The organism is Exiguobacterium sp. KKBO11 (assembly GCF_001644945.1).
In the GTDB taxonomy this organism is placed as follows: domain Bacteria; phylum Bacillota; class Bacilli; order Exiguobacteriales; family Exiguobacteriaceae; genus Exiguobacterium_A; species Exiguobacterium_A abrahamii.
In genome coordinates this window covers 230402-288072 of the sequence record NZ_LUCU01000033.1, presented here as the reverse complement: position 1 = coordinate 288072, position 57671 = coordinate 230402, and the positions used below count along the sequence as shown (strand labels likewise).

The 57671-nt window shown below is 49.0% G+C and carries 58 protein-coding genes and 1 riboswitch (2 of these 59 running past the window's edge); of the genes, 15 read left to right on the top strand and 43 right to left on the bottom strand.

The annotated features are described in order from the left end of the window. From AYO36_RS12475 to AYO36_RS12460, 4 genes are all read left to right on the top strand, one after another. Positions 1-543, top strand: the final stretch of a protein-coding gene (locus tag AYO36_RS12475; protein WP_064300614.1) for a M20 metallopeptidase family protein. It extends 636 nt beyond the left edge of the window; 543 of the gene's 1179 nt are visible here — the last part of the coding sequence; the start codon falls outside the window, past its left edge; the stop codon is at positions 541-543. A 62-nt stretch (positions 544-605) separates the two neighbouring features. Continuing rightward, positions 606-709, top strand: a riboswitch (SAM riboswitch). A 94-nt stretch (positions 710-803) separates the two neighbouring features. Then, positions 804-1334, top strand: coding sequence for a peptide-methionine (S)-S-oxide reductase MsrA (gene msrA, locus AYO36_RS12470; protein ID WP_023467010.1), 531 nt, complete (start codon positions 804-806; stop codon positions 1332-1334). Positions 1335-1563: 229 nt separating this feature from the next. After that, entirely contained in the window at positions 1564-2163 is a 600-nt protein-coding gene (locus tag AYO36_RS12465; protein ID WP_064300613.1) for a winged helix-turn-helix domain-containing protein, read from the top strand. 14 nt (positions 2164-2177) lie between these two features. Beyond that, entirely contained in the window at positions 2178-3398 is a 1221-nt protein-coding gene (locus AYO36_RS12460; protein WP_064300612.1) for an MFS transporter, read from the top strand. A gap of 53 nt (positions 3399-3451) precedes the next feature. On the opposite strand, the gene AYO36_RS12455 is transcribed toward AYO36_RS12460, so the two are convergent. The 4 genes from AYO36_RS12455 to AYO36_RS12440 all read right to left on the bottom strand — a co-directional run bounded on the left by AYO36_RS12455 (position 3452) and on the right by AYO36_RS12440 (position 6135). Beyond that, the gene (locus AYO36_RS12455) at positions 3452-3934 is read right to left on the bottom strand and encodes a DMT family transporter (protein WP_064300611.1); all 483 of its coding nucleotides are present in this window, start codon (positions 3932-3934) and stop codon (positions 3452-3454) included. A 12-nt stretch (positions 3935-3946) separates the two neighbouring features. Next, positions 3947-4615: a Crp/Fnr family transcriptional regulator gene (locus tag AYO36_RS12450; RefSeq protein WP_023467006.1), complete on the bottom strand. Its 669-nt coding sequence runs from the start codon at positions 4613-4615 to the stop codon at positions 3947-3949. A 15-nt stretch (positions 4616-4630) separates the two neighbouring features. Further along, positions 4631-5059: a DMT family transporter gene (locus AYO36_RS12445; RefSeq protein ID WP_050678968.1), complete on the bottom strand. Its 429-nt coding sequence runs from the start codon at positions 5057-5059 to the stop codon at positions 4631-4633. A gap of 137 nt (positions 5060-5196) precedes the next feature. After that, complete coding sequence (locus AYO36_RS12440) at positions 5197-6135, bottom strand: NAD(P)H-dependent flavin oxidoreductase (protein WP_064300610.1); 939 nt, start codon at positions 6133-6135, stop codon at positions 5197-5199. Between the two features lie 91 nt (positions 6136-6226). Here AYO36_RS12440 and AYO36_RS12435 point away from each other — a divergent pair, with 91 nt between their 5' ends. Then, positions 6227-6766, top strand: a complete 540-nt coding sequence (locus tag AYO36_RS12435) for a gamma carbonic anhydrase family protein (RefSeq protein ID WP_064300609.1) — start codon at positions 6227-6229, stop codon at positions 6764-6766. A 56-nt stretch (positions 6767-6822) separates the two neighbouring features. On the opposite strand, the gene paaX is transcribed toward AYO36_RS12435, so the two are convergent. The 12 genes from paaX to AYO36_RS12375 all read right to left on the bottom strand — a co-directional run bounded on the left by paaX (position 6823) and on the right by AYO36_RS12375 (position 17218). After that, positions 6823-7707, bottom strand: coding sequence for a phenylacetic acid degradation operon negative regulatory protein PaaX (gene paaX, locus AYO36_RS12430; RefSeq protein WP_023467002.1), 885 nt, complete (start codon positions 7705-7707; stop codon positions 6823-6825). 73 nt (positions 7708-7780) lie between these two features. After that, positions 7781-8548, bottom strand: a complete 768-nt coding sequence (locus AYO36_RS12425) for an enoyl-CoA hydratase-related protein (RefSeq protein WP_064300608.1) — start codon at positions 8546-8548, stop codon at positions 7781-7783. Beyond that, a complete protein-coding gene (locus tag AYO36_RS12420; RefSeq protein ID WP_064300607.1) occupies positions 8545-9753 on the bottom strand; it encodes an acetyl-CoA C-acyltransferase in 1209 nt (402 codons plus the stop codon). The genes AYO36_RS12425 and AYO36_RS12420 overlap by 4 nt, the downstream gene beginning before the upstream one ends. After that, positions 9750-10616, bottom strand: coding sequence for a 3-hydroxyacyl-CoA dehydrogenase (locus AYO36_RS12415; protein ID WP_064300606.1), 867 nt, complete (start codon positions 10614-10616; stop codon positions 9750-9752). Before AYO36_RS12415 ends, AYO36_RS12420 begins: the two co-directional genes overlap by 4 nt. 74 nt (positions 10617-10690) lie before the next feature. Further along, entirely contained in the window at positions 10691-12199 is a 1509-nt protein-coding gene (locus tag AYO36_RS12410; protein WP_023466998.1) for an aldehyde dehydrogenase family protein, read from the bottom strand. A 5-nt stretch (positions 12200-12204) separates the two neighbouring features. Continuing rightward, a complete protein-coding gene (locus AYO36_RS12405; RefSeq protein WP_064300605.1) occupies positions 12205-12984 on the bottom strand; it encodes an enoyl-CoA hydratase/isomerase family protein in 780 nt (259 codons plus the stop codon). Further along, on the bottom strand, positions 12962-13285 hold the full coding sequence (locus AYO36_RS12400; protein WP_023466996.1) for an EthD family reductase: 324 nt from the start codon (positions 13283-13285) through the stop codon (positions 12962-12964). The genes AYO36_RS12405 and AYO36_RS12400 overlap by 23 nt, the downstream gene beginning before the upstream one ends. Positions 13286-13300: 15 nt before the next feature. Next, on the bottom strand, positions 13301-13795 hold the full coding sequence (gene paaD / locus AYO36_RS12395; protein ID WP_035399031.1) for a 1,2-phenylacetyl-CoA epoxidase subunit PaaD: 495 nt from the start codon (positions 13793-13795) through the stop codon (positions 13301-13303). Between the two features lie 14 nt (positions 13796-13809). Then, on the bottom strand, positions 13810-14595 hold the full coding sequence (gene paaC / locus AYO36_RS12390) for a 1,2-phenylacetyl-CoA epoxidase subunit PaaC (RefSeq protein WP_023466993.1): 786 nt from the start codon (positions 14593-14595) through the stop codon (positions 13810-13812). Continuing rightward, positions 14592-14936, bottom strand: a complete 345-nt coding sequence (gene paaB / locus AYO36_RS12385) for a 1,2-phenylacetyl-CoA epoxidase subunit PaaB (RefSeq protein ID WP_023466991.1) — start codon at positions 14934-14936, stop codon at positions 14592-14594. Before paaB ends, paaC begins: the two co-directional genes overlap by 4 nt. Before the next feature lie 14 nt (positions 14937-14950). Beyond that, entirely contained in the window at positions 14951-15922 is a 972-nt protein-coding gene (gene paaA, locus AYO36_RS12380) for a 1,2-phenylacetyl-CoA epoxidase subunit PaaA (protein WP_050678958.1), read from the bottom strand. Between the two features lie 18 nt (positions 15923-15940). After that, positions 15941-17218 (bottom strand): phenylacetate--CoA ligase family protein, encoded by a 1278-nt coding sequence (locus tag AYO36_RS12375; protein ID WP_064300604.1) that lies wholly within the window; start codon positions 17216-17218, stop codon positions 15941-15943. Positions 17219-17549: 331 nt separating this feature from the next. Here AYO36_RS12375 and AYO36_RS12370 point away from each other — a divergent pair, with 331 nt between their 5' ends. The 7 genes from AYO36_RS12370 to AYO36_RS12340 all read left to right on the top strand — a co-directional run bounded on the left by AYO36_RS12370 (position 17550) and on the right by AYO36_RS12340 (position 24403). Further along, entirely contained in the window at positions 17550-17951 is a 402-nt protein-coding gene (locus AYO36_RS12370) for a thioesterase family protein (RefSeq protein WP_064300603.1), read from the top strand. A gap of 37 nt (positions 17952-17988) precedes the next feature. Next, positions 17989-19131, top strand: a complete 1143-nt coding sequence (locus tag AYO36_RS12365) for a Glu/Leu/Phe/Val family dehydrogenase (protein ID WP_064300602.1) — start codon at positions 17989-17991, stop codon at positions 19129-19131. Positions 19132-19144: 13 nt separating this feature from the next. Continuing rightward, entirely contained in the window at positions 19145-20194 is a 1050-nt protein-coding gene (gene pdhA, locus AYO36_RS12360) for a pyruvate dehydrogenase (acetyl-transferring) E1 component subunit alpha (protein WP_064300601.1), read from the top strand. A gap of 1 nt (position 20195) precedes the next feature. Next, on the top strand, positions 20196-21194 hold the full coding sequence (locus AYO36_RS12355) for an alpha-ketoacid dehydrogenase subunit beta (RefSeq protein ID WP_058265564.1): 999 nt from the start codon (positions 20196-20198) through the stop codon (positions 21192-21194). Positions 21195-21207: 13 nt separating this feature from the next. Further along, complete coding sequence (locus AYO36_RS12350; protein ID WP_197484530.1) at positions 21208-22425, top strand: dihydrolipoamide acetyltransferase family protein; 1218 nt, start codon at positions 21208-21210, stop codon at positions 22423-22425. Position 22426: 1 nt separating this feature from the next. After that, on the top strand, positions 22427-23824 hold the full coding sequence (locus AYO36_RS12345; protein WP_064300600.1) for a dihydrolipoyl dehydrogenase family protein: 1398 nt from the start codon (positions 22427-22429) through the stop codon (positions 23822-23824). A 78-nt stretch (positions 23825-23902) separates the two neighbouring features. Next, positions 23903-24403, top strand: a complete 501-nt coding sequence (locus tag AYO36_RS12340) for a methylated-DNA--[protein]-cysteine S-methyltransferase (protein WP_064300599.1) — start codon at positions 23903-23905, stop codon at positions 24401-24403. Here AYO36_RS12340 and AYO36_RS12335 read toward each other — a convergent pair. The 17 genes from AYO36_RS12335 to AYO36_RS12260 form a co-directional block, all read right to left on the bottom strand. Beyond that, complete coding sequence (locus tag AYO36_RS12335) at positions 24377-24787, bottom strand: VOC family protein (RefSeq protein ID WP_064300598.1); 411 nt, start codon at positions 24785-24787, stop codon at positions 24377-24379. The two genes, AYO36_RS12340 and AYO36_RS12335, sit on opposite strands and share 27 nt — an antisense overlap. Positions 24788-24917: 130 nt before the next feature. Beyond that, positions 24918-25922 carry an aldose epimerase family protein gene (locus AYO36_RS12330; RefSeq protein ID WP_064300597.1) on the bottom strand — a complete coding sequence of 335 codons (1005 nt, stop codon included), beginning with the start codon at positions 25920-25922 and terminating at the stop codon, positions 24918-24920. Next, the gene (locus AYO36_RS12325) at positions 25919-27415 is read right to left on the bottom strand and encodes a UDP-glucose--hexose-1-phosphate uridylyltransferase (RefSeq protein WP_064300596.1); all 1497 of its coding nucleotides are present in this window, start codon (positions 27413-27415) and stop codon (positions 25919-25921) included. Before AYO36_RS12325 ends, AYO36_RS12330 begins: the two co-directional genes overlap by 4 nt. Positions 27416-27444: 29 nt before the next feature. Then, a complete protein-coding gene (gene galE, locus AYO36_RS12320; protein ID WP_064300595.1) occupies positions 27445-28443 on the bottom strand; it encodes a UDP-glucose 4-epimerase GalE in 999 nt (332 codons plus the stop codon). After that, the gene (locus AYO36_RS12315; RefSeq protein ID WP_064300594.1) at positions 28444-29616 is read right to left on the bottom strand and encodes a galactokinase; all 1173 of its coding nucleotides are present in this window, start codon (positions 29614-29616) and stop codon (positions 28444-28446) included. Continuing rightward, on the bottom strand, positions 29613-31736 hold the full coding sequence (locus tag AYO36_RS12310; protein WP_064300593.1) for an alpha-galactosidase: 2124 nt from the start codon (positions 31734-31736) through the stop codon (positions 29613-29615). The genes AYO36_RS12315 and AYO36_RS12310 overlap by 4 nt, the downstream gene beginning before the upstream one ends. A gap of 14 nt (positions 31737-31750) precedes the next feature. Beyond that, complete coding sequence (locus AYO36_RS12305; RefSeq protein ID WP_064300592.1) at positions 31751-33745, bottom strand: beta-galactosidase; 1995 nt, start codon at positions 33743-33745, stop codon at positions 31751-31753. A gap of 25 nt (positions 33746-33770) precedes the next feature. Then, positions 33771-34556: a carbohydrate ABC transporter permease gene (locus AYO36_RS12300; protein WP_023466970.1), complete on the bottom strand. Its 786-nt coding sequence runs from the start codon at positions 34554-34556 to the stop codon at positions 33771-33773. 13 nt (positions 34557-34569) lie between these two features. Continuing rightward, positions 34570-35532 carry a carbohydrate ABC transporter permease gene (locus AYO36_RS12295; RefSeq protein WP_029343340.1) on the bottom strand — a complete coding sequence of 321 codons (963 nt, stop codon included), beginning with the start codon at positions 35530-35532 and terminating at the stop codon, positions 34570-34572. Between the two features lie 72 nt (positions 35533-35604). Further along, positions 35605-36915 (bottom strand): ABC transporter substrate-binding protein, encoded by a 1311-nt coding sequence (locus tag AYO36_RS12290; protein ID WP_050678942.1) that lies wholly within the window; start codon positions 36913-36915, stop codon positions 35605-35607. A 29-nt stretch (positions 36916-36944) separates the two neighbouring features. Beyond that, complete coding sequence (locus AYO36_RS12285) at positions 36945-37427, bottom strand: hypothetical protein (RefSeq protein ID WP_055970124.1); 483 nt, start codon at positions 37425-37427, stop codon at positions 36945-36947. 221 nt (positions 37428-37648) lie between these two features. Beyond that, positions 37649-38809, bottom strand: coding sequence for an ROK family transcriptional regulator (locus AYO36_RS12280; protein WP_064300591.1), 1161 nt, complete (start codon positions 38807-38809; stop codon positions 37649-37651). A gap of 110 nt (positions 38810-38919) precedes the next feature. After that, complete coding sequence (locus AYO36_RS12275) at positions 38920-39624, bottom strand: hypothetical protein (RefSeq protein WP_023466965.1); 705 nt, start codon at positions 39622-39624, stop codon at positions 38920-38922. A gap of 107 nt (positions 39625-39731) precedes the next feature. Next, positions 39732-39860, bottom strand: coding sequence for a hypothetical protein (locus tag AYO36_RS17135; RefSeq protein ID WP_255359383.1), 129 nt, complete (start codon positions 39858-39860; stop codon positions 39732-39734). A 77-nt stretch (positions 39861-39937) separates the two neighbouring features. Then, positions 39938-40786, bottom strand: coding sequence for an MBL fold metallo-hydrolase (locus AYO36_RS12270; RefSeq protein ID WP_064300590.1), 849 nt, complete (start codon positions 40784-40786; stop codon positions 39938-39940). Between the two features lie 84 nt (positions 40787-40870). After that, the gene (locus AYO36_RS12265) at positions 40871-43537 is read right to left on the bottom strand and encodes an MMPL family transporter (RefSeq protein ID WP_064300589.1); all 2667 of its coding nucleotides are present in this window, start codon (positions 43535-43537) and stop codon (positions 40871-40873) included. A gap of 31 nt (positions 43538-43568) precedes the next feature. After that, positions 43569-44012 carry a MarR family transcriptional regulator gene (locus AYO36_RS12260; protein WP_029343331.1) on the bottom strand — a complete coding sequence of 148 codons (444 nt, stop codon included), beginning with the start codon at positions 44010-44012 and terminating at the stop codon, positions 43569-43571. A 128-nt stretch (positions 44013-44140) separates the two neighbouring features. Between AYO36_RS12260 and AYO36_RS12255 the strand changes: the two genes are divergently transcribed. Next, positions 44141-44338: a hypothetical protein gene (locus AYO36_RS12255; protein WP_023466956.1), complete on the top strand. Its 198-nt coding sequence runs from the start codon at positions 44141-44143 to the stop codon at positions 44336-44338. Positions 44339-44378: 40 nt separating this feature from the next. On the opposite strand, the gene AYO36_RS12250 is transcribed toward AYO36_RS12255, so the two are convergent. The 3 genes from AYO36_RS12250 to AYO36_RS12240 all read right to left on the bottom strand — a co-directional run bounded on the left by AYO36_RS12250 (position 44379) and on the right by AYO36_RS12240 (position 46105). Then, positions 44379-44828 (bottom strand): universal stress protein, encoded by a 450-nt coding sequence (locus AYO36_RS12250; RefSeq protein ID WP_064300588.1) that lies wholly within the window; start codon positions 44826-44828, stop codon positions 44379-44381. A gap of 28 nt (positions 44829-44856) precedes the next feature. Beyond that, positions 44857-45306 carry a general stress protein gene (locus AYO36_RS12245; RefSeq protein ID WP_050678937.1) on the bottom strand — a complete coding sequence of 150 codons (450 nt, stop codon included), beginning with the start codon at positions 45304-45306 and terminating at the stop codon, positions 44857-44859. A 64-nt stretch (positions 45307-45370) separates the two neighbouring features. Then, the gene (locus AYO36_RS12240; RefSeq protein ID WP_064300587.1) at positions 45371-46105 is read right to left on the bottom strand and encodes a hypothetical protein; all 735 of its coding nucleotides are present in this window, start codon (positions 46103-46105) and stop codon (positions 45371-45373) included. Positions 46106-46228: 123 nt separating this feature from the next. Here AYO36_RS12240 and AYO36_RS12235 point away from each other — a divergent pair, with 123 nt between their 5' ends. Then, entirely contained in the window at positions 46229-46867 is a 639-nt protein-coding gene (locus AYO36_RS12235; protein WP_064300586.1) for a FusB/FusC family EF-G-binding protein, read from the top strand. Between the two features lie 78 nt (positions 46868-46945). Here the strand turns inward: AYO36_RS12235 and AYO36_RS12230 are convergent, their stop codons facing one another. From AYO36_RS12230 to msrB, 4 genes are all read right to left on the bottom strand, one after another. Next, the gene (locus AYO36_RS12230; protein ID WP_064300585.1) at positions 46946-48484 is read right to left on the bottom strand and encodes a GGDEF domain-containing protein; all 1539 of its coding nucleotides are present in this window, start codon (positions 48482-48484) and stop codon (positions 46946-46948) included. Positions 48485-48682: 198 nt separating this feature from the next. Next, complete coding sequence (locus AYO36_RS12225; protein WP_082874248.1) at positions 48683-51253, bottom strand: HAMP domain-containing sensor histidine kinase; 2571 nt, start codon at positions 51251-51253, stop codon at positions 48683-48685. A gap of 146 nt (positions 51254-51399) precedes the next feature. Continuing rightward, positions 51400-54297: a S8 family peptidase gene (locus AYO36_RS12220; RefSeq protein ID WP_064300584.1), complete on the bottom strand. Its 2898-nt coding sequence runs from the start codon at positions 54295-54297 to the stop codon at positions 51400-51402. Positions 54298-54441: 144 nt separating this feature from the next. After that, positions 54442-55542 carry a peptide-methionine (R)-S-oxide reductase MsrB gene (gene msrB, locus AYO36_RS12215; RefSeq protein ID WP_064300583.1) on the bottom strand — a complete coding sequence of 367 codons (1101 nt, stop codon included), beginning with the start codon at positions 55540-55542 and terminating at the stop codon, positions 54442-54444. 186 nt (positions 55543-55728) lie between these two features. Here msrB and AYO36_RS12210 point away from each other — a divergent pair, with 186 nt between their 5' ends. Beyond that, the gene (locus tag AYO36_RS12210) at positions 55729-56115 is read left to right on the top strand and encodes a DUF302 domain-containing protein (RefSeq protein WP_064300582.1); all 387 of its coding nucleotides are present in this window, start codon (positions 55729-55731) and stop codon (positions 56113-56115) included. Positions 56116-56179: 64 nt separating this feature from the next. Here the strand turns inward: AYO36_RS12210 and AYO36_RS12205 are convergent, their stop codons facing one another. The 3 genes in view from AYO36_RS12205 to AYO36_RS12195 are tightly spaced (at most 51 nt apart) and all read right to left on the bottom strand, a layout consistent with a single transcriptional unit that may run on beyond the window. Continuing rightward, positions 56180-56956, bottom strand: a complete 777-nt coding sequence (locus AYO36_RS12205) for a sulfite exporter TauE/SafE family protein (RefSeq protein WP_064300581.1) — start codon at positions 56954-56956, stop codon at positions 56180-56182. Positions 56957-57007: 51 nt separating this feature from the next. Continuing rightward, a complete protein-coding gene (locus AYO36_RS12200) occupies positions 57008-57235 on the bottom strand; it encodes a sulfurtransferase TusA family protein (RefSeq protein WP_029343316.1) in 228 nt (75 codons plus the stop codon). A 43-nt stretch (positions 57236-57278) separates the two neighbouring features. Beyond that, positions 57279-57671: the 3' portion of an MBL fold metallo-hydrolase gene (locus tag AYO36_RS12195; protein ID WP_064300580.1), read on the bottom strand. Its footprint extends 744 nt past the window's final position; only the last 393 of its 1137 coding nucleotides appear in the window; the start codon falls outside the window, past its right edge; it ends in the stop codon at positions 57279-57281.

Genomic DNA, 57671 nt, shown 5'->3' with positions numbered 1-57671 from the left:
GCGCAGCTCGTCTGCAACTTACAGCATCTCGTCAGTCGACGGGTCGATCCGTTTGAGCCTGCTGTTCTTGCAATTGGTTCTTTCCATGCGGGAACGGCTCCGAACATCGTCACGGGTGAAGCACGCATCGTCGGTGAAATTCGGACGTTCAATGAGACATTGCGGCATCAGCTCCGGCAAGAAGTCGATCTTGTCGCCAAAACGACATGTGCCGGCATCGGTGCTACCTATTCAATCGACTTCACGACTGGTTATCCAGCACTCTGGAATCATCCGGACGAGACAAAACTTGTTCAGGAAGCCGCTTCTTTCTTACCGGAAGCATCCGTCCGGGCACTCACACCAATGATGGCTGCGGATGACTTCGCGCATTATCTAACACATGTCCCGGGAAGTTATTTCTTTACTGGCTCCGGATATACGGACGGTCGCGTCAACTATCCACAGCATCATCCGCAGTACGAAATCAACGAACAGGCGTTGTTGATTGGTGCGAAGACACTCGGAGAGACGGTTTTACGTGCCTTGAAACCTAAGGATTGACTTTATTTCTGTGTGAATGGTATCATCACAACAATGATAACGAATGACATCAACTTCATATACCCTTATCAAGAGTGGACCGAGAGATCTGGATCGATGACGTCCCAGCAACCTGCGCATAGCAAGGTGCTACGACCAGCAAAGCGAAAGCTTTGGTTGATAAAAAGCGGCGACTCCTTTTGCAACCAAGCGAAGGAGTCGTTTTCGTTTTCTCGCTGTCAGACATACAATGGGGATTTCCCACGGAGAGGAAGAGACAGATGGAAAAAGCAACATTTGCAGGTGGATGTTTTTGGTGCATGGTGACACCGTTTGAAGAATTACCAGGAATCGAGGGAATCGTATCAGGTTACATGGGCGGACACGTCGACAATCCGACATACGAGCAAGTCAAAACAGGAACGACGGGACATCTCGAAGTCGTACAAATCACGTTTGATCCGAGCCTGTTCCCGTACGAGCGTCTGCTCGAACTCTACTGGCCACAAACGGATCCAACGGATGCAGAAGGTCAATTCCAAGATCGCGGCACGCAGTACGCACCAGCGATCTTCTATCATACGGATGCGCAGCATGAAGCAGCAATCGCTTCCCGTGACGCTCTTGCTGCAAGCAATCGTTTCAAACAACCGATCGTGACGCGGATCGATGCCGCTTCTGAATTTTATCCGGCGGAAGAGTACCATCAAGACTTCCATAAGAAAAATCCAGAACACTATAAAAAAGATCGTGCTGCTTCTGGTCGCGATGCTTTCATCGAGCAGGAATGGAAAGATACGACGACGGTCTAATCACTTCGAACCATATACAGTAGCTGAAACTGATTTCAAACATCTCGTTCTTACCCTACTTTCAGTAAAAAGTGGAGGATGATCGAGATGTCGTGGAATCAGTTTTTTTGTATGCAAAAAAATGATGTCTTCTTTACCAACACCCTTACATAAATTTGTAATCGTTTACAAAAGAAGCCTTTTGTTTTACGGTTAATAAAAATTAACCGGTTAAAAAGGAGATCATTGCATGGAACAAAAAGCGATTCACATGTTAGAGAACTATGAACAGTTAAAAGTGATCAGTGATCCGTTACGAACAAAAATCCTCATGTTTCTCGTCGAAAAACCACACACGGTACATCAGTTAGCCCACTTGCTGACGTTATCCCGCGCGAAGGTCCTCTATCACGTACGGGAACTTGAAAAGCATGACTTGATTCGTCTCGTCCGGACGGAAGAACAGGGCGGCAATCTATTGAAATACTATCAAGCGATTGCTCGAGGATACATTCCTGCCGATCATCTACTGAACTTCGTCGAGACGAATGAAGCGACCCGGCAGTCGTATCTTGAGGTACTAGACCGGGCAAAGACACGCGTTCTTACGGCTCCGACAGCTACTTTTTCTCCTTCATCTTCGAACATCGAGGACTGGATGAGCTTATCACTTCAAAAGGAACTGGCGATGTCTGAAGCCGATTTTCGGCAGTTTGCTACAAAATATCGTGCTCTATTGGACGAGTTCACACGGTCCCCTTCACTAGACAAAAAAGATAAAAAACACTTCTATATCATGACGACTGCCTTTGCAATTGATGAACCACTGTTTGAGAACGACGACGTCTAAACCGGAGGTGCCACATGCTGCCTGTTGAAATCGATACGCAACAATCGCTGTTTAAAAATCGATCTTTTTTATTTTTATGGGGGTCCGGTATGTGCTCTGCCCTCTCCCTATCAGCCTATCTGTTTGTTGAACAATGGTATGTCATCCATACGCTAAACCAGGCGTCCTATCTTGGATTCGTCCTCATGGCCACCTTGTTACCCCGTATTTTTCTCATGTTGTTCGGTGGCGTCTTATCCGATCGCTATAAACGTTCGACGATCATGCGCATCTCGAGCGCTTTACGGATCAGTTTCATTCTCTGTCTTCTCGCATTACTTCATACCGATCAGCTTACATTGCTGACGATTTTAGTATTCGCCTTGCTATTCGGTAGTGTGGATGCATTCTTTTCGCCGGCGAATGCTTCCTTACTGCCTACGCTCGTTCCGAAAGAACAACTCACTAAAGCCAATTCACTGATTCAGACATCTAATCAAATCGCTCTCTTTTCAGGTCCGATTCTTGGTGGAGTCATCCTCAGCTATTCCTCTTACTCGTACGTCTTTCTCATGATTTTCGGGGCACTCTGCATGACGCTCCTTTTCACGTATGGTATTCGTGAATCTAAGATCAAGCGATTGCTTCAGCATTCAGCTCTCTTTGAACTAAAAGAAGGGCTGCATTACGTTTTTCACTTTCAGCAACTCAAGCAGACACTTTTTCTTGTCATCTGTGTCAATTTCTTTTTCTTTGGACCACTCTTACTCGGAATCCCCTTACTCGTTCATGATGTGCTCCAAGGAGATGCGATGGATTTAAGTTATATGCAAGGTGCTTATCAAATGGGAATGCTCGGAGGGGCGCTCTGGAGTGGTTTTACGCAAACGAAAGTAAATGGGCTTACCTCATCGGTCCGATTAATTGGCGCCTTAGGTCTGCTTCTCTTCCTGCTTAGTCAAGCGCAGCAGATCTTGTTGTACCTGATCATCCTGTTATCACTTGGTGTCCTTTCTTCGATCATCAATATTCGCTTCATTACGTTCATCCAGTCTCAGTGTGCGGAACAGACGATGGGACGTGTCATGAGTGTCGTGAATGCCGCGTCAAACGGTCTCGTTCCATTATCTTATGCGCTTCTCTCTTTTCTACTGTCGTTTCATGTTTCAATCACGACGATCATGTTGTACTGTGGTCTTCTTATCCTTGTCCTCTCACTCTACTTCAGAAAACGCATGATCCAGGTCGAAAACTAATCAAAAAAAGACAGTGGAATGGAATGCCACCGTCCTCGTTCTGTATTCGGTTATTACGAAACACGTTCTATCTGATCCTTTGCCTGTTGTTCCGGCGCCACGACTTGATACCGCTTCAAAACGAAGATCCCACATACCATGACGGCGAGACCGACGAGCTGACCGAATGATAAATCAATTTGTGGTAAACCGAACCAGCCGAACGTATCAACAGCAAGAGCAAAGCTTAACTGCGAAATCAGAACGACAGAGATCGCGACGGACGGACCAAGTAACTGAATCCCACGCATGACACAAAAAACGACGCCGACACCGACAAGTCCACCAAACCAATAGAGTGGCGATACGTTTTGAATCTGTCCGATTGTTCCACCACGAAACAGAACATACGTGACACTTGCTCCGACGAACCCGACGAAGAAGACGAGCGTCGTCGTCGCCCAAGCGCCAAACGCGTCACTCATCCGAGCATTCAATACCGTCTGTAAACTGATCAACATCCCTGCCAATACGGCACACACGATGCCTATTATCATGTTCGTTCCTCCTTACTCATAGCTGTTGCCGTTCGCCTTCTCGCGAATCCGCTCCAGATCAACGATGATGATTTTCCCGCGTCGTCGAACGAGAATCTCTTCTTCACATAATTTCGTGATGATCCGGTTGAGATGGCGATAACTCGTTCCAAGCCAGTCGGCGACGTCATGCAGGTTCGACGTCCGCATCTCCTGATAAAATAAACTGTCACTGGCTTCAGAAGCGATCGACAACAAATACCCTGCAAATCGCTCTTCAACTGTATACAACACATGATGCGACGCTGATTTCGAGTCGGCATACCACTTCGCTGTGATCGTGCGTAATAGGAATTGCAGAAAGACGTTCGTTGTATTGTGCTCGCGTAAAATCGCATACGGTACGCTCAACACCTCGACATCGGTCACTGCTTCGACCGTATTCAGCACTTCCCGTTCATTGATGAACTCAGCGTCACCGATCACCGTCAGTGGTGTCTTGAATCGTAGAATCCGTTGTTTCCCTTCTGACGAGGCAGCAGATATCTTAACTTTGCCTGCGACGATGAAGTACATCCGGTCGATCGCTGCCCCTGTCGTACAGAGGAGTTCCCCTTTTTGGAAGGTTTCTTGACGCAACCAAGCGCGCGTCTCTTCCGTCAAAATCGTATCCAGTCCGTACTGTTGAATGACGGTTTCCATGTTTATTCCCTCCCTTTAGGCAAGTGAGAAAATCGCAACTCCTGCAAGCATGAGACCCACACCAACCCACTGACCACGATTTCCTTGTTTTTTTAAGACACCGAACCATCCCTTTAAATCAATCACAAAAGCACATAAAATCTGTGCGACGAGTAATAAACACATCGCCCATGTCATCCCGAGTGTTTGGATTGCTGTCAGTTCCGTTACGACGACTAGCACGCCAATCAAACCGCCGCTTGCATAAATCCACGGTAACTGACGGAAGCCACCGATTTTCCGATCTCGTACGAAACTGTAAATGACTAAACAACCCATCAGACCCACAAAGTGGACGATCAATACGGACAACCACGGTCCGACGCCTGTCGCAAGGCGCGCATTGAATATGCCTTGCAGGGCGATGAACAGACCGCTCATCAAAGCAAACACGACTCCTTGCACGTCATCTCCTCCTTTAATCTCTACACTAGAGTAGACCTTACTCGTGCCCTACTTGAAAAGGACAAATGTCCCATTTTCAAAAAAACATGAAAAAACCCGCTGTCCACAAGTGGCATCACGGGTCCCTCACTATATACTCATGTCGTAAAACGAGTCGTCGTTTGTTTCAGCTGTTCCTCTGCTTCCACCATCATGCGCGTAAACAACTCCGCAACAGTCGGCACATCATGAATCAATCCCGCAACCAGTCCAGCGTTGACATACCCTTTCTCCTCATCGCCCTCAAGAGCGCCCGTAATATGATACGACTCATTCGTCTGATCGAGAAAAGCAGCAGGTGTCTCTGCTGTGAGTCGTTCGACGTAAGGACCATCAAGGACACGCCGGACGAATCCGACGGAACGTCCGATGATGCGTGTATCGGTATCGGTCGCATCCATTAAGTGCGCCTTGTATGCCGAATGAACCTTCGCCTCTTCCGTCGCAATCAATCGTGTTCCGAGCTGGGCGCCAGCCGCACCAAGTAACAGAACAGCTGCCAGTCCACGCCCGTCACCAATCCCACCTGCTGCAAGGACCGGAATGTTGACCCGATCGACGAGTTGCGGAATCAAGGTCAGCGTCGTCAGCTCGAGCGGTGAATTGATGCCTGCCGCTTCAACTCCCTCCGCTACGAGTACATCTGCCCCTGCCTGTTCTGCCTTTAACGCCTGTTTGACTGAAGCGACAACCGCGATCGTTTTGATGCCGGCAGCTTGAAGTCGCGCTATGTACGGTGCTGGATTTCCTGCCGACAAGGAGACGACCGGAATCTTTTCTGCAATCGCGAGATCAATCAGTGCTTCCGTATAAGGAGACACCCGAATCGCGATGTTCAAAGCAAATGGTTGATCCGTCAGCATTCGTGTCTCGTGAATCCGCGACGACACTTCATCGACCGACAATGTCCCGCACCCGAGCGTTCCGAGTCCCCCGGCATTCGACACCGCTGCCGTGAGCGACGCATGACTAATGTTACCCATTCCTCCTTGGATCAAAGGATATCGAATTTTAAAGAGCTCACAAATCGGAAACATATCTTTCCTCCGTTCTCGACTTCACTCACATGCTATACTGACATGGAATGAATAGTAGTTCATCTTATTATAGAAACGAGGTCATTCTGTTATGAAGATTCCGTATCAATCGATTCATCCGAACGTTGCCTCCGATGTATTCATCGCTCCTGGTGCTTATCTGATCGGAGACGTCACGATCGGTTCCGAGTCTACCGTCTGGTTCAACGCTGTCTTACGCGGTGACGAAGGACCGATTACAATTGGGAAACGATGCAGTATCCAGGACAACGCGACGATTCATCTCTATGAAGGGGCACCCGTCGTCATTGAAGATGAAGTAACGGTCGGACATAACGCAATTTTACACGGTTGCAAAATCGGACGTCGTTCGATCGTCGGAATGGGTGCGACCGTTCTTGATCACGCAGAGATTGGTGAAGAATGCATCATCGGGGCGAATACGCTAATTCCATCGGGAAAAGTTTTCCCACCCCGTTCGCTGATCATCGGCTCACCCGGTAAAGTCGTGCGTGAACTAACAGAAGCAGATCTTGCGATGATTCAGGAGTCGATTGATTCTTATGTCGATAAAGGATATGCCTTCCGAAACATTCTCGCAGAATCTGCTGAACAGAATAGATCTGAATGACACGAATGCGGGGCGGATCAACTGATCCGTCCCGCTCTTTTCATTCGAATAAATGCTCACCGCTCTGCAAACAGCGGATGTTCCGCCGCGTCGTACGAGGCACTGCGTTGGGATACATCATGCGTCTCTTCAAAGATCGATTCGAAGAACCGACTCGCTGGTTGTGCGAGCAATCGGTAATATTGCTCGAACAAGAGTGCCGCATGATGTCCGCTCCATGCATCTGGTAACAATTCTTGCGGTAATCCGGGATCCGTGAATAGAAACTTCCGGTATTCATGTACGAGCATCGTCCGTTCGACGAAACACTGTTCATCCGTCATTTCTCCGAGTTGGAGCTGACTCTGATGGACGATGTATTGCCGGCTGTAATCCGTGATGAACGTCTCGTAACGCTCCTGCAATTCCTCCAGCGGAAACGCACGCTCGACAAGGGATTGATCCTGCTTCGGACCGTGGTATTCACCGACGAAGAAATCGACATACTCTTCGATCTCATACGACGCGATCAATCGTTCCGCCTCTTTTTCAAGCGGGTTCGGTGAAATCCAAACCCCGTTCGATAAGTTGCCAAACCCACTCCACGTCAGCTCTTTGCGGAGCTCATCGCGAATCTGGCGTTTATCCTCCGGAATCGTGTACATCAGCGTCCGCCATTTCCCGTCCCAGTCGTGCGGTGTTGATCTGTAGATCCGACGTGCGGCCTCCTCCATCCGTTCCACCCCACGTGGTGTCAATGAATAGAAGCTTTTATTTCCTTGTTTCTCGGAGACGAGCCAGCCTTGTTTAACCATCCGGGATACCGCGACCCGAACGGCTTGTTCGTTATGTCCGAACTCTTTGACGAGTCGAATTAAACTCCCGACCCAAATTTGATTGCCGTAATGGCGAATGTAATCGCCGTAAATCGTAAAGATCATCGATTGGGTGTTCGCACTCATGGTATTCACTCTCTCTTCAGTCGTTCATAGTTTGTATCGTTAGTATACGGGTTATTTCAAACGTCGACCATCCTCATCTTCCTTCAAAGCGTGGTGGTCGTTTTTCAGCGAAGGCTTGTAGCGCTTCCTGACGATCAGCCGTCGGAATGACGACTTCATAGGCTTCCGTTTCGAGCTGTAGTCCTTCTTCGAGTGAGACATCCCGCCCTTGATCAATCGCTCGTTTCGCTTGGCGCAAGGCGATTGGTCCGTTCTGTAACATCTGATTAGCAAACTCAAGACACGTCGTCATCAACGCTTCCCGGGCAACGACGGCTGTCGCGAGTCCGTACCGTTCTGCTGTCATCGCATCGATTTTTTTCGCCGTGAAGATCAATTCCTTCGCTCGTGTCTCCCCAATCAGTCGTGGCAATCGTTGTGTTCCACCGGCTCCTGGAATGATCCCGAAGCTGGTCTCCGTCAAGCCGACGAGTGCATCCTCGACGAGAAAACGGAAATCACAGGCAAGGATCCACTCGAACCCACCGCCGAGCGCGTGACCGTTGACGGCTGCGATCGTTGGTTGCGGCAATTGTGCGATCGACATGAAGACGTTGCGGATCGCAAGGACATTGCGCCGGACTTCTTCTTCGTTTAAATGCACGCGTTCTTTTAAATCGGCACCAGCACTAAATGCTTTCCCCGTTCCCGTAAACAGGACGACCCGCGCTTCCGGGTCGACCGATAACGCATCGACCTGTTCCTGCAAGGCAACAAGCGTCGGATAATCGAGACAGTTCAAACGTTCCGGACGATCAATCCGGACGATCGCAATATAGCCTTCTCGTTCTAAGTGAATCATACGAGTCCCTCCCGATCGACGACAAGTGCGATCCCTTGTCCGACTCCGACACACATCGTCGCGAGACCATACGTCCGGTTCGTCCGGCGCATCTCATGCAATAATGTCGTCAAAATCCGCGCCCCACTTGCACCGAGTGGATGACCGAAGGCGATCGCACCGCCGTTGACATTGACTTTTTCGCTTGGTAAACCAAGTGCTTCGATACAGGCAAGACTTTGAGCCGCAAAAGCTTCGTTCAACTCAATCTGATCGAGCTGTTCGACCGTCAACCCTGCCCGTCGGAGGACTTTTTCCGTCGCGTCAATCGGTCCGATTCCCATAATGGCAGGTTCAACCCCAGCCGTCGCACTCGCCCGGTAATACCCGAGCGGCGTCAAACCGAGTTCGTTTGCTTTTTCTTCACTCATCAATAACAACGCCGACGCACCGTCGTTGACACCAGATGCATTCCCCGCCGTCACGGTACCACTTGGGAATAACGGACGAAGTGTCGCCAGTTTCTCACGTGTCGTCTCAGGACGAGGATGTTCATCGCGGTCGAAGACGCTGACGTTACCTTTCCGGTCCGTCTGCGTGACCGCAACCAATTCCTCCGTGAAGCGCTCTGCCTCGATGGCTCGTTTCGCGCGTTGTTGGCTTTCGAACGCAAAGTCGTCCTGCGCTTCGCGCGAGATTCCGTACTGACGGGCGACGTTCTCGGCTGTCTCCGGCATCGAATCCGTTCCGTATTGATCTGCTAAACGATCATTGACGAACCGCCAACCAATCGTCGTATCGTACATTGTCTGATTGCCACGTGGATTGGCCTGATCCGGCTTCGCGAGAACGAACGGCGCACGCGTCATGCTTTCCGTCCCACCAGCGATATAGATTTCGCCTTCACCTAAGGCAATTCCCCGCGCCGCCGCGATGACGGAGTCGAGTCCTGATCCACATAAGCGATTGATCGTCGTACCGGCGACTTCGACCGGTAGACCAGCTAGTAGTCCAGACATCCGCGCAACGTTGCGATTGTCTTCTCCCGCCTGATTCGCATTGCCAAAAATGACTTCCTCGATCGTCTTCGGATCGACTTGTGGATTACGCTCAAGCAACGCTTCGATGACGCGTGCTCCTAAGTCATCTGGACGAACCTGACGCAACGCGCCGTTATAGCGACCGATCGGTGTCCGAACGGCATCGATGATGGCGACCCGTTTCATGATGTCACCTCGCGATTCGTATAATCATAGACACCACGACCGGTTTTACGACCGAGTCGACCCGCTTTGACATACTGTTCGAGCAGTGGTGCCGGACGGTATTTTTCGCCGAGCTTCTCATGCAGATACTTTAAGTTGTGGAGCCGAGTATCAAGTCCGACCAAGTCCCCGAGTTCGAATGGTCCCATCGGGTAGTTTAAGCCGAGTTTGATCGCTTTATCGATCTCTTCTGGTGTCCCGAGTCCTTCTTGTAACATGTAGAACGCTTCGTTTCCGACGAGCGCACTGATCCGCGAAGTCACGAACCCAGGAAACTCACGGATGACGACCGTTTCCTTCTGCATCTGACGCGCTACCTGCTCAAGAGCTGCGACCGTCTCATCCGATGTCTCAAGACCACGAACGAGCTCGATCAGTGGCATCAGATGTACCGGATTGAAGAAATGCATCGCCATGACCCGGTCCGCCCGGTTCGTAAAGGAGGCGATCTCCGTCGGACTCATCGTCGACGTGTTCGTTGCGAAATAACAGTCCGGACGTGCATTCGCTTCTAGCGTTTCAAAGACTTGCTGTTTGATGCTGAGTTGTTCCGGTACTGCTTCAATGACGAGATCCGCTTGTTGTGCCGCCTCAGCTAGGTCGGTCGACAGACTCAGCCGATCGAACAGTCCCTCGACCTCACTTGCGGACATCTTCCCTCGCGTGATTCCTTTCTCTGCGATGCGTTCGAGTTCTCGATAGGCACTTTCGACATAAGCTTCTTTTATATCAACGAGTGTCACCTGAAATCCGCGGTGTGCGGCAACATAAGCGATGCCACGTCCCATGACGCCGGATCCGACGACGACGATTTGTTCTACCATCTGAATTCCCCCTTATCCCCTGTGCTGTTAAAAAAGGCTGGACTTCCCGACGGAACTCCAGCCTTCCCTCTTGCTTATAGTCCGAACGGATTGAGTGGACGACTGCCGTAATACGACAAGATACTTTTTGTTTCTGTGTACAGGTCAAGCGTCTCGATACAAAGTTCTCGACCGAAGCCCGATTGTTTATAGCCACCAAACGGTGTGCCCGGGAAGGCAGAGAACGGACAGTTGACCATGACGATGCCGGCTTTGATTTGATTCGCGACACGTGTCGCTTTCGCGCCATCTTTCGTCCAAACAGCTGAGCCGAGTCCAAACGATGTATCGTTTGCTAGACGAACTGCTTCTTTTTCATCTTTGAACGGCATGACGACGACGACCGGTCCGAAGATTTCTTCATTGACCGCTTTCATCTCGTGCGTGACGTCGGTAATGATCGTCGGTGCGTACCAGAATCCTTTTTCGTATCCTTCTGGTGCTGAAGCATGACCTCCTGTGACGATCGTTGCGCCGTCCGCTTTCGCCGACTGGACATATCCATCGATGACGTCGACCTGCTGTTGGTCGATGATCGCTCCAACGTGTGTCCCTTTATCGAATGGGTTACCGAGGACGAGTTGTTTTGTCTTCGCGACGAATTGTTCCATGAACGCTTCGTAGATCTCTTCGTGGACATACAGGCGCGAGCGCGCTTCACACGATTGACCACTGTTATAGAAGATTCCGAACAACGAACCATCAACGGCTGCTGTCACGTCCGCATCTTCAAAGACGATGTTCGGTGATTTCCCACCGAGTTCGAGCGTGACCCGTTTTAGCGTCTCGGACGCACGTCCCATGATGTCTTTACCGACTGGCGTCGAGCCCGTGAAGGCGACTTTATCGACGTGAGGATGCTCGACGAGATGGTTGCCGATCTCGCGTCCGGATCCCGGGATGACGTTGACGACACCTGCTGGTACACCAGCTTCTAGACAAATCTCACCGAGAATGATCGCTGTCAATGGTGTCAATGTCGCTGGTTTGACGACGACCGAGCAACCGACGGCGATTGCTGGTGCGACTTTCCAAGCTGCCATCATTAACGGATAGTTCCACGGAATGATTTGTGCACAGACACCGACCGCTTCTTTTTCCGTGTAGTTATGGAATTGTCCCGGTACGTTATTGACGACACCACGGTGACCGACGATCGCACCCGCATAGAACTCAAAGTCTTCAATCGCTTGCGTGACTTGTCCTTGCGCCGCTGCCAGTGATTTCCCTGTATCAAGAATCTCCAGTTCGACGATTTCGTTGAAGCGGGAACGCATGATGCTCGCAATCTTATTCAAGATTTGTGCCCGACGCCCGACCGGCCACATCTTCCACTTCCCGTGATCAAACGCATCGCGCGCGGCTTGAACGGCGCGATCGGCGTCTTCCTTCGATGCTTTTGCAACTTCCGCGATCACTTCGCCCGTTGCCGGATTGTATGTTTTGAACGTCTCGCCTGTTGCACCCTCGACTTGTTCGCCGTTGATGAGCAAATGATAGACGGACCGTTTCATTTCAAGTGTTTTTTCATGTACTGTCGACATTGTATTCACTCCTGTTCCTGTTGATTGAAAATCGGTGATCGTTTTTCGAGAAATGCTTGCATGCCTTCTGTTTGATCGGCTGTCGCGAACAAGAGATAGAAGTTACGGCGTTCGTGCTCCATCCCATCCTGTAACGATAAATCGACGGCTTTGTTTGCTGCGTCCTTGATCAGTCGCAACGCCATGCTCGGTTGATTCGATAACCGCTCTGCCATCGCCAGCACCGTCGCTTCGACATCAGCCGTCACCCGGTTGATGATACCGAGTCGTTCCGCTTCCTCTGCCTTCATCCGGTCTCCGGTGAAGAGCCACTCGAGCGCTCGCGTCCGACCGATGCATTTCGTCAAGCGCTGCGTCCCGCCTGTTCCTGGCATGACGCCGAGTCCGACTTCCGGGAATCCGAACTGTGTCTCGGGATCGGCGTAGATTAAATCACAAGCGAGTGCCAGTTCAAAGCCTCCGCCAAGGACGAAACCGTGGACACCCGCGATGATCGGCTTTTTGATTCGACTGATCCGGTCCCAGTCTGCGAACGGATCGAGGAGTTCCATCGAGATCGGTGTCGCCTCGAGCATCTCCTCGATATCGGCGCCCGCTGAGAACGATTTTCCGTTTCCGGTCAAGACGATGACCGTCACCCGTTCGTCTCGGTCGAATGTCTCCATCGCCTCGACGATTTCCCGGACCATCGTCCGGTTCAGCGCATTGTATCGTGCCGTTCGGTCGAGTCGAATCCGACCGATCCGATCAACCATTTCCGTCTTAACGTACTGTTGTGTCGGCATGGACATCTTCACCAATCATCAATGTGACGAGATCCCCCGCAAAGCTCATCAAGTCTTTCCCGGACGCTTTTCCTTCGAGCGAACGCATGCCTGCTTGCATCGCTTCCTGACTTTCATAGACCATCTCGCACATCAAGTAATATTTTCCGTCTCCGCCCATCGGTGACCCAACAATTTTCGTGACGTTCATTTCTTGCAGTCCTGGAATTTTTGCTGTCAATGGACCATGGACCTCAAAGTAATGCTGATCGAATGCTTCCTTGTTTTCCGGATGTTTGTACAGTGCGATTAATTTTGCCATATTGATTACCTTCCTTCACATGAGAGTAGAGACGGGTTTCATCGCCTCGAATGGATTTTTACACGATTTACAGTAGAGAATACTTCGACAAGCGGTCGGTCCGAATAAGTTTTCCATCGTCACGTACGTCGATCCACAGTACGGACAGTCAATCTCCCACTTCCCTTGCTCGAACCGAGGGGGAGCGATCCCGAATTCCTTCAATCCTTGCATGCCTTGTTCCGTGATCCGGTCCGATGTCCACGGTGGATCAAATCGGAACTGGACGTCGACCTGTTCGACGTTCGGAATCACCTGCAAGGCAGATTCGGTATTTTTTTTGATGATTTCAAGCGCCGGACAACCGAGGAACGTCGGGAGAAGCGTGACGCGCACCAGGTAACCATGCTCCGTCGCTTCCGCGTCCATCGTCTCGACCATGCCAAGATCTAAAATACTGACGCTATCAATTTCCGGATCCTTCACCCCATTCAGGGCTTCCCGGATTGCATCCTGGAGTGTCGTCGTCATGCTTCCCTCTCCTTTCACCACGTCGCCGTCTGATCGATCAAGTAGACTTCTCCGAGTGTCGCAAGCGCGTCGTTCAAATCTTCCGTGTGATCGCCGTCCCGCCCGTTACGCGTCATCTGCATTTCCGGAAGCGTCACGTTCAATTCGACGAGTAACGGTGTGATCGTCTGATACCAACGATCGAGTAAAATGCCTTGCCCTTCGATCAACCGCATCTCTTCGATCAATTGACCGTGTTCGCCATAATCGAACATGTCACCGAAGTCATAGAGGACTTTTTCTAGGGCTGCATCCATCTTCTGCCGCGCCGTCTCCGTCGATTGATAAAGCTGGGTAAACCACGTTTGCCAGTGCAGCAAATGATAGTACAACTCCATGTTGATCTTGACGGCAGCCGTAGCGAGTGGCTCGTAACTGCTCGACTTCAAAGCATCAATCCGGATCTTTTTCGCGACCGTGTAGCAATAGTTCCGTACGACGGCGAATGCCCAGTCATATTCAGGCTTCTCCATGTAGTAGCCAGGTCCGTTGACACGTTCGACGAGGATCGAATTCTTCCGTTCATGCGCTAGTCGGACATGAGCTAATGCATCAGCATTTCCTTCGCCGAGTTCTTCGAGGAGTTGGTAATACATCGCCGCGTGTCCCATTGAATCTTGCGCAATCGAAGACGAAGCGACGTCCTCTTCGATATGCGGTGCGAGTCCGAGCCATTCCGAACCACGATACGCGTAAAGGAAATCATCATCCGCGAGTTGATAGAGTAAGGAGGCGAGTGCCGTCCGTTCTTGTTCCGTCATTTGGAATCGCCTCCTTGCCAAGACATGATCTCTTTTTCATCGAGCATCTGTTGCTCGTAATGACGCCATTTTTTCTTCAAGTAGCCGTACCCTTTCGTCGTCCGGTAGTCCTTATTATCAAGGCGTTGTAACATCTGCTTCTCATCGGGTGATAAACCACGGATATCTTCGCGTTTGACGACCCAGATGTCGACGACCGGTTCCCGGCGCATGAAGTTTTCTTGCGCCATCAACAGTGCCATCTCCTTGTTCGGAGCGAGCAAGCTGAATTGATGGGTAAACGCCGCGTTCGGCGTTCGTTTGCTAAAGACTTCGAATTCGTGATAAAACGTCTCGTTCATCGTGCTTTCCCCTCTCATGCCTTCGTTTCAGCGAGTGCATCCCGTACCCAGGCGTTATTTTCATAAGATGTCCGGCGCAAGTCCAGTCGCTCTTTCGAACGTGGTCCTCCCCCTTGGATGATCGTCTTGAATTTTGTCCAGTCTGGCTGTGCATATTCCCACTGCCCTGTCTCTTCATCAAAACGTAACGTCGGATCCGGAATGACGAGTCCGAGTGAACGAATCCGTGGTACGTACTTCGTAAAGAAGTTTTGCCGTAACTCTTCATTCGTTTTCGTCCGAATCTTATAGGCGATCGTCACGTCCTGTTTCGATGTCCCGGTCGTCTCTTTCGAGGCTGGTCCAAAGAACATCAACAAGGATTCCCACCACTCATCCAGTGATTCCTGAATCATCGCCCGCTGTTCCGGTGTTCCTTCCGCGAGTGCCATGATGATCGACTCTCCGTGTTGCGCATGGAAGACCTCTTCCGCACAGATCCGTTGTAAAGCCCGTGCGTAAGGTCCATATGAAGCACCGAGCATGTTCGTCTGCGTGATGATCGCCGCGCCATCGACGAGCCAACCGATCACCCCGGCATCGGCCCATGACCGCGTCGGCATGTGGAAGACGTTGTGGAACTTCAATCGTCCTGTGAACAAATCATCCATCAAATCCCCGCGTGTCTTGCCATACGGTTTCATCAAATCCTCGACGACACGAAGCAACAGTTGTCCATGCCCCATCTCATCCTGGACCTTCGCCATGATGCCGAGCTTCCGGCGAAGTGATGGTGCTTTTGGAACCCATTCTTTTTCCGGAAGTGCACCCATGATTTCACTGATACCGTGCATCGAAATCAATTTAATCAGCGTGTCCCGGTAAAAAGCAGGCATCCAGTCATCGGCTTCGATTTTTTCACCTTGCTCGATCCGCTCCTTAAAGCGAGCCAATTTTTCCTCTTCCGTCAGTTGGACGGGTTCGAACAGTTGTGTTGCATCATACATGCTAGTTCCTCCTTTGAATCAGACGAGTGATGTCGAGCGTCGATCAACGATTCGAACGGCTTTCCCTTCCGATCGTGGTAACCCTTGATGCGGGTGACAGACGAGATCAATAGAAATGAGACATTCCGACTTGATGGCGTCACATATCGAACGCATTTGTTGCTCCGAGATATTTTCGAATTCGATATGTAGCTCAACGGCATCGAGTCCCGCTTTACGCACGAGATGGATTTGATAATGTGGCGTCACGTCCGGTTGTTGGAGCAAGACTCGCTCGATTTCTGACGGAAAGACGTTGACCCCTCGGATGATCAGCATGTCGTCCGTTCGCCCTTTGACACGTGACATCCGTGTTGTCGTCCGACCACAAACACACGCTTCGTGCGTGATCGATGCTAAGTCACCTGTCCGGTAACGAATGATTGGAAGCGCTTTCTTTTTTAAGCTTGTAAAAACGAGTTCCCCGACCATGCCATCTGGTACCGGTTCCCCCGTAACGGGATCGACGACTTCCGTAATGAATAAGTCATCCATGATATGCAGACCTGCCTGCTCTTGGCACTCCATCGCGACACCTGGTCCCATGATTTCACTGAGTCCATAAATATCAAATGCCTGTAGATCAAAGGTCTGTTCGAGTGTCTGCCGCATCTCTTCCGACCAGGGTTCAGCTCCGAAGATGCCATAACGCATGCTTGTCTTTCGTGGATCAATTCCCCGTTCGATCATGCGTTCTGCTAATCGCAAGATATAAGAAGGTGTCCCACAGATGCCATCCGGTCGGAAATCCTCGATTAACGTGATTTGGCGATCCGTGTTGCCGCCGGAAATCGGCAAGATCGTCATGCCTAGTTTTTCAGCACCTGCATGAAGACCGAGTCCACCTGTGAACAGTCCGTAGCCGTATGCATTGTGCAACAAGTCAGCTGGTGAACCACCGGCTAAGACTAAACTACGTGCCACGGCACCTGCCCAGTCGTCTAAATCTTCTTGCGTATACCCGACAACGGTCGGTTTACCACTCGTACCAGACGAGGCGTGAATTCGGGTGACCTGTTCTCGTTCGACGGCAAATAGCCCGAACGGATAATGATCGCGTAAATCTTGCTTGCGTGTGAAGGGAAATTTTCGTAGATCTTCGATCGTTTGAAAATCATGTGCCGTCATCTGCAATGTCTGCAGACGTTCTTGATAGAACGGAACGCGCGTGACGTGTTCCATCGTTTGACGTAATTGCTCCATCTGCAGCTGCTCCCGCGTTTGCGCATTCATCGTTTCGTGATGTTGATCGTACATACCTGCACCTCCTCATCATGTATACAATAATTAAACGGTCGTTTATTTTTAGTTATATGTTTAACGTACGATACGTTCACAATGTTGTCAATCTTGTTTTGTTAAATGCTCCCAAACGATTCTCACTTTATCACTTCAACGCACTTTATCAGTAAATCAATTGGCTTATAAAGCTATTTTCCATGATTGAGAGTCTTTTTTTGGAAAATATTTCTGAAATGATTTGCTCATTTTGTAACGGGTTGATAAAATATCGTGTGACAAGTGTTATACTATTTTTGGTAAGACCACTTGATTGAATGAGGATTCGTTGTAGTGAAGGGGGATCACGATGAAACCAGGTTTAGCTGTCGGGGATACAGCAGAGATTCAAGCGGTCGTCTCGCAAGATATGTTTGCACGGTTCGAAGGTCAATTGGTTCATCCAGCATACTCGACCGTGTCGATGGTCTACCATATGGAATGGGCAGCACGTCAACTCATCCTGCCTTACCTAGAGGCAGGCGAAGAAGGTGTCGGGGGCGCGGTTTCGTTGAAGCATCTTGGCATGGCAACAGAAGGCGCACGATTGATCGTGACCGCTACAGTAACACGCGTCACAGCACGTCGCGTTGACGCTGACATCGAAGTCCGAGATGGACAATCGATCATCGGTACAGGAGAAGTGACACAATTCATTTTAGAAAAAAGCCGGATTCAAGAAAAATTGCAAGTGAATGCTCCAACAAAATGAAAGCGCTTACTTATATTTGATAGAGGAGGACTCTACTATGAACATGTTAAACCCATCTACGAATCCAACGCTCTCGATCATGGAAAAAATCGCGGGTCACGAACAAGTCGTCTTTTGCAACGACCCTGTCTCAGGGTTACAAGCGATCATCGCCATCCATGATACGACGCTCGGTCCCGCTCTCGGTGGTTGCCGCATGGCGCCTTACACTTCTGTCGACGAAGCACTTGACGATGTCCTCCGCCTGTCACGTGGCATGACGTATAAATGCGCTGCCGCTGATGTTGATTTTGGTGGTGGTAAAGCCGTCATCATCGGTAATCCGGCGACAGATAAATCACCAGAGCTTTTCCGTGCCTTCGGTCGCTTCGTCGATTCGCTCGGCGGACGTTTTTACACCGGAACCGATATGGGCACGACGATGGATGATTTCGTTCATGCTAGCCGGGAAACGTCACGGATCGTCGGCATTCCGGAAGCCTTTGGCGGAAGCGGGGATTCATCGATCCCGACGGCTGAAGGTGTCGTCTATGGACTGCGGGCGACGATCGAGACGTTATTCGGTTCGGACGACTTAAGTCGCGCGACTTATGCGATTCAAGGACTTGGAAAGGTCGGCTTCAAAGTCGCCGAACAACTGTTACTCGCCGGTGCGACGATTTATGTTTCAGACGTCAATGAAGCCGCGCTCGCAGCAATCGTGACCCAAGCCGAAATGGCACCTGGCACAGTTCGCGTCGTCTCACCTCACGAAATCCATCTAACAGACGCTGATATTTTCGTTCCATGTGCATATGGCGGTGTTATTCACGCCCAAAATATCGCCCTCTTACCGTGCAAAGCCATCTGCGGTTCGGCGAACAATCAGCTTGCGGATGAACAGCTCGCGCACGTCTTGATGGATCGCGGCATCTTGTATGCACCAGACTATATCGTCAACGGTGGTGGATTGATTCAAGTCGCTGACGAACTGTACGGAGCAAATCACGAACGGGTTCTCCTGAAGACGCGTCACATCTATGACGCCGTGCTCGAAGTCTTCAAGGAGTCGCAAGCAGAGAACATCACGACGGTCGAAGCCGCGAACCGGATGTGTGAAAAACGGATGCAGATCCGGGCAAAACACAACAACATCTTCACGAATACGACAAAACCAAAATGGGATATCCGTAACCACTGAAGGAGGGACTGACATGGAGCAACATTTTCCGATTCAACGCATCATCGATGAAGAAGGTCGTATCATCGACGCCTCAAAAGAACACGATCTGACGAAAGAGCTCGCCCTCACCCTATATGAACAGATGCATCGGATCCGGACGTTCGACCGGAAGGCGATCAACTTACAACGCCAAGGGCGCCTCGGCACTTATGCACCGTTCGAAGGACAAGAGGCGGCGCAAGTCGGTAGTGCACTGGCGTTGTCAGAGCAGGACTGGTTATTCCCGACGTACCGAGATCACGGTGCGACGTTGACGTTCGGTGCCGACATGGTGCGGACCCTTCTCTACTGGAACGGTCGTGTCGAAGGTTGCGTGCCATCTGAGAAACACATCTTCCCTCCTGCCGTTCCGATTGCGACGCAAATTCCGCATGCCGTCGGTGCCGCGTGGGCGGAAAAACGAAAAGGTACGACGAACGTCGCGGTCGCCTATTTTGGTGACGGGGCGACGTCTGAAGGCGACTTCCACGAAGGAATGAACTTCGCGAGCGTCTTCCAAGCACCGGTCATTCTGTTCAACCAAAACAATCAATTCGCAATTTCTGTCCCGATCGAAAAACAGATGCATTCCGAAACGATCGCACAAAAAGCGATCGCCTACGGGATGCCGAGCGTCCGGATCGATGGGAACGATGCGTTTGCCGTCTATTTCACGATGCAAGCAGCCGTTGCGCGTGCCCGATCTGGTGGTGGACCAACATTGATTGAAGCCGTCACATGGCGATTTGGTGCGCATACGACAGCAGATGATCCAACGAAATACCGTGATCAAGCCCGCTCGCGTGACCGGGTCGATCCGCTCGATCGACTTGAACAGTTCTTAAAACACCAAGGCTACTTTGACGAAACCTGGATGCAACAGCTGCAGGAACGGCATCAAGCAGAAGTCGAAGCGGCAGTAGCTGCGATGGAGCAATTCAAGGCACCAGACGTCAATGACTTGTTCGACCATACGTACGCGACCTTACCGGTTGATGTTCAGCAACAAAAAGAAGCGTATCTGCTAGCAAGGGGGAAATGAAATGGCAACACCAATCAATCGTCAAACAGAGATGACACTCGTTCAAGCTGTCACGGATGCCCTGCGGACAAAATTGTCGGAGGATGAGACGACACTCGTCCTTGGAGAAGACGTCGGAAAAAACGGTGGTGTCTTCCGAGCGACGGACGGCTTACAGGAAGAGTTCGGGGAAGACCGGATCGTCGATACACCGCTTAGTGAAGCCGGCATCGTCGGTACATCGATCGGTCTTGCCATCAATGGCTTTAAACCGATCGTCGAGATTCAATTTCTCGGCTTCATCTACCCTGCCTATGAACAAATCATGACGCACGTCTCCCGGATCCGGATGCGGACGATGGGACGATACAGTGTGCCGATGGTCATCCGTGCGCCTTATGGTGCCGGCATCCGGGCACCGGAAATCCATTCCGACAGCACAGAAGCACTCTTTACATCGATGCCTGGTCTCAAGGTCGTCTGTCCGGCGACGCCATACGATGCAAAAGGGTTATTGATTGCTGCGATTGAAGATCCAGATCCCGTGTTGTTCCTTGAGTCGATGCGCAGTTACCGCTCATTTAAGGAAGTCGTACCGAGCGAATCATATACCGTTGAAATCGGAAAAGCGCGCTGCGTCAGCGAAGGAACAGACGTGACGTTAATTGCCTGGGGGGCAATGGTTCAAGTAGCTCAAAAGGCAGCAACGGCTGCACAGGAACGCGGCATCTCTTGCGAAGTACTCGACTTACGGACGCTCTATCCGCTCGACCGGGAAACGATCGCTGCTTCCGTTCAAAAGACAGGTCGTGCCGTCATCGTGCATGAAGCCGCAGCGATGGGCGGTCTCGGTAATGATCTCGTGACGTTGATCAACGATACGGCGTTTCTTTATTTACGGGCACCGATTGCCCGCGTGACCGGTTTTGATGTTCCCGTTCCGCTGTTCGCCCTCGAAGACCATTACATTCCGACGCCAGAACGTGTCCTTGCGACGATTCAGCGTACGGTCGAGTTTTAAGGAGCTGAATGCCATGATCGAAGTTAAATTACATGATGTCGGTGAAGGGATGACAGAAGGTGAAATCGCCCATTATCTCGTTCAAGTCGGAGACCATGTCACGACGGATCAACCGGTCGTCGAGGTCGCGACCGATAAGATGGTCGCCGAACTACCGGCTCCCGTCTCCGGAATCGTCAAGGAAATCATCATCCCGGTCGGTCAGACGGTGCAAGTCGGTACGACGTTATTGCACATCGAAGCAAGTAACGCTTCCGACATGCCAGTCGCGGTAACACCTGAAGCGTCGCCCGCTCCTGAACCAGCATCGGTTGCTGTCACCGCCCCACCTGTTCAAGTTTCTCCAGCAAAACGGGTCCTTGCGACACCATATACACGAAAAATCGCTCGTGATCACGGGATTGATATCGAAACTGTCACGGCTTCCGATCCATCAGGTCGCGTCTCGGAGGACGATGTGCTTCGCTTCGTCCAGACTGCTACTGCTCCACAAGAGACAGCTTCGCCGATCATTGAAGAGGTCACGTACCAAGAGATCTCACCGGAAACGATTCCGTTCCGCGGCATTCGCAAGCAAATCGCGAAAAAAATGACCCAGTCGCTGTACACGATTCCCCATGTCACTCACTTCGAGGAAGTCGACATGACGCGTTTGCTTGCACTACGTGCCGAATGGAAAGCAGCTGGACGAAACATCAACGTCAACGCCTTCTTCATTAAAGCCTTGATTGTTGCCTTAAAAGAGTATCCTGTCTTTCATGCCAAACTCGATGAAGCAAATGCATGTATTCGATTAGAGCAGGATTTCCACTTTGGCATGGCAACCGAAACACCGGACGGGTTGATGGTTCCGGTCATCCGTCATGCCGATCAGCTCTCACTGACGGAACTGCATGAACAATTGGTCGCGTTGCAACAACGTGCTCAAAACGGTGCCTTGCGCGCAGCGGACTTAAAACCAAGCACTTTTACGATGAGTAATGTGGGTCCGCTCGGCAGTACGGGAGCAACACCGATCATCAACTATCCGGAGACAGCACTGATTGCCTTCCATAAGACGAAAAAACGAGCCTGTGTCGATGAGAATGATCAAATCGTCGTTCGCTCGATGATGAATTTGTCGATGTCGTTCGATCATCGTGTCGCAGACGGGGCAACGGCTGTTGCCTTTACGAACCGATTCGTGTCACTGATTGAACATCCGACTACCCTACTTCTGGAGTTGATCTAACATGGTTGTTGGCGAACTTACACAAGAACGGGATCTTCTGATCATCGGTGGAGGTCCCGCAGGTTATACGGCAGCGATCCGTGCTGCACAAGGCGGTCGAAACGTTACATTGATTGAACAAGCTGAACTCGGTGGACTTTGTCTGAACCGAGGCTGTATCCCGTCCAAGGTCTATGCGCATGCGGCAGAAGAGATGTTACGCTTGCCGCATCTTGAAGACCTTGGATTCACCGCCCCTGCTGTCCATGATTTCAGTAAACTGAATGCTTACCGGAATCGTGTCGTGCAACAATTACGTCAAGGAGTGGTCGCCCTCTGTCAGGCGAACCAGATTGAGCATATCTCTGGTGCAGCCTCCTTCCTGTCAGAGGACCGGATCGGCGTCGAGTCGGGACATCAGTTCGATACGTACCGGTTCCAGGACGTCATCATTGCGACCGGCAGTCACAGCATCCAGCACGAGGAATCGTGCCGCTTGAATGCCGAACAGCTTTATCAACTCGAGCAACTACCAGAGAGCTTATTGATTATTGGATCTGACACGCTAGCACTCGAAGCGGCCGCCTGTTTCCATGCACTTGGGACAGAGGTGACGTTGTTCGCGGATCAATTGTCACTCGAACCAAGCCTTGAAAAGGAACTGAAGCGGACATTCAAAAAACAAAAAATCCGTCTCGTGTCGGATGTCGTGACACGTATCGAGGCTTCATCGGACGCGACCGTCACCGTCATGAAAAACGGAGAAGAAGTCGCCTATCAGGGTGCCTATCTGTTCCAGTCCCTTTCCCGGATCCCGAACAGTTTGACACTCGGTCTCGAACGGATCGGTGTGACGCTTGCAGAAGACGGAACGATTTCAGTTGACGCAACTGGACGAACGAATCAACCCCACATTTACGCAATCGGTGATGTCACACCGGGTCCACAGCTCGCCATCCGTGCGATTCATGAAGCGAAGCGGACGGCAGCGCATCTGTCCGGTCAAGACGTCGATTCAACGACACCGTATTATCCGACAGTTCTACGGACCTTCCCACCGATCGCTTCGGTCGGGATGACAGAACAAGAAGCAGTCGAAGCCGGACATGCTGTTCAGAGCGGACAGTTCCCACTGAATGCAAACGGAGCGACGACGATTGAAGGTGGCAGTGGGTTCGTCAAGGTCATCGCTGATGAGCAAACATCACTGATCCTTGGTATTCACATGATCGGGGACGATGCTCATCGTCTCGTCGGACAATTCACCCAAGCGCTGGAACTGACAGCAAAACGGGAGGATCTTCTCTTCCCTGTCATGGCCCATCCGAGTCGAAGCGAAGCCTTGACGGAATCGATGGAAGCCTTATTTGGTCAATCGATCCATCTTCCACCGCGGCAACAAGTCGGTTCGCGCGCGTAATCCAAAAGAGTTGCCTCTGCGTCAGAAGCACCTCTTTTGGATTCATCACTTCATTTCGTGTAGAAAGGAAAACATGTCATGGAACTGTACTTCACTCGTTTGCACTGGAATACGCATACGTTTCCGGTCGCTGCTACAGCAGATGGTCTCTGTTATGTCGGCGCTTGGGATGAACCGGAGGATTTATTCGACGACTGGTCGCGGAAACACTTCCCCCGAGCCGATCGGATTGCTTCTGATACCGCGCTTGCTCCGTATACGGAGCAGCTACTGGCTTATCTGAATCAACAGTCGACGACACTGTCCTTTCCAATCGCACCAGTCGGTACCCCGTTTCAACTTGAAGTCTGGAATGCTTTACGCGCGGTACCGTACGGTCAAACCGCCACCTACTCCGATATCGCGGAACGTCTCTTCCGCCCGAACGCGACTCGCGCGATTGGTACAGCAATTGGGAAAAATCGATTACTGCTCGCGATCCCATGTCACCGGATCATTGGCAAAAAAGGCGATCTGCTTGGTTATCATGGCGGTCTGAATATGAAGCGGACACTACTCGCGCTCGAGCAACGCCTCTGATTCTCGTCCCCCTTCTCTGAAAGATAGAGCGAACAGAATCCCGAACGGATCGCGGACTTGCGCATACCAACCTCCAAAGTCTGCTACATCAAGGGGTGTGACGATTTGACCGTCTGTCGTTAATCGTAGATACACTTGCTCGAGCTCTTCAAGCGACGTAAAAGTCAACAACAGATGGAGCGAAGAAGAAGTATTCGGTGCGGCACTCTCGTCCCAGAGCATCAATTCAAACGCACCATTGGATAAATGTGCGTGATAGACCGTATCTCCTGCTTCATCCATTATGATACGCCGACGTGTCATCGCAAATACGTTTTCGTAGTACACGGTCGCCTGCTTGGCTTGTCCCGAAAAAACGAGACAAGGAGTAGCGGCATACTGCATGGAAAGCCCTCCTTTCATTATGCTTTAGTATCACCTTTCGCACTTTTCTTCCCGATTTCCTTCTATACACAAAAAGCCCTACTCTCCTGTCCAAGCAGACACGGAAAGTGGGGCTTTTTCTTCGAATCCATCAAGACACTACGCCAAAGCGATAAGCTGTTTTCCAGTGATAGGTCTCACCGGGTGACAACAAGATTGATGGAAAATCAGATTCATGGACTGCATTCGGATGCACTTGCGTTTCAAGGCATAAACCAAGTGATGGTCGAGCAGGAACACCATGAACCGTATAATCGGTCAGCAGTTGCGTTCCGGTATAGAGCACGACCGCCGGCTGATTCGTCGTCACGTCGACGAAACGACCGGACACCGGATCTGCGAGTCGTAGTGTGTCATCCCGTAACACGAAGGGATGATCGTAGCCGTCTCCAACAGCAATCGTCTCGGGATGCTCAATCGTAATCCCGTCACGAATCGACTGACCGTTCCGGAAATCAAACGGGGTTCCGGAGACATCCCGTTGTTCTCCTGTCGGTAAGCCGTCTGACTGAACCGGTAAGTATCGATCGCTTGGTAACGTCAAGACATGATCTAGCACGTCTCGCTTCGCATCTCCCGATAAGTTGAAGTACGTATGATTCGTCAGATTGAGTGGTGTCGTCTGATCCGTCACGGCCGTCATCTCAAGCGTCAGTGTCGTTCCCTCTAATCGATAATGCACGTCGAGTGTGACCGTTCCCGGATAACCTTCTTCTCCATCCGGACTGTTCAAGCGCAAATGGAACAATGTATCCGTCGCTTCGATGACATCGAACCATGCTTGATCGAATCCGTGAATCCCACCATGCAGATGATTCGCACCGTCGTTTGCGACGAGCGGATAAACCTCTCCCGCTACTTCGAAGCGTGCTTGTCCGACTCGACCAGCGACGCGTCCGACGATTGCCCCGAAGTAAGGCGAGTGCTGTTGATAATCGTTCACCGTCTCAAGACCTAAAACGACACTTTCTAAATGACCATCCCGATCGGTCGTCCGGATATCTTGGATGATGCCGCCGTAGTTCCAGAGTGTCACTTCGATGCCTTCCTGGCGTAACGTATGTCGGATCAACTCTTTCTCAAGTAGTTGTGTCATCGTTGTTCCTCCACCGGTTGGCGCGTCACGAGTTGAACGAATCGCCCGAACGCCGCCTGACCTTCTTCCGTCTGTTTAAAGACGCCACAGTCTTCGAGACCACGTACGAATTTCGCAGCAACCGCTTGCTCGACGTACATCGTGACATCTTGACCGTCATATGCTTGTTTTAGTTCTTGCGCCCAGTCAGCATGAGCGACAGCTACTTCGTCGACTTCACCTGTGATGAACTGTTCGACCTGTTGCAACTCTTGGAGCAGGCGTGCCGGTAAGACCGCCAGTCCCATCACTTCGATCAAACCGATATTTTCCCGCTTGATGTGGTGAATATCGGCATGCGTATGGAAAATACCGTCCGGATGTTCTGCTGACGTCCGGTTGTTCCGTAAGACGAGATCGAGCTCGAATTGTCCATCACGTTGACGGGCGATCGGCGTCACCGTATTGTGTCGCGTCTCACCGGTATGTGAACGGATCTCTTGGCTCTCATCCGTATACGTCAACCACGTCTCATAGACGGTCGTCGCAGCATCGAGTAGTGCCGACGCATCTTCACTCTTCAGACGCAACACACTCAGTGGCCAGTGTAAGGTTTCGCCAGTGACTGTCGGCTGATCCGGGAACGTAAAGGATGTTAAAGCGTTTGCCCGGTCCATCGCAAACGTATAGCGACCGCCCTGATAATGATCATGCGTCAGGATTGATCCGCCGACGATCGGCAGGTCCGCATTCGAACCAGCAAAGTAATGTGGGAACTGCTCGACGAAGGCGAGCAGACGTGCAAACGCATCCCGATTGATGACCATGTCACGATGTTCCTGTGACAGAATGATGCTATGTTCGTTGTAATAGACGTACGGTGAGTATTGTAATGCCCACGGTTCTTCCAGCAGTGTCAGTGGAACGATTCGGTGATTTGCTCGGGCTGGATGATTCGCACGGCCCGCGTAACCGACGTTTTCGACGCACAACAGACAGGTCGGATAGTTCGACGTCGTCGGTACCTCCGTCCGAGCTGCTGCGATTTCACGTGGATCTTTTTCCGGCTTCGATAAGTTGATCGTGACATCGATCGTCCCATAAGCCGTCTCTGCTTGATAACGTTTATTTTTAGCAATCCGTTTCGTTTGAATATAGTTACTTGCTTGACTGAGCTGATAAAAATAATCCGTCGCCGCTATCGGTGATTCAGCGTACAGACGACGGAATGCCGCTGTCACGTCAGACGGACGAGCGACGAAGATATCCATCACATCTGCTGCGAACTGCTCTTTGTCTTCAAGACGCGCCGGCAACTGCCCACTTACGATCAACACTTCAATCATGTCATCCAAAATATCTGGAATCGGGCGAGATGGTACGTCTGCCTGTTCTTCAAAATCGGCTTGACCGACCCGCGCTAGAATCCGGTTCCGGGCGTAGATCGCATCTTCCGGTTCAATCAAGCGTTCCTGGATTGCTTGCGCTACTAACTGTTGGATGAGTTCATTCATCGCCGTCACTCTCCTCATACTGTCTCTCTTTAACGAACGCTCGTCCGGTACCCTTCTGGATTGTGCGCATGCCAATTCCAAGCATCACGGATGATCGTTTCGATGTCGGTGCGTTGTGGTATCCAGCCGAGAACTTCTTTTGCTTTGGCGGATCCGGCGATCAAGATACTCGGATCCCCTGCACGACGTTCAATGATTCGTTCCGGAATCGGATGCCCCGTTACGCGACGAGCTGCTTCGATGATTTCTCGCACGGAAAACCCTTGGCTTGAACCGAGGTTAAAGACTGCGCTGTCGTTGCCGTCTGCTAAATAATCGAGTGCTCGTATATGGGCATCGATCAAGTCTTCAACATGGATGTAATCGCGAATGCACGTGCCATCCGGCGTTGGATAATCATCGCCATAGATCGAAATTTCTGCCCGTTGTCGGTTGGCGACTTCAAGGACGAGCGGAATCAAATGTGTTTCTGGTGTATGGTCTTCTCCGATTTCACCTGTTGCCCGTGCACCGGCGACATTGAAGTAACGTAACGCGACGTAACGTAAGCCATACGCTTGTTCAGACCATCGCATCATCTTCTCCATCATCAGCTTCGTCTCGCCATATGCATTCGTTGGACGCGTTTCCGCTGTCTCGAGAATCGGCATCTGTTCCTGTTCACCGTATGTTGCTGCCGTCGAAGAGAACACGATCTGTTTGATGCCGTGAGCGATCATCGCTTCGAGCAACACTTGTGTCCCGTAAACGTTGTTATCAAAGTAGCGTAATGGTTCCGTCATCGACTCGCCGACGAGTGAAAAAGCAGCGAAATGAACGACTTGTTCAATCGTCTCTTCCGTAAAGACGCGATCGAGAAAAGCACGATCGCGAATATCTCCTTCATATAGACGTGCTTGCGGATGAACCGCTTCACGGTGACCGGATTGCAGATGGTCGATGACGACGACATCCTTTCCGGCATCAATCAATTGATAGACAGCATGGGAGCCGATATATCCAGCTCCACCTACGACTAACGTTGCCATTTAGATGACCTCCCGTTCGATTTCACGTGCTCCGTCACCGACCGTCGCCGTATAAAACGTCGCCGGGTATCCGATCCGTGCTTCATAGTGTTCGCCGACAGCTTGTTTGAACGCGTCGACTGCCTCGTCTTCAACGATCGCAATCGCACAGCCACCAAAACCAGCACCTGTCATCCGTGCGCCGAGCACGCCCGGTTGCTCCCAGGCGGCTTCGACGAGTGTATCGAGTTCAATCCCTGTCACTTCATAATCTTCCCGTAACGAGACGTGTGACGCATTCATCAACTGACCGAATGTCTTCAGTTCTCCCGCTTCGAGTGCCGCTAGTGCCTGAAGCGTTCGTTCATTTTCTGAAATCGCGTGTCGGGCGCGACGCATCAAACGTTCGTCTTCCCATGCGACTTTCGCAAATTCTGACGTCGTCCATTGTCCGAGCGCTTCTCGTGGCGTGAATTGATTGAGGTAAGCGAGTGCTGACTCACATTCCGCTCGGCGTTCATTGTATTTCGAATCCGCTAGTTCACGGCGTTTGTTCGTATTCATGATGATGATCGTATACCCCGTCAAATCGAGTGGGGCATACGTATAGTCAAGCGTCTCACAATCGAGCAACAATCCCGCTCCCGCTTTTCCCATACCGATCGCAAACTGGTCCATGATGCCACTGTTGACGCCAATATAACGGTTTTCGACTTGTTGTCCAAAGCGGACGAGATCAAGACGCGGAATCTCTAATCCGTATAATCGGTCGAGCAAGACACCGACGACGAGTTCAAGCGAAGCCGATGACGAAAGACCAGCCCCGTTCGGGATATCACCTTGAATCAGGATGTCGCATCCTGTATCGATCCGGTATCCTGCTTCTTGTAAAACTGTAATCATACCTTTCGCGTAGTTCGCCCAACCGTGCATCGCGTCATACGCGAGTTCGTCGAGCGTGACTTCGATGATGCCATCCTGCTCGAAATTCAACGAGTAGAAGCGGAAGCGTTGATCGTCTCGTTTTCGTGCGATCGCATGTGTACCGAACGTCAACGCGCACGGAAAGACGTGACCACCATTGTAATCCGTATGCTCGCCGATTAAATTGATCCGTCCTGGTGCAAAGAAGCGATGCGTCGACGGTGAGCCAAACCGCTGTTCAAATTGTGCTTCTAACGTCTGGTCTGTCATACGATCGTCTCCTTTGATTCGAGTAGTGAGAGCGCACGGTGGACTGGCTGAATCCGCAAGCAGCGGGCTTCATAGTCCGTCGTGTATGAGAATGTTAAGCCTTGTTGCATCAAATAAGCGCCGCTTAACGTCCGGTCCTCGACTTGATAACGCATTGCTGGGTCGAGTCCTTTTAGCTTGAAGTGATACTGATGTGTTCCGTATTGTCGAAGTGGCGCGATCGCAAGTAGGACCGTTTCTTCTTCTGATGTATACTGCATGACGCTTGGCGTCTGTTGTGTAAAAGCAGATAAGCGATACTGGATACCGCGTTGAATCGTCGGACGAATCGCTTGATATGTCTCGATCCAACCTTTTGCTTCCGCAAGTTCATCCGTTGACCACTCGCTTAAGTTACCACCAATGCCGAGTGTGCCTTGCATCGAGGAGACGAAGCGTGTCGCAAGCGGTACGTTGCGTCCATTTAACCAGTTCGGTCCGTCCGTCACCCAGCAACTCATCATTTTCGCATTGTAGGCATACGAGAAGTCGTGCTGAATTTGTAAGCGATCGAGTGGATCGGTGTTATCACTCGTCCAGACTTGTTCTGTCCGTGAGAGGATTCCAAGGTCGATCCGTCCGCCACCACCGGCACAGGCTTCGAAGTCGACCGTCGGATGCAAGCGACGTAATTCGTCAAAGATCCGGTACAATGCATCGACGTGACGTTTCCATAGTTCTTGCTGTCGATCCGTCTGGTCTTTTGGAACGCCTGGTTCCGAGAAGGCACGGTTCATATCCCATTTGATGTAGTCGATCGCATGACGCGTCAGCAAATCATCCATCATCTCGAGAATGAATTGCTCGACTTCTGGTAATCCAAGGTTTAAGACGTATTGATTCCGAGATGTCGTCCGAACCGCATCCCGTGCATGGTAAATCCAGTCTGGATGCGACCGGTATAGATCAGAATCCGGATTGACCATCTCAGGTTCGACCCAAAGACCGAATTGTAACCCTTGTTGTTTCACATACGAGATCAAAGGCTCTAGACCGTTCGGGAATTTTTCCCGATTAACGTGCCAGTCCCCGAGTCCCGCTTGATCGGAATGGCGTTCACCGAACCAACCGTCATCGACGACGAACAGCTCACAACCGATTCTTGCTGCCAGATCAACGAGTTCACGTTGACCAGATTCCGTCACATCGAAATACGTCGCTTCCCATGAGTTATAGAGAACCGGACGCTCCGTCGCTCGCGGCATGATGACGTCACGCTGGAACGCATGCGCATGGGCGCTCATATCCGCGAAACCGTCCGCATAGCCGATGTAGAACGTTGGTGTCGTCAACTGTTGTTGATGTGATAGTTTCCAACTGAAGTCAAACGGATTCATTCCACCTGACAGTTGGACAAAACCGAACGCATCTTGTTCGACATGAATCGCCCAGTTGCCGGAATAAGCAAAATGTCCGTAGACGACTTCACCGCTGTCTTCTGTCGCGTCCTGCTCGAGCGCGAACCAGGGATTCGCTTGGTGACTCGTCACCCCACGCCGACTTTCAATCGTCTGACGCCCTGATGTCACCGGTGTGACCTGTTTCTTGAACTCACCTGTCCACATCCCAGCGAAATGATGCAGTTTTAAATGCGGTTGATGCCAGCGTCCCATCGCGAAGGACTGGGCTGCTGTCAAACGAACAGGTAATCGTCCTGTGTTTTCGACGACGATCGAACGACCGATGATGTCATAATCAGAGAACACTTCGTACTGAACCCCGACACGCATCTCCTGCAAGGGATCAAACAGCCAGAGCGTCAATTTCGTTTCTGTCTGCTCGGATCGTTCAAACTGGAACTGGTGAATCCGTTGCCCGTCCTCTCGTTCCGACTTCAATGTCGGCTCCGTATACAACATCTCGCCGAATGGTACGAAATCGTACGTCGCGACGCCATCTGGTGATTCAAACGAACTGTGTGCGACGATCGGACTCGGTAACGCTTCATAATCATCTCGATATGGTAACTTGGCACCGAAATACGTGTGAATCAGCTTACCGTTCGCACCGATCGTGACGACGTGAGCGACCCGTTTCCCTTCGATGACGAAACGACGTCCTGCTACTTCAAAGATTGCCATGGTTCTCTTCCTCCTTACGTCGTCAGAATCAGTGTCTCAAGTGGTGCGAGCTGGACCGTTCCACGATATGTCTCATCTTTTGTCAATGCTTGGTATGTTCCGTCTAACGTGACGTCCCGCGTTTCTTTCGTGTCATGGTTCATCAAGAAGAGGAAATCACGTTTTTCGCCATGACGACGCACGATTTCGACTTGATCCGGCGCCTCGATCATCTCGATGCCGGCCTCAGTGAACGCTTGACGGTAAATCGTATCGATCATCGCATCATCAATCGATGAGCCGATGTAGGTAATCATTCCTTTATAGGCATTGCGCGTCACAGCCGCTACACCCTCATAGAACGTATCTTCATAGACAGCGAGCGTCTCTGCTGTCGTGGGTGTAATAAGATCACACCAGAGTCGGGCTGTTGAAGATTGTCCTGCCATCTCGCCGATGCCTGTCACCTGATGTTGCTGAACGGATTGGAGTGACTCATATTCGTCGATCTCGATGCCCGCATACGGCGCGAACTTACCCGGTAACGTCGTCGGTACGACATGATTCCGTGCATCCTTAACACCTGTCCGGTACGTGAAGATGACGTGACCGCCTTGTTCCATGTACTCAATCAAGGCGTCATCGAACGTTGGATTCGTTAAGAAATAGAGCGGAACGATGATCAGTTTATAACGAGATAGATCATCACCCGGGAAGACGATGTCGGTTGCGACTTGTTGACGAACCGCTCCACCATAGAAGCGGACGAACTCCGTCCGGAAATCAAACGCATCACTGTGTGGCTGGTGTGTCCACGCCCAGACGTTTTCTTGATCGAAATAGACACCGACTTTCGCGTCATAACGGCTCGCGTTGATCTCATCGCCATACGTATTCAGTTCCGTCATGATCTGTTTGACTTCTTCGAATTTCCGCTTCGGTTTGCCGTCATGATCGATGATGCCGTGACAGAACTCCTCTGTTCCGAAATGAGCAGCTCGGAAGCGGAAGTAGACGATCGCTTCCGCTCCCCGCGCGACCGCTTGGTATGTCCAGAGGCGAATATGTCCTGGTCGTGGCAAGTAACCGATTTTGCTCCAGCCTTGTGCGCCACTCAACTGTTCCATGACCCAGAACCCTTTTCCTTGCTTCGAAGAGCGGCAAAGATCGTGATCACTCGCCATCTTCTCGAACCGGTTCGGCTCCGGTAGTCCACCCCAGACTGGATAGTTATCGAACGCCACGTAATCGAGGTCTTGCGCCATTTGTTGCTGATTGACCGCCATGTCACTGTAGACCAGATTGTGCGTGATGAAGACGTCCTCTGGAATGTAGCGACGTAAGACATCAACTTGTAATTTGTTGTAGTACGTATAGCCGTCGGCACAGAAGCGATCGAAGTCGACGAGCAAGGATGGGTTGTGTTCCTGATAGACTTTACGTGGTACCGGGATTTGCTCCCACGCCGTGTACGTCTGACTCCAGAAGACGGTTCCCCACGCTTCGTTCAAGGCATCAAGCGTTCCGTAACGGTTCGCTAGCCAACGCTGAAAAGCAGCGCGGTCGACATCACCGTAAGAACGATCCGATTTCTCATGCCCGTATTCATTATCCGTTTGCCACCCGATGACACGAGGATGTTGACCGTATCGTTTCGCCATTTCTTCCGTGATCTTGACGGATAGACGCTGGTACGTTTCGCTGTGGACCGTATAATGGCGACGAGCACCAAAGCTGATCGTCACACCGTTCTCATCGACCGGTAAGATTTCTGGATACTTCGTACATAACCAAGCCGGTGGTGTCGCAGTTGGTGTCCCGAGTACGATATCGAATCCTTCCGCACTCAAGCGTTCGATGACGTCATCCCAAAAGCTGAAGTCATAGACGCCTTCTTCCGGCTCCATCATCGACCAAGCGAATTCCGCGAGACGAACGACGTTGACGCCAAGTTCCTTCATCAGTCGGAAGTCTTCCTCCCATAGTGCTCGTGGTGTTTGTTCTGGATAATAATCGACTCCTAAATACATTGTGCTCCCCCTTACGCAAAAACAATTATTTTACTGCACCCGCCGTCATTCCTTTTTGGAAGAAACGTTGGAAGAAGATATAGAAGATCATCGTCGGTAAACTGATCAAAACAAGTGACGCGTAGATTTTTCCTGGATCCCCACCGAGCGCATCTTTGAAGAAACTTGGTGCCATCGTCACTGTCTGATAGGCAGGATCCGTCATGAACGTAAGAACCATCAAGTATTCGTTCCATGAGTTAAGGAACGCATAGATTAAAGCTGTTGCGAGCGCTGGTTTTGCGAGTGGTAGCATGACTTTGAAGAACACTTCAAGAATCGTCGCCCCATCGATATACGCCGCTTCCATCAGTTCGTTTGGTAGTTCATCAAAGTATCCTTTGATGAGCATCAGACCGAATGGTAAGAAGAACGCAACTTCCGCTCCGATCAGTCCCCAGTGGTTGTTCAATCCGTCAAACGAACGGAGCGTGAAGAACAATGGAACGATCATCGAAGCGACGGGTAACATCAGACCCGCTAAGACCATGTTGAACAACAGGCGTTTTCCAGCAAACTCAAGTTTCGAGAAGGCGAACGCCGCGAATGCCAGAATCGTGATCGAGATGATGATCATGAAGAAGGCAACGAAGAAACTGTTGAAGACGAACGTTGGGAAGTTCGGGTTTTGCAGTGTCGCGATATAGTTGTCGAATCCATTGATTCGAAGACTCTCTTTGAACATGACGAAAATCGGGAATAACCAGACGATTGATGCCAGCACCAATACAAGGTTGATCATCCAGCGGCTTTTTTTAGATTCTACATCCATGGGTCGTTCCTCCTTAGTTATCCATTTTCTTTTGTACGCGCAATTGGAAGTACGTGATGAGTAAGGCAATCGTCAACAGGATGATGGCAACAGCACTTGAGTAACCGACTTCCTGTTGCAACATCGATTTCCGGAATAGATAAGTCGAAATGAACTCCGTCGACGATCCCGGTCCGCCGGCTGTCGTGATCCAGACTAAGTCAAACGTCTTCAGACCACCGATGACACCGAGGATCGAAAGTGTGAACGTCGTTCCTTTCAAGTTCGGGAAGACGATGCTCCACAGTGTCCGGAAGAATCCAGCTCCATCGATTTTTGCTGCTTCGAAGATTTCCTTCTCAATCGTCAACATCGCCATGTAGTACATGACCATTGAAGAACCCGTCCACTGGAAGATGTTGATTGCAATGACGGAATAAAGCGCGATATCCGGGTCACCGAGCCAGTTCTGTTCGAGGCTACCGAGACCAATTGCACGGAGGAACTCATTGATGTAACCAAACTGGAAATCATAGATTTGTGAGAATGCCGCACCGAGTACGACAGGGCTCAAGACGACAGGGAAGAAGAAGACCGACTTCATCGCCGTCCGCATTGGTCCCGGTGTATGCAGGAAGTACGCCAAGACAAGACCGATACCGGCTTGGATCGTGACTGTTAAAATCGTGAAGATGAACGTATTCTTCAGCGAGAGATAGAAGTCTGGATCTTGGAACATCTCAGCATAGTTGTCGAGTCCGACGAACGCTTTGTCAAACGAGATTCCGTCCCACGAGAAGAACGAGTTATAGGCGTTATAGAAGATCCCATAATAGATGAAGCTGACGACGAACAAGACGATCGGGGCAACGAAAGCCCATCCGACCATGTTCCGCTTCATGTTCTTTTTCTTCCTTGGCGCAGGCGTACGTGTCGCTACCGGCTGGAGCGGTTCTGCTTTTGGTTTAATCGGCAATTCCTGTCGCTCTGTCTGCATATGGATTCCCCACTTTCCTCAAGTCCAAAAATCAGGAAGTGGCACGCAGGCGTACCACTTCACTGTCGAGTCTTATTTCGCTGATTGATCCGCTGCGTCTTGAACGCGTTGTAATGCTTCTTTCGGATCTTGTCCTGTCGCGATGTTTTGAAGTTCCTTACCGAGGATATCGTTTAATTTTGTATCCCGGATACCACGGCTAGCAACCGCTTTTGCTAATGTGTCGTTCAACATCTTGTACGACTCTTTTTCACCTTCCGATGTGAAGGCAGCATCTGAATCGACTTTGACGTCCTTGATTCCAGGTGCCATCTCGAACTCACCCATGTAGACTTCTTGTCCTTTTCCTTGGCTCATGAAGGCGATGAACTCCGCTGCACCTTCTTGTTGTTTTGACTCTTTGTTGACACCAAGTGCCATGTCGATCGATGCGATGACGGGTTGCTCTGTTCCGCCTGCTAAGTTCGGGAGTGGAACGAATCCGAGCTCATCATCGATTTTCCATTTTTCTTTTTTCTCTTTCGTCGTCATCGAGTGTGCTTCCCATGAACCGATGACCCACATCGCTGCTTTTTTATCGAAGAATTGGTTCATCCCGTCATTGTACGTCGCTAAACCAAGTGCACCTTCTTGGAAGACTTTATCCTTGAAGAGGTCTTGCCAGATTTGCGCTGTTTTGACCATCTCGTCGTCTGTCCACTTCGCTTCACCCGAAAGAACTTTTTGGATGTAGCCTGGTGCCACTTGGTGACTGAGGACGTTGTAGACGTCGATATCGATCCACGCATCTTTTGCTCCGAGCATGAGTGGGATGACTTTATCGCCTGAGTCTTTGATCTTCTTGACTGCACTGACTGTTTCTTTGTAGTTCTTCGGTGGTGTCACGCCGTATTTGTCGAGCATCGTCTTGTTGTACATCAAGTACGCTTGACCTGTGAACCCGATTGGCACTGCATATTGTTTACCGTCGAGTGTCGTTTGTTCGATTCCAAGCTCGACGAACTTGTCTTTCCAGCCTTTGCCTGCTGCTTTATCCATGTACGAATCAACGGGTACGACACGATCCTTGTACTGCTGGATCATCGGTTCTTTTAGACCGATGATGTCTGGACCCTTACCTGACAACATCGCGACTTGTAATTGTTTTTCATAGTCTTCACTGTAGCGTTTGAATTGAACGACGTATTTGTCTTGCGATTCGTTGAACGCATCAACGACTGCTTTCCCCGCTTCTGGTTGTGGCGCCCAGCCCCACCATGTGACGATCGTCTTGCCGTCTTTCGTTTTCGTTTGTTGCTCATCTTCTCCACCACAAGCAGCAAGGAATGCGGATAATGTCAGGACAGATGCTGCAGCAACGAGTTTCGTTTTTTTGAATTTCATGTAAGAGCTCCCCTTTTATGTGTAAGTAGTCAAGCGTATCGTCTAGCGTGTTCCCCTTCAATTTGTGCTTGTTTGCACCATTCTTCGATCACCTTCGTCTGAATCGGCATTCCCTGTAGCTGAATCAATACGCGGGCAATCAATCGAAGACGGTACGCCAGCGTATCAACGTCCGGTCGGACGAAGAGATATAACTCCCCACCGAGGGTCAAACAACCGGCAGAGCGCATGTGTTGCATGAGTGCGCGTAATTCAATGTATCCGCTCTCATTTTTTCGAATGTGTAGCTCGGATGAACGGATCGTCAGGACCCCTTGTACCGATGACATCCGGAATTGAAACACACCGTCACGTCGTGGTCGGACGAGCACGATATCCTGCTCGTCTGTCGGGACATCGCCTGGACCCTGTTCTGTCATCTGTTGCGTCGACCGATGAAAATAAAAACCGCGGATTGCTCCGTAACGCCCGAAAGCTTCACGGTACGAAACCCATGGATCGTGTGGTTCCATTGCGCGATGCCTCCCTTTCCTGCTTCAGCTTGATTAGCCCCTGCTAACCTGCATCCACCTCCACTTAGTTGACCATGAACTTAGTAAATTAAATTTATTATCTAACTTTACATCGACTATAGCACATCACTTTTTATTTTGTAAACGGTTTCATTAAATTATTTTTGAATAACAAAGCCGATCCCATCTCCTGCTGGTTCGCAAGACATGGAATCGGCTTATTAAATCGTTTGAAATAAACTGTTTGTTGCAAGGGCCGCAGCACTGAGCGCTCCCTGTTTTTCACCCCACGGGACCATCTTGACATCGGTTTCACGTGAAGCAGCGGTCAACGCCGTGTGCTCGACCCGTTCCTTGATTTGATCAACGATCGTAGGTGCGAGCTCGAACATCGGTCCCCCAAGTAAAATCCGGCGCGGATTCAAAAGATGGATCGTATTCAAGACCCCGATTCCGATATATTCCCCCGCCCGTTCATACGCACGAACCGCCTGCTCGTCTCCCTTGTTCAATCGCTTGCGCAAATCAGCAAGCGTCGAGACTTGTGGATCAACGACAGCATAATCCCGTAACAATGCTTTTTCGCCTGCCAACGCTTCAAGACATCCTCGGTTCCCACACGAGCAAATCGGACCATCGAGATCAAGGCGCATATGTCCGACCTCTCCCGTAATATGATGTTGTCCGTCGACAAGCTGTCCGTCGAGCACATAAGCACCCCCGATCCCTTCCCCAGCATAGAGATAGAAGAATTGTTCGACCCCGACGCCTTCACCGAACAATAACTCAAACGAAGCGAGTGCCCGGACATCATTTTCGATGCAGACAGGATAGTCAAAACGTGCTTCGAGTTGTACCTTCAACTCAACATCATGCAGATGGAATCGTGGAGCAAAAAGAATGACACCTGTCTCCGGATTGACCATCCCGTGGACGGAGATCCCGATTCCGTGAATCGTTCCTCGTCCTTGTGTCTGTGCAATCAAGTTCTCGCATAAGCGACCGATTGCTTCAATCAGTTCTTCATTCGTCTCAAAGCGTCCCACGGCTTCGGACTCATGAATCGTGTTCCCACTTAAATCCGCAACGACACCGATGAATTGGTGACTTGTTGCATCGATACCAATGACATACTGTTCTGTTGCGACGAGTTCGAGCATGATTGGTTTTCGTCCCCCATTTGATACCCCAAGCTCTCGCTCCGTCACGAGTTGTTCTGCAATCAATTCACTGACGATGTTCGATACCGTCGGCTTCGTCAAGTTCGTCCGTTGTGCTAACTCGACCCGCGAAATCGGTTGATGCATCCGGATCAGCCGCAAGACGAGTGCTCGATTATAAGAACGCATCCATTTAGAATTACGCGGTGTTTCTTTCGCCATGTCCCCCTCAACCCCTTTGGTCTGTCTCTTTACTATCTTCGCATATTTTGTAAGGGATTTCACTGTCTCACACAAAAACCGTTCATCTGCTGAACGGTTTTTGTGCACTTTCATGCTTCATCGTATGGTTGTTCCAAGATCAAGACACGTGAACCATCCGGATTCTCGGTCAGTTCGATTTCGACGATGGCCTGACCGACCAGCAAAACGATCGGTTGAGACGGATCATTCTCGCGAAAGAAACCGATTTTTCCGTGGTGTGCATCCATATAGTCCGCATATAAAAATGTGCCGTTGACGTGTAACTCATCCTTCATGCGATTAAACGTCAGACGTGGCACACCGTACCAGGCTTCCCCATTCAAATAAAGCAATGGACGCTCGCCGACCGATTCATTCATCGCCCGTCGGACCTCGATCGCCCCCGTCGTATCGTAATACAATCGATCCTGACCACGTGTCGCGATGACGATCGGATGTTTTTGATACAAGACGACTTCTAAAATTTCATCTGCTTGTTCGACGAAATAACCAGTCTCATCCGACTGGGCAAAACTAATCGTATACAGCTGCATCCAGGACACAATATCCGTCACTTGAACCGGTTTATGAAAAAGCGCAGAAACAAGCAGTGTTTCTTGCGGAGTCACAATCAGATTGACGGAGATATCCGCTAAGCGGATCGTCCGGATTTGTGTCGAAGGATACGTATGGTCATAACTCGGAACAAGCATCGCTTCATAGTGATCATCCTTTTCGACCAGTTCAATCGATGGCATGCGTCGATCAAAATCCGCAATTTGAATTCGTTTCATCCGACATCTCCTCTCACCTTCTCGAACAGCCTCACGCAAGTTATTACCCAATATCTGGTTTTTGTGCACTCCCCTGAATTCAAAAAACCGGAACGCATGCGTCCCGGTCATTGTAGGTACAAATCATATAGTAGATATAGAATGCCTCCGACGATGATTAAAAATGAGAAGATGCCCGTTTTCCCAAAAAAGACGCGATCGACGGTTTCATCTCGTTCGAATCTTTGCTTCGTCATATAGTACCGCTCCCTTTAACAAGCTCGTAGTACTTCTCTTTTTCGACGTCTCGTATCCAATCCCTTGTTATGACCTGTCATTTCATTCCATTTGCAAAATAAATCAATGTTTCGGTCTCATCTTCTGTCAACGACCGTTCTGTCTCTTCGGCATATAAGGTCCGCATATCTTTCAGTCGTCCTCCGGTCGCTTCCGTTACGCGAATGGCTCGACGCAATATCTGAACCTCTTTTTCAAATTCTGACTTCGGCATCGCTTCTCCATGCGACCAGATATAATAGTCGGCATCTAAACGATCGAGTGTCGTTAGTAAACGCGTCGTCCGTTCGACCGTATAATTCCACTTCGGTGAAAAGATATCGGCATACATCGCGTCGCCTAAGAACACGACACGTTCTTCCGGAATGTAGACGAGTAGACTTCCCGGGGAATGATCGTTTTCGACTTCAATCAACTGACAGTGTACCCCGCCCAAATCAAGATCCAGTTTTCCTTCAAAGCCGATCGTCGGTAAAACGACTTCGATATCACGTGTCGAACCGAACTCGAGCTTGATCGCGTCCGCACAAAACGGAATCTCGATGCCTTGATCCATTCGTTCTTGTAACGCTCCATCTGTCCAAGCGTATGGTTGCATCTCCTTCATTCGTTCGATCGTTTGCTTGGTCGCGATTGACGGCAGACCGAGATGTTTCATCCCAAAAATATGATCCCAGTGCCAGTGGGTCAATGCCAATAAATCAGGTGATCCAAGATTGTGTTTCTTCATTTCTTCTAAGAATAGTGCTGCATGAACTGTCGAGTTTCCCGCATCGATCATCAATTGATGATTTTCCCCACGTACGACGGCGAGAATCGGGCGGTCCGTCTCGCTGACCGGTGTCTGATACCAAATCCGTGAAGTTAGTTGTTTGAAGTGTTGCATGCTCTACCTCCTTATCATCTGCTTTTAGTATACGTCATGACAAAACCGGGTTCATCTAGAAGACGAACCCGGTCTGGTTAGTTATTATTTTTTAGCGTTTGGTCGAAACGGCCACCAGACCCCTTTGCCAAACGATACAGTGATCGCTGGAATCAAGAGTGGTAAGACGATCAAACCATACAAGAGTAGACCTGTGATGACGATCGTCGCGATTTGAACGAGACTCAAGACACCAGACGGCATCATCGCTCCGAAGGTTCCTGCGAGGATGATCGCTGCCGTGATGATGACAGACCCCATCTTTTTCATCGACAGGAACATCGCTTCCTTCGTATCGAGTCCCTTGATCGTCTCTTCCCGGAAACGGTCGAGTAGGAAAATCGAGTAGTCGATACCAAGGGCAATCAACATAACGAATCCGAAGAACGGAACCGCCCAACTGATACCGTCATATCCGAGTCCGTTGACGAAGATCAGCTCTGCGATCGACATCGACGTATAATACGTCAGCAATAACGAACCGATCATGAACAACGGCATGATCAACGAACGGAACATGATTGCTAGAATCACGAAGAGACTGATCAGCATGACCGTCACTGTTCGTTTGAAATCGGCTTTCGACGTATCATTTAAATCACTGTTAACGCTTGAGATACCACCATATGCAACGGTGCTGTCTTCAAACGGTGTCCCTTTGATTGTCTTCGCTGTCGTCTCTTTGATGGCAGCGACGGTTTGAATCGCTTCCGGCGAATACGGATCATCTTCGAGAATGACTTCGAACTTCAATCCCGTCTGTTGATCGATCGCGTAACGATCAATTGCTGGTTTAAAGGCTTTATCCGACAGCGTATCTTTTGGAACGAACACACCTGTCCCCCGAATCGATGTCGCTTGTCCCATCTCGGTCAGAAGATCAGAAATGTCTTCAAGACCACTTTCAATTTTCGTCAATCCTGCGTTCGCTTGACCGACACCATCCGCGAGTTGCGTCAACCCACTTCCAAGTTGACCCGCTTGCGCACCTTGAGACGCGATACCACTTGCTGCTTGACTGATGCCGGCTTGAACTTGGCTCAATTGACCAGACAAGACATTCAACGTTCCAACGGTTTGCGGGATGTTTTGGGTCGATTGTAGACCTTGACCGACGAGCGTCAACTGTTGGTTAATTTGCCCAAGTCCGTCTGCTGCTTGTTGCAACTGACTCGCACCTGCTGAAGCCGCATCTCCTGCCGGTAGCTGTCCTGTGATACCGTTGAGATTATCTTCAACGGTCGTCAGACCAGACTGAACATCCGTAAGACCAGCGGTAGCTTTCTTCATGCCATCAGCAACTTGTTTTAATTGACGATCGACGTAGAAATCATTGATGACTTCGCCTGTCGGACGAGAAATCGAACGAACCGATTTGACCCCGTCAATCTTCACCAGTTCGCGACTGAGTTGTTCCGCATAAGGAACTGTTTTTTCAGTAATCAAATCATCGTCACTCTTCAGGATGACGTTGACCGGGAGCGACTCACCTGCACCAAATCCATCCGAGATCGCATTCAGTCCTTTGACCGTCTCATACTTCGCACCAATCTCATCGACGGTATTAAACGAAAGGTCATCATCATACGTAAAGAGTGTCGGGACCGTTATGATCGCAACGATGATCATCGCAAGCAACGGACGACGAATCGATAATCCACCATAATGTGACCACAGTTTACTATCTTGGTGACTCGCTGCCTTCTTCGATGGCCAGAATAGCTTTTCTTTTAGTGTTGCCATGAAGAATGGGACGAGTGTGAACAAGACAAGCAAGAGCACAGCAATCCCGACTGCAACAGCGACCGACGATTTAAAGATCGGGAAGTCCGCAAAACCAATCGCTGAGAAGCCGACGAGAACAGCGAGACCACTGATGAGTAACGTACGCCCTGCTGTCTTATACGTGTTGACAATCGCTGTCTCAACGTCGTGTCCTGCCGTCAACTCTTCCTTGTACCGGCTCAGGAGCAAAATACAATAGTCTGTTCCAATCCCGAACAGGATGGCAACAAGGAAGATTTGCGTATAGTTCGATACCGGGAAGCCGAACCAGTCGACAAAAAAGGCGACAAGTGATTGGCTAATCAGGTACGTAAACCCAACCGCAACGAGTGGGACGAACGGTGTGACGACTGAACGGAAGACGAGCAGAAGCAGTCCGAAAATCAATCCGACGGTAATCAGTTCCGTCCGCTTCAGTCCCTCTTGCGAGCTCGTATTAACGTCATCGTTGATTAACGCTTCACCCGTTAGATAAATCGTTTGATCCTTTGGTAAAAGATCCGTCCGGATTTGTTTTGCCAGTTTGACGATCTCTTCTTGCGAACCGTCGACTGTGATTGGTACGAGGACCGTCTTTTTGTCTTTTGAGACGAGCTGTCCTTCCGTCTCTTTGTTTTCAAACGGATCGAGCACATCCGTGACCGGACGATCAAGTGCTTCTAAATCCTGAACGATTTGCCCGATCGACTTTCGATCGGCATCGCTGACTTTGTCTTTGAGCGGAATGACAAGAGAAATGGTTTCTTCACTTGCCCCCGCTTTTTCTAAAATATCAGCTGCTCGCTGTGAATCGGCATCATTTGCGAGCTGAATCGCACCTGCTTCTTCTGCTTGTTTAGCCAAGTTTGGTGCCGTAAATAGTAACCCTACTGTGACGATGAGCAATAACGCAAGAATTGCCCAACGCCATTTGACGATTTGTCGCATATCCGATTCTCCTCTTCCTTTAATTCTGTCTTTAGTCGTTCAACTGCAAAATCTCTTTGATTTTCTTAAAGGTTTCGATGAACTGGATGATTTCTTCTTCCTCGACCTTTCCTTCAATCAAATTCTCCAGATACGTATAGATTTCTTGCTCCGCTTCAGTTGCCACTAACCGACCTGATTCCGTCAGTGAGATATACTTCGTCCGGTGGTCGTCTTCTCGTCGTTCGACGATGACGAGACCTTTTTCCGTCAACTTTTTCAGCCGGTTCGAGATGGCACTTTTGTGAACACCCTGCACTGCCGCGAGACGCCCAGACGAAATCGGTCCATATTTTCCGACGAGCTTCAACACATGAAGTTGTTCCGGTGAATACATTTGCCAAACGGGTGCTTCGACCGACTTCAACACGCGTTCTGTTCCGTGGATCATGACTTCTTCAAACAGGAGGACTGCTTCACGTAAATTGTCTTTCATTTTTAGTTTACCCCCTAAACTTATGAAGTTAGTTTAGCCCCTCAACTAGAAGCCTGTCAACTCTAAACTGTCACAACTTACCGATGCAGAACATGACCAATTTCTGTATGATAAAGGAAGAGAGGAGCATGCTTATGTTGACTTTGTTTTGGATTGCGTTAGTCATCTGTCTCGTAGGTCTTGTCTTTACGTTACGGATTGCCAAGCAACCAGCAGAAGAAAAGTATGACCACAAAACTTCGGCTAAAAACATGTCTTGGATGTATTTCATTTTTCTTCCGATCATTCTGATTTTATTAGGCATCTTCTATTACTTTTTAACATGACATAAAACAGCACACATCAGCCGATGTGTGCTGTTTTATGTCACTTCAAGGTTTTCGGACGAACGATATAGATATCGCATTTTGCATAACGGGAAATGTTTTCAGAGACACTCCCGATCATGATGCGTTCCATCGCATTCATCCCGACCGCCCCGCAGACGATCAACCCAGCACCGACACGTGGTGCGATGACCTTCGGAATCAATGTTTTTGGAGAGCCATTTTCGATGACCAGTTCAACTGTCTCGACGCCTGCTTCTCGTGCCCGCTTCTCGTAACGTTCGAGCAGTCCTTGTGCATATTCCGTGACGTTTTGATCAATGAAACGCTTATTGGCACGTACATTAGCAAATGTCTGAATATCGATGACATGGGCGATGACGAGTTTGGCATGATCGAGTTTGGCGAATTTCACTGCCTTTTCAAAGGCAAGATCTGCCGTCTTTGATCCATCGACTGCCACTAAAATCGTATGATACTGGCTCTCCATCAAGAATCATCCTTTCTGCACGACTCTCTTACAGCATCCGGTCATTTTCATTTTCGAGGGCGCGGTTTTCGTGATCGAGTTTTCGTTCTGCCTCGATCCCTTCTGGTTCTGTCTCCAAAATACTTTTTGGTTCCGGTGCAGGACGTGCTGCACCTGCTTCGTCTGCTAACAGGACATACTCACCTTGCTGGACACGTAAGACATGTTGACGAATATCCGACTCTGGTAATCCGAGTTCCGTGAAGGCGGTTTGAATTTCCTCAGCCGAAGCCGGTTTGCCTGTAAATCGCTCAAATAGTGTCCGTTTACCAGAGACGAGTTGCGCTGCTGATTGCCCGCGTAACATCGCCATATCGGTTTTGTCTTGCAACACGACATACAAATCTTCTTCTAGATAACCAGCAAAATGTAGATCCTCAATTTTTCGAATCAAATCCGTCTCATTTTGATAGACACCAATCCATTGTTTTTTTCCCATGACACACGTCTCCCCCTTTTATAGCAACTATATGAGATATACCCCAAATTCATCTAAAACATGACTAGGATGAAGAAGACTTCGGCGATTGCTGTCGAAAAAGACGTTGCCGTTTATAGAAGACGTAATAGCACAAGAGTAAAACACATACGATTCCGACCCCTGTTACGATTTGTTGCAGAAGAAAGAGGCGATCGTTAAAGTACAATCCAATCAAATACCAGACGAGCGCGAGACCGAATACCCAATCGGAATGAATGACGACAAACAATAGTCCTCCGATAATCGCTACGATGAGTGCAATCGTACTCCATTGCTGTTCGGAAAGACCAAATAGCGAAGTGAACTGAAAATCCGATAAGATCCGAAATGGTAAAATTAACAGCATCGTGCTCATCCAGGCAAGTAATACTGAAAATGGGGAGCGCATCCAAGGCGAGCGCCGAGGATGATACTGAATTTTCATATAGACTAAACACAGACTGATGAATGAAATCGTAGTCCAGACGAGTTCCCAAGGTGGTCCGGTCATACTACTGACGCCAAGTGTCAGGAGCGATAACGCGAGCCATCCCCCGATGTCTTCAATCAGTTCTCGATCCGCTGGAAAAGCTCGGACCGGTCGAATACACCAAATTAACAACGTCGTGAACACGACACCTGTAATCGCATCAAAAAAAGGTGCTGGAACAAGAGGCAACGCAGGAAGGGTGACCGGATTTGACCAAACGACGCGCGCTAGCAATGCAAAGAGGAATGCTCCTATATTCATGAGGCGTAAAAATGTTAAATACTGCACGTCCCTCTTCACCTCCTCGTTCATTCTGTTATTCAATTCCCCTTGCAAGAGGCAGAAAAACAAAAATGTCGCTTTGTTCTGTTGCCAAATTCCGGTACGATGAAAAGAAAAGGAGGAACGCGAATGGACGCATTTTTATTGCCCTATCAATACAACTTCATTCGGAATCAAGTCGACCTGTTACAACATCAATTCGCTGCCGTTCATGATCCCGATGTTCGTGATGCTGTCCGGTATAGTGCTGCTGAAAAAATATTCGATCTATTGCCCGTACTTACACCAGAACAGGAAGCGCTGTTGACGAACATTCGTGACGCTGAATCCGAACAAGATCTCCTTGCGTATTTAGCACACGTCGAACCATTCGTCCAACCGTTTCCGAGCATTTCTGAATCACGCATCCGTCAGCTCTTCAAAAAAACGAAAAAGTTACATGTTCCGCCACTTCACTCCTTTGAATGGGTTCACACGACGTTTTTAAGCTGGAACGATACCGGAAATCGAAAAAAATACTTTGTCTATCCTTTGGACGGTCAATGGATCGGCGTCGAGGGAACCTATCTACCATCGATCCAAAAAGGGATCTGTGCGATTTGCCATACGTATAGTGACATCACGCTCGTAACCGCAACGACACGTCGTTCAGCTGAACAGCATCAGACGATTGGTCATCATATGTGTATCGACAGCGATGCATGTAATCAAGCTGTGACCAATCCAGAAGTCATTGAAACATTCTTAGCACGCACGCAAAAGAAATGATAGGCATCAAAAAAACACGTTCGTATGACTGATCCGATGAGGTTCAGTATACGAGCGTGTTTTTGCATGTGACGGCGTTCAGGTGTTCGTTATCGCTGGATCATGCAAGCAAAATTGATTCTTCCCGCGACGTTTTGCCTCATACATCGCTAGGTCTGCTTGCTCGATCAAGTCTGATCGAGAGGCTGCATGCGCAGGATAGATCGCTCCACCAATGCTTGCCGTTACGGGAAGTGGAATGATGCCATGGTGAAACGGCTGTTGGAACAAGGAAACGAGATGTTCTCCACACTGCACCACTTCTGCTTCTTGTTCAACGTCAAACAATAAGACGACGAACTCATCTCCGCCTTGTCTTGAAATGACTGTATTGGGCGGCAGTTTCTTTTGTAAGCGTGTCGTGACATCGACGATGAGTTGATCTCCGACGCGATGACCGTACGTATCGTTAATCTCTTTGAAGTGATCGATATCGATAAAGAATAATCCGACTTGTCCTTCACTCGCTTCCGCCCGGTACAAGGCATCTTGGAACAGTCGCGCAAACAGATACCGATTCGGTAACCCTGTTAAGGCATCGTGGTATGCCATGTGCCGCATCTCCTCCATGGCAGTTGCTAATGCTTCCGTTCGCTCTTCCACCTTCGCTTCGAGATTTTCGCGCAACCGTTGATTGTCAACGACAATCCGGATTTGACGGGAAATCAACAACGGTATGGCAATCATCAGACCAATCGTCAAACCGTTCCAACTAATCGTTTGCCGTGCCATCGTCACGAATAGAATCAATAAGAATAAGTAAGGTGTAATTAAACGTAAGACATCGATCCATCTCCGTGTGACGTCAAGAGGAACGAGCGCTTCTTCAGCGTCAAAGCGATATGCGGCAAGCCCGACGATCATGACAGTCGCTAACCATAACGGATCGAGCCAACTCGAAGGAAATGGATAATCAAATCGTTCTAGGACGACGTATAGGAGGTCGGCAAGTAATTGAAAATGAAATGCGAGTAGAATCAATAATAACGATCCGCCATTACCACGTTTCATCAAACCAAAGAATAAGACAATCATTCCGCCGAGCAACAATAAATCACCGATCGGATAACGAAGCCATAAAAGCGTTTCGATCGTCAGCAAGGCATTTGCTTCTAAATAGGGTGTCACTAAGTAGTGCCACGAGAGCGATCCAGCAACGACTAAAATGATGAACTCATCAAATAGAAAAACGCGTAAATTGACTTCTTGCCGTCGATTGCGAAGGAAATAACCGAAAGCAATGATATAGATCAAAATTTGAAAGCTGAAGATCAAGTCGATCCAATCAAACGGTTCTGTTCGCGTCCATTCTCGGAGGAAGTATAGAAGTTGTCCACATTCGCCTATACCAAGCATCGCATTAGCGAATAATAATAGAAGAAATAAGCGGTAAGTAAAAGGGCGTCTTGTATGGCGTCGTTGTGCCCGCCAAATCAAATAGAGGGAGATGGTTACGCCACCGATCGTGAACAGACTGTTGACGACTTGTCCGATTACCGTATCCGTGCCTACATACGTCACCCAGACGATATGAAACAGCAACCAGCCCATAACGACTCCTAACCATCTCTGATACATGACGATTCCCCCTTTCCTTTTTTAACCATAGTTCGTTTGTCCTATAGGTATATCGGTTCAGGATTGCTGTTTATTCACTCTTTTTTTATTTTATTAAAATCTTTTTTTCGCACGATTACTCATTTTAAAAACAACCAAAAACCGTGTTCACACCTAAGCGGTCTGAACACGGTTTAACTGGAACGTATCACGTTTTCTTTAACTAGAACGTCGATTCTTTTCTGTCGACTCAATGGATTCACTTAGACTGAGCGGTAACACGATGATGAATCGACTACCTTTGCCGACTTCAGATTCGACATGGATGATGCCTTCGTGTTCTTTGACGATTTCCTTACAAATCGATAAACCGAGTCCCGTTCCACCGATTCGACGTGTATCCGAGTTATCGACACGATAGAATTTATCAAACAAGTGAGCAAAGGCATGATGCGGAATCCCAATTCCTTCATCCTTCACTTCAATGATGGCTTGATCGTCTTTCGTATCAATCCAGACATCTATGCGCCCACCATCTGGAGAATACTTGATCGCATTGTTGATCAAGTTACTCATTAATTGTTTAATCCGGTCTTCATCTCCTAAAATGAATGGACGATCCGGGCTGAGCAACTGCAAATGGAGATCGTGCTGTTCACTTGAAGCGTCATACAAGGACATCACTTGTTCAGTTAGGGTAAACAAATCGAGATGTGCCATTTGGTACAACTGTCCACCTGACTGCATTCGCTGAACGTCTAAGAAGTCCGTGACGAGGTTCGATAACCGTTCCGTCTCGTTATGGATCGTCGCTAGATATTTCTGCTGTTTTGAGTCATCGATCTTTCGATTCAGCATCAACTCTGTAAAACCATAAATAGATGAGAGTGGTGTTCGTAACTCATGCGATACGGTCGAGACGAGTTCTGTTTTGAGACGATCGGCTTCTGTTTCCCGGGTAATATCCCGTAAGACGAGGATGATTCCCTTCCATCCTCCGACAACATCAATACGTTCCGCGTAGACTTCGAGATGAGCGGTGTTGTTTCGAATATCAAATCGGACCTTGTCCGGTGAAATCTCACCGGAACGAATCAAATCTAGATACGTATTAAAGGCTTCGACGTCATCCACCAACTGACGCATTACATTGATGACGTACTCACTCGACGGTAACGTTCGATCTACCGTAAATTCCGATTGTAGTTCTGGAATCAACTCAAACAACGGACGGTTGACGTATAATTCTCCATTTCCATCCTCAAGATAAATGATTGCTTCTCGGATTGAGTCCAACACTTGCTCGGTCTTTTCTTTTTCTTGACGCATCCCTTCGTAAGAACGCGTTCGTAGGAGCGATAACGTCATCTGTTGCGCGAACTCGCGAATATCCGTTAACTGCTGTCCTTTATAGGCAGATTTATAACGAACCAGATAGATGGCTGCAATCAATTCATGCGTTTCTGGATCTTCGATAGGAATCGTCACTTCATACGTGCTAAATGAATATGGATAGTCTTTTTGACGCGTCACCCGTTTTTCCGATTGGACGAATTCCATCTCCCGAACCGATCGATTGATGACGGACATCTCATCTTTCAAAAGAACTTTTAAATAATCCATCGTCATCCCATTCGTCGTCGCACCCATGAACTGTCCTTCTTCATAGAGCAATAGGGCACCGTACTCCGAAGAGGTGATATCGATCATCTTTTGAACGATTGCCGGGTACGATTCGACGGTTTCACGAACAGCAAGCGCCTCGGTCAATTCGCTACGTAATCGGAGCTTTTCCTCATTCTTTTTCGTTGTTTGATACGCTTCTTCGAGTTCTTCTTGTTGCGCTTGCAGTTCTTCTTGTTGCGCGAGCAACTCTTCACTTTGCGCCTGCAACTCTTCGTTTTTGCCTTGCATCGCATCCGTATGGGCATTTGTCGTCACGACCATTCGATTAAAGGCTGCGCGCAACAATCCGATTTCGTCTGGTCGCTGCTCGGCAGCTTTATCAATCTTAATCGGTTCTTTCCGAGCGAGCTTCTGATTATCATCGATTAAGCGTAGTAATTGTCGTGTCATCCGGCGAAGGAACGGGTGCACGAATAAGAGGATGAAGGCGATGAGCACAACAATACTGGAGATCCAAATCCATTGTGATTTTGCGACCTCACTTCGAAGTTCACCGACAGCCGTTTCTTGTTGTTGGCTGAGATTCGTCCGGTATTCCTCAAGTGCTGCAGATGCTTTTTCAATATCTGGCGTAATATCAATCGAACCATCGGCAGTTGGCTTTAATCGCCCTTGATCAACAAGACGCTCGGCAATCGGCAAAGAAAACAGACTATCCCCCTGTAAGAAGTCCTCATTGATCCGATTCGCCTTTTTTTCATTGACGTAAGACTGGGTCAACGGGAACAAGGCATCATAGTATAACTCATATAAATTCGTCATTTGCGCTGCGAATTCTTCTTCTTCATCTGTTTTTGCGTTTCGCATGAACCAATCCGTCTCACTTTTGATATCTGTTCGGAGCGCCTGAATCTCATCAAACCGTTCTTGGTTACCAAAAATGACGAATCCTCGCAATCCAAACTGGACGGTTTGCCAATTGTCCCACAAATCATTGGCCCGGCGATTTTGTTCACTGATCGTCTCGAGATTCTGTTTTGATGTTTCGATTCGTCCTTCCATATAGTCATAGACAAAGAACGAAGTAATCGATACTACGATCAGTACCGCATAAAAAACAGTCAGCAACTGCCGACCGATTCGTCGCCGAATCCAATTCACCATGAATTTATCCTCCTCATCATTCATCGAATGATGCTTTTTCATTTGTTTCTTTAAATATAATAGAAACGCTTTCGAAGCAACAGCTAGGATATACAAAAAAAAGACCTTTTCTCGGAATGTACCCGAAAAAAGGTCTTTTTATCCGCTTATTTTTTTGCTTTCTTCACGGTCACAGAAGTCACAGGGCTCACTTGACCACGTGTATTCTTAACGTAGACGGAAAGCTTCGCTTTTGCTTTTTGCTTCGGAATTTTGACAGAATAGTTGCCTTTTGCAGAAACTGTTCCTTTTCCGATGACTTTTTTCTTCGCATCTTTTACATAAACACTCAATTTCTTTTCAGCTGTCCCGGTTACTTTCGTTTGTCCGGCATAGACTGATTTCACTTTGGGTGCTGTTGGTGCTGGTAGGACTTTTACGATCGTCGGTTTACTTGTACGTTTAGCAATATCTGTTACTGTGACGATCAAGCTTGAACCACCGACTTGTTTTGGTAATTTCGCACTGAAGTGACCTTTTGCATCAACTTTTGCTGTGGCGATTTTCTTTTGTTTCGCATCTTTGACGGTAATCGTACCACCCGCGAGAGCTGTACCTGTCATTTTTGTCGCACCAGCAAGAACTGGTTTGACCTTCGGTGCTTTTGGTGCTTTTCCTGGAAGAACTTCTGTACGTTCCGATGTAACGTCTAATCCATTCGCATAGCGAACCGTCAAGACTGTCTTTTGGTTTTGACGCGGAATCTTAACGCTGTATTTTCCTGCTTGAGCTGTTGTCGTAGCTAGCTTTTTGTTCGTCGTTGTTTCCTTACCATTCTTATCTTTCGTTACGAGTGCTGCCCACACTTCAACTTTCGTTCCTGTCTTGACTGTTCCAGAGACAAACAATTGGTTATCATAGACGTCATTGACATTCCCGTTCAAATTCAACTGAGAGATCGCGCGGGGAATACTGACTTTTCCGTATCCAGAGACTGGGCTGACGTAAGCTGGGAATTCAGGTTCCATCTTCTCCCCATCTTCATCTTCTTCAAAGTCGAACCAGTCGTTTGGATTTTCAAACGCAAGTGGCTCTGCACTCTTACGCAAGATCTGTTCGATTTGTGTTGGTGTCAGTTTCGGGTTCAGTGACTTCAAGATACCTGCTACTGCTGCAACATGTGGCGAAGCCATACTTGTTCCATCCATATACACCGTGTTACCGTCTGGAATCAAACTAGCGACTTTTGATCCTGGTGCCACGACGTCAAGTCCAACACCATAGTTCGAATAATCAGCAACCATTCCGAGTGGATTCGTCGCTCCGACAGAAATCGCGTATTCCGAGTTCGCTGGGTAACCGACCATCATGTCATAGTCGTTTCCTGAAGCCGCAACGACCGTAACACCATGATCTGCTGCATATTCCATCATATACGCCATCGTCCGGCTCTCACCGCCACCAAGACTCATGTTGATGATTTTTGCGCCATGATCGACTGCATATTTGATTCCGAGTGCAATCGCGTCTGTTTCGCCTTCGCCGTTTGCATTCAAGACTTTAACCGGCAAAATTTGTGCCGATTGATGAATTCCTTGGATCCCGTAATCGTTGTTCATCGTTGCTGCGATGACGCCCGCTACGTGTGTTCCGTGACCGTTATCATCGATCGCATCTCCGTCACCGTTGACGGAAACATAGTTCTTTTCATTTGCGATATCAACTTTTCCTTGTAAGTCCTTTAAGCGATAATCGACACCTGTATCGATGACTGCAATCTTCACAGGCGTTAATTTCTTCGAACCGAAACGTTGTTGGAACGCTTCAAAGCCAATTCCAACGTTTTCGAATTGCTCAAAGACAGTCTTTTTGTTGACGGCCCATTGATAATCGAAGTTAATATCCTTCGTCGCGCGGTACGTCTGAACTTTTTCAACATACTCGACAGCTGACGAACGGTTGAGTGATTGTTTTAATGCCGTTGCCGATTGTCCTTTGACAGTCGGATCTTCTGTTACGATGACGAAGTCTCCTGCATTACCAAGAGATAAACGTTCCACGTCCGTTGCCTGAACACCCGCAATCTTCATCGAGCGATTCATTTTACCTGGCTTTAATTTGACGATATAACGTGTTGCTTCTTTTGATTGAATGTTCATTCCCAGTGACTGGAATGTTTCGCTTAATTTGCTTCCACTTAATTTAGAGACATCCATTTTGTTGGCATATCCATCAATCTCTTCCGCAATCACAGCAGGCGATGCGTCACGTGATAATTTGTAGAGACGATCGACAGCTTGTTGATCGGCTTTCGTCAACGTGTACGATGTTCCACGTACGAGTGCCTCCATTGCCGGCTTCAATGTTTTTAAATCTTCATATGCTTGTTGACGCTTTTCTTTATTGAATAAAAGCGTTTTGACGACGTAAGGAGACGCTTTGTAGTAAAGCGATGTCAAAGCACGTCCTGCATCCGATTGGCTCAACACTTGCTTTTGGATCGAGTGCATGAGTGCAAGCATCGGCTTTTCTTCTTTTGTTTGCTTGAGTGCTTCTTCTGCCATACAGCTGATGTCATTGATCAGCTCATACTCGACAGGTAGTTTGACATTGTTATACGTCAATTTGACATGAGCGGCTTTTGTCGTCTTACCTTCTTCGATGTTCGGGTAGTATTCGACTTTGACATAATACGGTCCATCCCATGCATATGGAACAGCTAATTTCGTCAGATTTTTTTCATCTGGCTCCGCTTCTGTCCGGTAACGATCAAACGTATCGTCTTCCGCAGCCATCGCTTCACTCGGATACGCTGTTACTTGAACAGGTTGATCCATATCGATCGATAGTTCGAAGTGAGACGCGTTCTTCTCTACACCCGCTTCATGATTGACGCGGTACCAATATGTATTTTTTTCTTCCGTTCCCGTTTCAAGCGTCGTCTCTTGTCCTACTTTCAAGAGCGTCGCTTTAGCAAGGGCTGTTTCCGCCTTTGCTGTCGTAGGTCCTACTCCGAGTGTCAAAATCAGACAGCTCAGCATGACCCAAATCACCAGTTTCTTCACGCCTGTTCCTCCTTCAAGATGGATGTACTTTATCTTGATTATAAACAGTAACTGGATAAAATGGATATTTATTTTATGGATGTATCTTACAATTTTGAAAGGAAAGGCATCCCATGCATATGAGCATCGGATGCCTTTTAATGATTATTTAAAATCTGCTAGATATTCACCGTATCCTTCTTGTTTCAAGTCCTCTTTCGGAATAAAACGTAAAGCGGCTGAGTTCATACAATACCGAAGCCCCGTTGGCTCTGGACCATCCGAGAAGACATGTCCAAGATGGGCATTTCCATGTCGACTCCGGACTTCCATCCGTTTCATGCCGATTGAAAAATCACTTTTCTCAATGATATTACCTGACTCAAGTGGTTTCGTGAAACTTGGCCATCCTGTCTTCGAATCATATTTATCGTTTGATGAAAACAATGGTTCGCCAGAAATCAGATCGACATAGATACCGTCTGCTTTCAAATCGTGATACGGATTATCAAACGCCGGCTCCGTCCCATCTTCTTGTGTCACCTTGTACTGGATGTCGGTTAATTTCTTTTTGATTTCTGCGTCTGATAATTTTGGATAGGTTGGAAGATCAAGTTTGGGTTGATCGTTCCAGTAACGGTTGATGAAGTCGTCGCGTCCAGAAGCTGCTCGGTAAAATTTATATTTCTTCTCACTCTTCAAATAGTAGTCTTGATGATACGCTTCCGCTTCATAAAAAGGACCTGCCGCAATCAACGGTGTGACGATGTTATCATCGAAGACTTGTTGTTTCTCTAAATCTTGTTTCGATTGCGCTGCGATTTCTTTTTGTTTCTCATTCGTATAGAAAATCGCCGTCGTATAAGACTCACCACGGTCGACGAATTGACCATCTGCATCCGTCGGATCAATCTGGCGCCAGTAGACATCCAACAATTGCTTGTACGAGATGACGTTCGGATCAAATGTGATCAATACAGCTTCCCGATGACCTGTCGTCTCCGCTGACACTTGATTATACGTCGGATTTTCAACATCGCCGCCCGTATAACCAGAAATGACGGATTTGACGCCTTTTAACCTTTCGAACGGTGGCTCCATACACCAGAAGCATCCGCCAGCTAAAATCGCCGTTTCTTCCGGTTGATAGCTCAATTCCTTACTTCCACTTGATTTTGCCTGCTGTTGCTGGAACACGAAGTATCCCCCGACCATGATGACGATGAGACCGATGACTGATACAATCGTCCACATTCGTTTCTTCATCTCCCTTCGCCTCCTTTATTTAGCTTACGTCGCATGACGTCTATTGGATGTTCTTTTATTTAACTGTACCGCGCTCATGCCGTCTTGTCGTAGCATGTGCTCAAACAGAGCACATTGGACCTTCCGGATTAAAGAAGTTCAATCAGGGAATAGACTATATATCAAAAAACACCAGGAGGGGTATTTATGTTTGATTACACTGTAACGTCACATCACGATTTGGATCACGTCATGTCTCAACTGAAGCAAGCTCTCTCAGAGGCATCGTTCGGTGTCTTATGGGAGTTTGATTTAGCAAACAAATTCGAAGAAAAAGAGCTCTCTTTTAATGAAAGTTATCATATTTTAGAGGTATGCCAACCCAAAGAGGCGCACCGCGTCGTTTCTCATGACTTACGGGCCGGTTACTTTCTTCCATGTAAAATCGTCGTCTATACCGAAAAAGGACAAACGAAAGTCGGAATGCCAAAACCAACTGCCTTGATGGACTTAGCAGACGAGGCAGCACTTCAAACTGTCGCCAAAGAAGTCGAACATACGTTACGACACGTAATCGATCAAGCTACACAATAACAAAACGCTCTACCTGTACATTGTTTCGTAAAGGAAACATCATACAAGTAGAGCGTTCTTTCGTTCACAGGATGTCGATCCAAATCTTCACGGCTGTCGCTAAAATCAGGACAGCAAGAATGACTTGGAGAATCTTCGTGTTCATCTTCTTCCCGGCGATTGCGCCAAGTGGTGCTGCAATTAAACTAGCAACGACCATGATTGCCGCAGGACCCCAGTCGACTTGTCCGGTCGTGATTTTACCAACCGTTGCGCCGATCGACGAAATGAACGTGATCGCTAATGACGAAGCAATCGTCATCCGTGTCGGGATTTTCAAGAGGACGAGCATAATCGGGACGAGTAAAAAGGCACCTGCCGCACCGACGATTCCGGCTCCGACACCTACGATGAATGCCGATACCGCCGCAATGGTTTTGTTGAACTGGACCTGATCAAGTGGAATGTCGTCGATTCCCTTTTTCGGAACGAACATCATGATCGCTGCCGTTAACGCAAGAACACCATAGACGATGTTGATTGTGTCTTCAGCCAGGATATTTGAACCATACGCACCGATGAAGCTACCGATTAAAATCGATCCCCCCATGTAGACGATCAATAATTTATTCAAATAACCGCCTTTTCGGTAAGCCCAGACGCCACCAATCGTCGCAAAAAAGACTTGAATCGCACTGATTCCAGCAACCTCATGGGCAGAAAATGCTGCAAAGCCGAGTAGCGGCGGGATATACAATAACATCGGATATTTAATGATTGAACCGCCAATTCCTAACATTCCTGAAATGTAGGATCCGACAAATCCGATTAAGAAAATCGTCACGATAAAACCGAATTCCATCGTTTATCACTCCTTAAAAAAGAGAGCCGTAAATCAGCTCTCTTTTCGAAATTAACCTTTTTGAATCCAGAATTTTAGGACGCTTGCTTCTTCTTCATGTTTGACGAGTTCATGACCACCTGATGTCGCCCACGCCTGAAGATCGTTTTTTGCCCCTTTATCCGTTGCATGGACTTCAAGGATTTGACCTGATTCGAGTCCAGCGATGGCTTTTTTTGTTTTTACGATTGGCATCGGACAAGCAAGTCCTTTTGCGTCGAGTACGAGTTCTGATTTCATGTTGTATTCCTCCTGAATGATTTGATGTTCGTTATGCATCGGCTTAGCGTACCGCACAGCGGTTCGGTCCGACTTCCATTTCCCGTTGTGTTTCAAGATCGGGTGTCTGTTTCCCCATGTTTGTTTCACGGATATCTTGATACGCGTTCGGTTGTGGCGGCAGGTTCTCTGTGACCATTTTCCGGAATGTTGCTTCATCGTCGATGTTGAGACCATGATTGTTCGCAAGCAAGATGCTTAATTTTTCCGCTACACTACCATCCGTGTTCAATTCTTCAATGATCATGAAATGTGCCGGTAAGACGATGAGTTCTGGTGAAAGATCACGATACGTGTTGTAGAGCGAATCGCGTAAGTCACCAACCCAGTCTTCCGCGAGACCGGCTAAATCCGGACGACCAATCGAGTCGATGAACAAGATATCACCCGTCAATAA

Bases quoted from the DNA above. Each gene is read 5' to 3' on its own strand.
- AYO36_RS12335 (WP_064300598.1), bottom strand. From the start codon at position 24,787: ATGCAGTATGCCGCTACTCCTTGTCTCGTTTTTTCGGGACAAGCCAAG.
- AYO36_RS12210 (WP_064300582.1), top strand. From the start codon at position 55,729: ATGTTTGATTACACTGTAACGTCACATCACGATTTGGATCACGTCATG.
- AYO36_RS12400 (WP_023466996.1), bottom strand. From the start codon at position 13,285: ATGGCAAAATTAATCGCACTGTACAAACATCCGGAAAACAAGGAAGCA.
- galE (WP_064300595.1), bottom strand. From the start codon at position 28,443: ATGGCAACGTTAGTCGTAGGTGGAGCTGGATATATCGGCTCCCATGCT.
- AYO36_RS12455 (WP_064300611.1), bottom strand. From the start codon at position 3,934: ATGATAATAGGCATCGTGTGTGCCGTATTGGCAGGGATGTTGATCAGT.
- AYO36_RS12205 (WP_064300581.1), bottom strand. From the start codon at position 56,956: ATGGAATTCGGTTTTATCGTGACGATTTTCTTAATCGGATTTGTCGGA.
- pdhA (WP_064300601.1), top strand. From the start codon at position 19,145: ATGGAGCAACATTTTCCGATTCAACGCATCATCGATGAAGAAGGTCGT.
- AYO36_RS12340 (WP_064300599.1), top strand. From the start codon at position 23,903: ATGGAACTGTACTTCACTCGTTTGCACTGGAATACGCATACGTTTCCG.
- AYO36_RS12325 (WP_064300596.1), bottom strand. From the start codon at position 27,415: ATGAATGAACTCATCCAACAGTTAGTAGCGCAAGCAATCCAGGAACGC.
- AYO36_RS12290 (WP_050678942.1), bottom strand. From the start codon at position 36,915: ATGAAATTCAAAAAAACGAAACTCGTTGCTGCAGCATCTGTCCTGACA.
- AYO36_RS12465 (WP_064300613.1), top strand. From the start codon at position 1,564: ATGGAACAAAAAGCGATTCACATGTTAGAGAACTATGAACAGTTAAAA.
- AYO36_RS12200 (WP_029343316.1), bottom strand. From the start codon at position 57,235: ATGAAATCAGAACTCGTACTCGACGCAAAAGGACTTGCTTGTCCGATG.
- AYO36_RS12435 (WP_064300609.1), top strand. From the start codon at position 6,227: ATGAAGATTCCGTATCAATCGATTCATCCGAACGTTGCCTCCGATGTA.
- AYO36_RS12350 (WP_197484530.1), top strand. From the start codon at position 21,208: ATGATCGAAGTTAAATTACATGATGTCGGTGAAGGGATGACAGAAGGT.
- AYO36_RS12225 (WP_082874248.1), bottom strand. From the start codon at position 51,253: ATGGTGAATTGGATTCGGCGACGAATCGGTCGGCAGTTGCTGACTGTT.
- AYO36_RS12375 (WP_064300604.1), bottom strand. From the start codon at position 17,218: ATGTACGATCAACATCACGAAACGATGAATGCGCAAACGCGGGAGCAG.
- paaD (WP_035399031.1), bottom strand. From the start codon at position 13,795: ATGACGACGACACTCCAGGATGCAATCCGGGAAGCCCTGAATGGGGTG.
- paaB (WP_023466991.1), bottom strand. From the start codon at position 14,936: ATGAACGAGACGTTTTATCACGAATTCGAAGTCTTTAGCAAACGAACG.
- AYO36_RS12410 (WP_023466998.1), bottom strand. From the start codon at position 12,199: ATGTCGACAGTACATGAAAAAACACTTGAAATGAAACGGTCCGTCTAT.
- paaA (WP_050678958.1), bottom strand. From the start codon at position 15,922: ATGTATGATGCAACACAACTGTTCGAACCCGTCCAACTGACGGAAGAG.
- AYO36_RS12365 (WP_064300602.1), top strand. From the start codon at position 17,989: ATGAACATGTTAAACCCATCTACGAATCCAACGCTCTCGATCATGGAA.
- AYO36_RS12235 (WP_064300586.1), top strand. From the start codon at position 46,229: ATGGACGCATTTTTATTGCCCTATCAATACAACTTCATTCGGAATCAA.
- paaC (WP_023466993.1), bottom strand. From the start codon at position 14,595: ATGACGGAACAAGAACGGACGGCACTCGCCTCCTTACTCTATCAACTC.
- AYO36_RS12440 (WP_064300610.1), bottom strand. From the start codon at position 6,135: ATGTTTCCGATTTGTGAGCTCTTTAAAATTCGATATCCTTTGATCCAA.
- AYO36_RS12415 (WP_064300606.1), bottom strand. From the start codon at position 10,616: ATGGTAGAACAAATCGTCGTCGTCGGATCCGGCGTCATGGGACGTGGC.
- AYO36_RS12280 (WP_064300591.1), bottom strand. From the start codon at position 38,809: ATGGCGAAAGAAACACCGCGTAATTCTAAATGGATGCGTTCTTATAAT.
- AYO36_RS17135 (WP_255359383.1), bottom strand. From the start codon at position 39,860: ATGACGAAGCAAAGATTCGAACGAGATGAAACCGTCGATCGCGTCTTT.
- AYO36_RS12255 (WP_023466956.1), top strand. From the start codon at position 44,141: ATGCTTATGTTGACTTTGTTTTGGATTGCGTTAGTCATCTGTCTCGTA.
- msrB (WP_064300583.1), bottom strand. From the start codon at position 55,542: ATGAAGAAACGAATGTGGACGATTGTATCAGTCATCGGTCTCATCGTC.
- AYO36_RS12295 (WP_029343340.1), bottom strand. From the start codon at position 35,532: ATGCAGACAGAGCGACAGGAATTGCCGATTAAACCAAAAGCAGAACCG.
- AYO36_RS12245 (WP_050678937.1), bottom strand. From the start codon at position 45,306: ATGGGAAAAAAACAATGGATTGGTGTCTATCAAAATGAGACGGATTTG.
- AYO36_RS12420 (WP_064300607.1), bottom strand. From the start codon at position 9,753: ATGAAACGGGTCGCCATCATCGATGCCGTTCGGACACCGATCGGTCGC.
- msrA (WP_023467010.1), top strand. From the start codon at position 804: ATGGAAAAAGCAACATTTGCAGGTGGATGTTTTTGGTGCATGGTGACA.
- AYO36_RS12460 (WP_064300612.1), top strand. From the start codon at position 2,178: ATGCTGCCTGTTGAAATCGATACGCAACAATCGCTGTTTAAAAATCGA.
- AYO36_RS12355 (WP_058265564.1), top strand. From the start codon at position 20,196: ATGGCAACACCAATCAATCGTCAAACAGAGATGACACTCGTTCAAGCT.
- AYO36_RS12275 (WP_023466965.1), bottom strand. From the start codon at position 39,624: ATGAAACGAATTCAAATTGCGGATTTTGATCGACGCATGCCATCGATT.
- AYO36_RS12405 (WP_064300605.1), bottom strand. From the start codon at position 12,984: ATGCCGACACAACAGTACGTTAAGACGGAAATGGTTGATCGGATCGGT.
- AYO36_RS12450 (WP_023467006.1), bottom strand. From the start codon at position 4,615: ATGGAAACCGTCATTCAACAGTACGGACTGGATACGATTTTGACGGAA.
- AYO36_RS12270 (WP_064300590.1), bottom strand. From the start codon at position 40,786: ATGCAACACTTCAAACAACTAACTTCACGGATTTGGTATCAGACACCG.
- AYO36_RS12305 (WP_064300592.1), bottom strand. From the start codon at position 33,745: ATGTATTTAGGAGTCGATTATTATCCAGAACAAACACCACGAGCACTA.
- AYO36_RS12425 (WP_064300608.1), bottom strand. From the start codon at position 8,548: ATGATTCACTTAGAACGAGAAGGCTATATTGCGATCGTCCGGATTGAT.
- AYO36_RS12230 (WP_064300585.1), bottom strand. From the start codon at position 48,484: ATGTATCAGAGATGGTTAGGAGTCGTTATGGGCTGGTTGCTGTTTCAT.
- AYO36_RS12370 (WP_064300603.1), top strand. From the start codon at position 17,550: ATGAAACCAGGTTTAGCTGTCGGGGATACAGCAGAGATTCAAGCGGTC.
- AYO36_RS12265 (WP_064300589.1), bottom strand. From the start codon at position 43,537: ATGCGACAAATCGTCAAATGGCGTTGGGCAATTCTTGCGTTATTGCTC.
- AYO36_RS12250 (WP_064300588.1), bottom strand. From the start codon at position 44,828: ATGGAGAGCCAGTATCATACGATTTTAGTGGCAGTCGATGGATCAAAG.
- AYO36_RS12300 (WP_023466970.1), bottom strand. From the start codon at position 34,556: ATGGATGTAGAATCTAAAAAAAGCCGCTGGATGATCAACCTTGTATTG.
- AYO36_RS12315 (WP_064300594.1), bottom strand. From the start codon at position 29,616: ATGACAGACCAGACGTTAGAAGCACAATTTGAACAGCGGTTTGGCTCA.
- AYO36_RS12285 (WP_055970124.1), bottom strand. From the start codon at position 37,427: ATGGAACCACACGATCCATGGGTTTCGTACCGTGAAGCTTTCGGGCGT.
- AYO36_RS12260 (WP_029343331.1), bottom strand. From the start codon at position 44,012: ATGAAAGACAATTTACGTGAAGCAGTCCTCCTGTTTGAAGAAGTCATG.
- AYO36_RS12330 (WP_064300597.1), bottom strand. From the start codon at position 25,922: ATGACACAACTACTTGAGAAAGAGTTGATCCGACATACGTTACGCCAG.
- AYO36_RS12345 (WP_064300600.1), top strand. From the start codon at position 22,427: ATGGTTGTTGGCGAACTTACACAAGAACGGGATCTTCTGATCATCGGT.
- paaX (WP_023467002.1), bottom strand. From the start codon at position 7,707: ATGAGTGCGAACACCCAATCGATGATCTTTACGATTTACGGCGATTAC.
- AYO36_RS12310 (WP_064300593.1), bottom strand. From the start codon at position 31,736: ATGGCAATCTTTGAAGTAGCAGGACGTCGTTTCGTCATCGAAGGGAAA.